This is a genomic window from Georgenia sp. Z1344 (assembly GCF_049856295.1).
Classification (GTDB): domain Bacteria; phylum Actinomycetota; class Actinomycetes; order Actinomycetales; family Actinomycetaceae; genus JB111.
This window is the reverse complement of sequence record NZ_JBNDMZ010000004.1, coordinates 168,717-222,249: the sequence shown is the minus strand read 5'-3', so window position 1 is coordinate 222,249 and position 53,533 is coordinate 168,717. Positions and strand designations below refer to the sequence as shown.

At 73.3% G+C, this 53,533-nt stretch carries 62 protein-coding genes and 1 pseudogene (2 of these 63 only partly in view); 40 read left to right on the top strand and 23 right to left on the bottom strand.

Annotated features, from left to right (window positions below; all coding sequences use genetic code 11):
* The 4 genes from rpsF to rplI form a co-directional block, all read left to right on the top strand.
* Positions 1-213, top strand: partial view of a 30S ribosomal protein S6 gene (gene rpsF, locus ACPYO6_RS06045; protein WP_425713998.1) — the 3' portion only. Its footprint begins 78 nt before the window's first position; the window shows 213 of its 291 coding nt (coding positions 79-291); the start codon falls outside the window, past its left edge; it ends in the stop codon at positions 211-213.
* A 45-nt stretch (positions 214-258) separates the two neighbouring features.
* A complete protein-coding gene (locus ACPYO6_RS06040) occupies positions 259-852 on the top strand; it encodes a single-stranded DNA-binding protein (protein WP_425713997.1) in 594 nt (197 codons plus the stop codon).
* Positions 853-975: 123 nt separating this feature from the next.
* Positions 976-1,212, top strand: coding sequence for a 30S ribosomal protein S18 (gene rpsR / locus ACPYO6_RS06035; RefSeq protein WP_425713996.1), 237 nt, complete (start codon positions 976-978; stop codon positions 1,210-1,212).
* A gap of 14 nt (positions 1,213-1,226) precedes the next feature.
* Positions 1,227-1,679, top strand: a complete 453-nt coding sequence (gene rplI, locus ACPYO6_RS06030) for a 50S ribosomal protein L9 (protein ID WP_425713995.1) — start codon at positions 1,227-1,229, stop codon at positions 1,677-1,679.
* Positions 1,680-1,781: 102 nt separating this feature from the next.
* On the opposite strand, the gene ACPYO6_RS06025 is transcribed toward rplI, so the two are convergent.
* A complete protein-coding gene (locus ACPYO6_RS06025; protein WP_425713994.1) occupies positions 1,782-3,059 on the bottom strand; it encodes an MFS transporter in 1,278 nt (425 codons plus the stop codon).
* Between the two features lie 56 nt (positions 3,060-3,115).
* On the bottom strand, positions 3,116-4,477 hold the full coding sequence (locus ACPYO6_RS06020) for an MATE family efflux transporter (protein WP_425713993.1): 1,362 nt from the start codon (positions 4,475-4,477) through the stop codon (positions 3,116-3,118).
* A 387-nt stretch (positions 4,478-4,864) separates the two neighbouring features.
* Between ACPYO6_RS06020 and dnaB the strand changes: the two genes are divergently transcribed.
* Positions 4,865-6,214 (top strand): replicative DNA helicase, encoded by a 1,350-nt coding sequence (gene dnaB / locus ACPYO6_RS06015; protein WP_425713992.1) that lies wholly within the window; start codon positions 4,865-4,867, stop codon positions 6,212-6,214.
* Between the two features lie 22 nt (positions 6,215-6,236).
* Here the strand turns inward: dnaB and ACPYO6_RS06010 are convergent, their stop codons facing one another.
* Positions 6,237-6,698 carry a GNAT family N-acetyltransferase gene (locus tag ACPYO6_RS06010; protein WP_425713991.1) on the bottom strand — a complete coding sequence of 154 codons (462 nt, stop codon included), beginning with the start codon at positions 6,696-6,698 and terminating at the stop codon, positions 6,237-6,239.
* Between the two features lie 238 nt (positions 6,699-6,936).
* On the opposite strand from ACPYO6_RS06010, the gene ACPYO6_RS06005 reads away from it, so the two are divergent.
* Positions 6,937-7,884 carry a mechanosensitive ion channel family protein gene (locus ACPYO6_RS06005; RefSeq protein ID WP_425713990.1) on the top strand — a complete coding sequence of 316 codons (948 nt, stop codon included), beginning with the start codon at positions 6,937-6,939 and terminating at the stop codon, positions 7,882-7,884.
* 103 nt (positions 7,885-7,987) lie between these two features.
* The gene (locus tag ACPYO6_RS06000) at positions 7,988-9,019 is read left to right on the top strand and encodes a GNAT family N-acetyltransferase (protein WP_425713989.1); all 1,032 of its coding nucleotides are present in this window, start codon (positions 7,988-7,990) and stop codon (positions 9,017-9,019) included.
* A gap of 72 nt (positions 9,020-9,091) precedes the next feature.
* Here ACPYO6_RS06000 and ACPYO6_RS05995 read toward each other — a convergent pair whose 3' ends face one another.
* On the bottom strand, positions 9,092-9,871 hold the full coding sequence (locus ACPYO6_RS05995) for a hypothetical protein (RefSeq protein ID WP_425713988.1): 780 nt from the start codon (positions 9,869-9,871) through the stop codon (positions 9,092-9,094).
* A 139-nt stretch (positions 9,872-10,010) separates the two neighbouring features.
* Here ACPYO6_RS05995 and ACPYO6_RS05990 point away from each other — a divergent pair, with 139 nt between their 5' ends.
* From ACPYO6_RS05990 to ACPYO6_RS05975, 4 genes are read left to right on the top strand one after another with little or no spacing between them, the layout of a single operon-like run.
* A complete protein-coding gene (locus tag ACPYO6_RS05990; protein WP_425713987.1) occupies positions 10,011-11,564 on the top strand; it encodes a uracil-xanthine permease family protein in 1,554 nt (517 codons plus the stop codon).
* Complete coding sequence (locus ACPYO6_RS05985) at positions 11,561-12,976, top strand: amidohydrolase family protein (protein WP_425713986.1); 1,416 nt, start codon at positions 11,561-11,563, stop codon at positions 12,974-12,976. The genes ACPYO6_RS05990 and ACPYO6_RS05985 overlap by 4 nt, the downstream gene beginning before the upstream one ends.
* Positions 12,973-13,677: a sulfite exporter TauE/SafE family protein gene (locus ACPYO6_RS05980; RefSeq protein WP_425713985.1), complete on the top strand. Its 705-nt coding sequence runs from the start codon at positions 12,973-12,975 to the stop codon at positions 13,675-13,677. The genes ACPYO6_RS05985 and ACPYO6_RS05980 overlap by 4 nt, the downstream gene beginning before the upstream one ends.
* Before the next feature lie 22 nt (positions 13,678-13,699).
* Positions 13,700-14,782 carry a LacI family DNA-binding transcriptional regulator gene (locus tag ACPYO6_RS05975; RefSeq protein WP_425713984.1) on the top strand — a complete coding sequence of 361 codons (1,083 nt, stop codon included), beginning with the start codon at positions 13,700-13,702 and terminating at the stop codon, positions 14,780-14,782.
* Here the strand turns inward: ACPYO6_RS05975 and ACPYO6_RS05970 are convergent.
* From ACPYO6_RS05970 to ACPYO6_RS05960, 3 genes are all read right to left on the bottom strand, one after another.
* Entirely contained in the window at positions 14,745-15,002 is a 258-nt protein-coding gene (locus ACPYO6_RS05970) for a type II toxin-antitoxin system RelE family toxin (RefSeq protein WP_425713983.1), read from the bottom strand. The two genes, ACPYO6_RS05975 and ACPYO6_RS05970, sit on opposite strands and share 38 nt — an antisense overlap.
* The gene (locus ACPYO6_RS05965) at positions 15,002-15,265 is read right to left on the bottom strand and encodes a type II toxin-antitoxin system Phd/YefM family antitoxin (protein ID WP_425713982.1); all 264 of its coding nucleotides are present in this window, start codon (positions 15,263-15,265) and stop codon (positions 15,002-15,004) included. The genes ACPYO6_RS05970 and ACPYO6_RS05965 overlap by 1 nt, the downstream gene beginning before the upstream one ends.
* Before the next feature lie 64 nt (positions 15,266-15,329).
* Positions 15,330-15,890 carry a DUF421 domain-containing protein gene (locus tag ACPYO6_RS05960; RefSeq protein WP_425713981.1) on the bottom strand — a complete coding sequence of 187 codons (561 nt, stop codon included), beginning with the start codon at positions 15,888-15,890 and terminating at the stop codon, positions 15,330-15,332.
* A 210-nt stretch (positions 15,891-16,100) separates the two neighbouring features.
* Between ACPYO6_RS05960 and ACPYO6_RS05955 the strand changes: the two genes are divergently transcribed.
* The gene (locus ACPYO6_RS05955) at positions 16,101-16,916 is read left to right on the top strand and encodes a protein phosphatase 2C domain-containing protein (protein WP_425713980.1); all 816 of its coding nucleotides are present in this window, start codon (positions 16,101-16,103) and stop codon (positions 16,914-16,916) included.
* A 64-nt stretch (positions 16,917-16,980) separates the two neighbouring features.
* Here ACPYO6_RS05955 and ACPYO6_RS05950 read toward each other — a convergent pair whose 3' ends face one another.
* The 3 genes from ACPYO6_RS05950 to ACPYO6_RS05940 form a co-directional block, all read right to left on the bottom strand.
* Complete coding sequence (locus ACPYO6_RS05950; protein ID WP_425713979.1) at positions 16,981-18,561, bottom strand: hypothetical protein; 1,581 nt, start codon at positions 18,559-18,561, stop codon at positions 16,981-16,983.
* 89 nt (positions 18,562-18,650) lie between these two features.
* A complete protein-coding gene (locus ACPYO6_RS05945; RefSeq protein WP_425713978.1) occupies positions 18,651-19,454 on the bottom strand; it encodes an alpha/beta fold hydrolase in 804 nt (267 codons plus the stop codon).
* Between the two features lie 150 nt (positions 19,455-19,604).
* Complete coding sequence (locus ACPYO6_RS05940; RefSeq protein ID WP_425713977.1) at positions 19,605-20,315, bottom strand: DUF899 family protein; 711 nt, start codon at positions 20,313-20,315, stop codon at positions 19,605-19,607.
* Positions 20,316-20,376: 61 nt separating this feature from the next.
* On the opposite strand from ACPYO6_RS05940, the gene ACPYO6_RS05935 reads away from it, so the two are divergent.
* The 8 genes from ACPYO6_RS05935 to ACPYO6_RS05900 all read left to right on the top strand — a co-directional run bounded on the left by ACPYO6_RS05935 (position 20,377) and on the right by ACPYO6_RS05900 (position 25,360).
* Positions 20,377-21,030 carry a winged helix-turn-helix transcriptional regulator gene (locus tag ACPYO6_RS05935; protein WP_425713976.1) on the top strand — a complete coding sequence of 218 codons (654 nt, stop codon included), beginning with the start codon at positions 20,377-20,379 and terminating at the stop codon, positions 21,028-21,030.
* Positions 21,031-21,240: 210 nt separating this feature from the next.
* Positions 21,241-22,311, top strand: a complete 1,071-nt coding sequence (locus ACPYO6_RS05930) for a hypothetical protein (RefSeq protein WP_425713975.1) — start codon at positions 21,241-21,243, stop codon at positions 22,309-22,311.
* A 108-nt stretch (positions 22,312-22,419) separates the two neighbouring features.
* Positions 22,420-22,779, top strand: coding sequence for a Cd(II)/Pb(II)-sensing metalloregulatory transcriptional regulator CmtR (gene cmtR, locus ACPYO6_RS05925; RefSeq protein WP_425713974.1), 360 nt, complete (start codon positions 22,420-22,422; stop codon positions 22,777-22,779).
* The gene (locus ACPYO6_RS05920) at positions 22,776-23,456 is read left to right on the top strand and encodes a cation transporter (RefSeq protein ID WP_425713973.1); all 681 of its coding nucleotides are present in this window, start codon (positions 22,776-22,778) and stop codon (positions 23,454-23,456) included. Before cmtR ends, ACPYO6_RS05920 begins: the two co-directional genes overlap by 4 nt.
* An 84-nt stretch (positions 23,457-23,540) precedes the next feature.
* Entirely contained in the window at positions 23,541-23,876 is a 336-nt protein-coding gene (locus ACPYO6_RS05915) for an ArsR/SmtB family transcription factor (protein ID WP_425713972.1), read from the top strand.
* Positions 23,869-24,303, top strand: a complete 435-nt coding sequence (locus ACPYO6_RS05910) for an SRPBCC family protein (protein WP_425713971.1) — start codon at positions 23,869-23,871, stop codon at positions 24,301-24,303. Before ACPYO6_RS05915 ends, ACPYO6_RS05910 begins: the two co-directional genes overlap by 8 nt.
* Before the next feature lie 44 nt (positions 24,304-24,347).
* A complete protein-coding gene (locus ACPYO6_RS05905; RefSeq protein WP_425713970.1) occupies positions 24,348-24,695 on the top strand; it encodes a TfoX/Sxy family protein in 348 nt (115 codons plus the stop codon).
* Positions 24,692-25,360: a DUF2461 domain-containing protein gene (locus ACPYO6_RS05900; protein WP_425713969.1), complete on the top strand. Its 669-nt coding sequence runs from the start codon at positions 24,692-24,694 to the stop codon at positions 25,358-25,360. The genes ACPYO6_RS05905 and ACPYO6_RS05900 overlap by 4 nt, the downstream gene beginning before the upstream one ends.
* Before the next feature lie 84 nt (positions 25,361-25,444).
* Here ACPYO6_RS05900 and ACPYO6_RS05895 read toward each other — a convergent pair whose 3' ends face one another.
* Positions 25,445-26,308 carry a GNAT family N-acetyltransferase gene (locus ACPYO6_RS05895; protein WP_425713968.1) on the bottom strand — a complete coding sequence of 288 codons (864 nt, stop codon included), beginning with the start codon at positions 26,306-26,308 and terminating at the stop codon, positions 25,445-25,447.
* 127 nt (positions 26,309-26,435) lie between these two features.
* On the opposite strand from ACPYO6_RS05895, the gene ACPYO6_RS05890 reads away from it, so the two are divergent.
* The gene (locus ACPYO6_RS05890; protein ID WP_425713967.1) at positions 26,436-26,903 is read left to right on the top strand and encodes a nucleotidyltransferase family protein; all 468 of its coding nucleotides are present in this window, start codon (positions 26,436-26,438) and stop codon (positions 26,901-26,903) included.
* Between the two features lie 115 nt (positions 26,904-27,018).
* On the opposite strand, the gene ACPYO6_RS05885 is transcribed toward ACPYO6_RS05890, so the two are convergent.
* Both ACPYO6_RS05885 and ACPYO6_RS05880 read right to left on the bottom strand, forming a co-directional pair.
* On the bottom strand, positions 27,019-27,990 hold the full coding sequence (locus ACPYO6_RS05885) for an RNA polymerase subunit sigma-70 (protein ID WP_425713966.1): 972 nt from the start codon (positions 27,988-27,990) through the stop codon (positions 27,019-27,021).
* Positions 27,991-28,000: 10 nt separating this feature from the next.
* Positions 28,001-28,597 (bottom strand): maleylpyruvate isomerase family mycothiol-dependent enzyme, encoded by a 597-nt coding sequence (locus tag ACPYO6_RS05880; RefSeq protein ID WP_425713965.1) that lies wholly within the window; start codon positions 28,595-28,597, stop codon positions 28,001-28,003.
* A gap of 158 nt (positions 28,598-28,755) precedes the next feature.
* Between ACPYO6_RS05880 and ACPYO6_RS05875 the strand changes: the two are divergent.
* The 3 genes and pseudogenes from ACPYO6_RS05875 to ACPYO6_RS05865 all read left to right on the top strand — a co-directional run.
* A pseudogene (locus tag ACPYO6_RS05875) lies at positions 28,756-29,217 on the top strand (MsnO8 family LLM class oxidoreductase); the annotation flags it as partial.
* 58 nt (positions 29,218-29,275) lie between these two features.
* Positions 29,276-29,770, top strand: coding sequence for an LLM class flavin-dependent oxidoreductase (locus tag ACPYO6_RS05870; protein WP_425714050.1), 495 nt, complete (start codon positions 29,276-29,278; stop codon positions 29,768-29,770).
* 252 nt (positions 29,771-30,022) lie between these two features.
* Positions 30,023-31,621 carry an MDR family MFS transporter gene (locus ACPYO6_RS05865; protein ID WP_425713964.1) on the top strand — a complete coding sequence of 533 codons (1,599 nt, stop codon included), beginning with the start codon at positions 30,023-30,025 and terminating at the stop codon, positions 31,619-31,621.
* A 138-nt stretch (positions 31,622-31,759) separates the two neighbouring features.
* On the opposite strand, the gene ACPYO6_RS05860 is transcribed toward ACPYO6_RS05865, so the two are convergent.
* The 4 genes from ACPYO6_RS05860 to ACPYO6_RS05845 all read right to left on the bottom strand — a co-directional run bounded on the left by ACPYO6_RS05860 (position 31,760) and on the right by ACPYO6_RS05845 (position 36,054).
* A complete protein-coding gene (locus tag ACPYO6_RS05860; protein WP_425713963.1) occupies positions 31,760-32,731 on the bottom strand; it encodes an ABC transporter permease in 972 nt (323 codons plus the stop codon).
* A complete protein-coding gene (locus ACPYO6_RS05855; RefSeq protein ID WP_425713962.1) occupies positions 32,728-33,816 on the bottom strand; it encodes an ABC transporter ATP-binding protein in 1,089 nt (362 codons plus the stop codon). The genes ACPYO6_RS05860 and ACPYO6_RS05855 overlap by 4 nt, the downstream gene beginning before the upstream one ends.
* Positions 33,813-34,817: an alpha/beta hydrolase gene (locus ACPYO6_RS05850; protein ID WP_425713961.1), complete on the bottom strand. Its 1,005-nt coding sequence runs from the start codon at positions 34,815-34,817 to the stop codon at positions 33,813-33,815. The genes ACPYO6_RS05855 and ACPYO6_RS05850 overlap by 4 nt, the downstream gene beginning before the upstream one ends.
* Before the next feature lie 118 nt (positions 34,818-34,935).
* Positions 34,936-36,054: a hypothetical protein gene (locus ACPYO6_RS05845; RefSeq protein WP_425713960.1), complete on the bottom strand. Its 1,119-nt coding sequence runs from the start codon at positions 36,052-36,054 to the stop codon at positions 34,936-34,938.
* A gap of 46 nt (positions 36,055-36,100) precedes the next feature.
* Here ACPYO6_RS05845 and ACPYO6_RS05840 point away from each other — a divergent pair, with 46 nt between their 5' ends.
* From ACPYO6_RS05840 to ACPYO6_RS05810, 7 genes are all read left to right on the top strand, one after another.
* Positions 36,101-36,829 (top strand): TetR/AcrR family transcriptional regulator, encoded by a 729-nt coding sequence (locus ACPYO6_RS05840; RefSeq protein WP_425713959.1) that lies wholly within the window; start codon positions 36,101-36,103, stop codon positions 36,827-36,829.
* Positions 36,830-37,064: 235 nt separating this feature from the next.
* Positions 37,065-38,585, top strand: a complete 1,521-nt coding sequence (locus ACPYO6_RS05835) for a molybdopterin-dependent oxidoreductase (RefSeq protein ID WP_425713958.1) — start codon at positions 37,065-37,067, stop codon at positions 38,583-38,585.
* 15 nt (positions 38,586-38,600) lie between these two features.
* Complete coding sequence (locus ACPYO6_RS05830; RefSeq protein WP_425713957.1) at positions 38,601-38,819, top strand: hypothetical protein; 219 nt, start codon at positions 38,601-38,603, stop codon at positions 38,817-38,819.
* 12 nt (positions 38,820-38,831) lie between these two features.
* The gene (locus ACPYO6_RS05825) at positions 38,832-39,170 is read left to right on the top strand and encodes a hypothetical protein (RefSeq protein WP_425713956.1); all 339 of its coding nucleotides are present in this window, start codon (positions 38,832-38,834) and stop codon (positions 39,168-39,170) included.
* A 77-nt stretch (positions 39,171-39,247) separates the two neighbouring features.
* The gene (locus ACPYO6_RS05820; protein WP_425713955.1) at positions 39,248-40,783 is read left to right on the top strand and encodes a serine hydrolase; all 1,536 of its coding nucleotides are present in this window, start codon (positions 39,248-39,250) and stop codon (positions 40,781-40,783) included.
* A 65-nt stretch (positions 40,784-40,848) separates the two neighbouring features.
* Positions 40,849-41,121, top strand: coding sequence for a type II toxin-antitoxin system VapB family antitoxin (locus tag ACPYO6_RS05815; RefSeq protein WP_425713954.1), 273 nt, complete (start codon positions 40,849-40,851; stop codon positions 41,119-41,121).
* On the top strand, positions 41,118-41,504 hold the full coding sequence (locus ACPYO6_RS05810; RefSeq protein ID WP_425713953.1) for a type II toxin-antitoxin system VapC family toxin: 387 nt from the start codon (positions 41,118-41,120) through the stop codon (positions 41,502-41,504). The genes ACPYO6_RS05815 and ACPYO6_RS05810 overlap by 4 nt, the downstream gene beginning before the upstream one ends.
* 76 nt (positions 41,505-41,580) lie before the next feature.
* Here the strand turns inward: ACPYO6_RS05810 and ACPYO6_RS05805 are convergent, their stop codons facing one another.
* On the bottom strand, positions 41,581-42,858 hold the full coding sequence (locus tag ACPYO6_RS05805) for a serine hydrolase domain-containing protein (RefSeq protein WP_425713952.1): 1,278 nt from the start codon (positions 42,856-42,858) through the stop codon (positions 41,581-41,583).
* Between the two features lie 175 nt (positions 42,859-43,033).
* On the opposite strand from ACPYO6_RS05805, the gene ACPYO6_RS05800 reads away from it, so the two are divergent.
* From ACPYO6_RS05800 to ACPYO6_RS05780, 5 genes are all read left to right on the top strand, one after another.
* Complete coding sequence (locus ACPYO6_RS05800; RefSeq protein ID WP_425713951.1) at positions 43,034-44,839, top strand: FUSC family protein; 1,806 nt, start codon at positions 43,034-43,036, stop codon at positions 44,837-44,839.
* Between the two features lie 117 nt (positions 44,840-44,956).
* Complete coding sequence (locus ACPYO6_RS05795) at positions 44,957-45,301, top strand: ArsR/SmtB family transcription factor (protein WP_425714046.1); 345 nt, start codon at positions 44,957-44,959, stop codon at positions 45,299-45,301.
* Between the two features lies 1 nt (position 45,302).
* On the top strand, positions 45,303-45,791 hold the full coding sequence (locus ACPYO6_RS05790; RefSeq protein ID WP_425713950.1) for an SRPBCC family protein: 489 nt from the start codon (positions 45,303-45,305) through the stop codon (positions 45,789-45,791).
* Between the two features lie 116 nt (positions 45,792-45,907).
* Complete coding sequence (locus tag ACPYO6_RS05785; RefSeq protein WP_425713949.1) at positions 45,908-46,270, top strand: hypothetical protein; 363 nt, start codon at positions 45,908-45,910, stop codon at positions 46,268-46,270.
* A gap of 97 nt (positions 46,271-46,367) precedes the next feature.
* Entirely contained in the window at positions 46,368-46,955 is a 588-nt protein-coding gene (locus tag ACPYO6_RS05780; RefSeq protein ID WP_425713948.1) for a dihydrofolate reductase family protein, read from the top strand.
* Between the two features lie 109 nt (positions 46,956-47,064).
* On the opposite strand, the gene ACPYO6_RS05775 is transcribed toward ACPYO6_RS05780, so the two are convergent.
* Together ACPYO6_RS05775 and ACPYO6_RS05770 are read right to left on the bottom strand one after the other, a co-directional pair.
* Positions 47,065-47,355 carry a DUF1905 domain-containing protein gene (locus tag ACPYO6_RS05775; RefSeq protein ID WP_425713947.1) on the bottom strand — a complete coding sequence of 97 codons (291 nt, stop codon included), beginning with the start codon at positions 47,353-47,355 and terminating at the stop codon, positions 47,065-47,067.
* Between the two features lie 9 nt (positions 47,356-47,364).
* Positions 47,365-47,898, bottom strand: coding sequence for a MarR family winged helix-turn-helix transcriptional regulator (locus ACPYO6_RS05770; RefSeq protein WP_425713946.1), 534 nt, complete (start codon positions 47,896-47,898; stop codon positions 47,365-47,367).
* Between the two features lie 243 nt (positions 47,899-48,141).
* On the opposite strand from ACPYO6_RS05770, the gene ACPYO6_RS05765 reads away from it, so the two are divergent.
* Entirely contained in the window at positions 48,142-48,399 is a 258-nt protein-coding gene (locus ACPYO6_RS05765; RefSeq protein WP_425713945.1) for a hypothetical protein, read from the top strand.
* 79 nt (positions 48,400-48,478) lie between these two features.
* Positions 48,479-49,174 (top strand): DsbA family oxidoreductase, encoded by a 696-nt coding sequence (locus ACPYO6_RS05760; protein WP_425713944.1) that lies wholly within the window; start codon positions 48,479-48,481, stop codon positions 49,172-49,174.
* Positions 49,175-49,530: 356 nt separating this feature from the next.
* Here the strand turns inward: ACPYO6_RS05760 and ACPYO6_RS05755 are convergent, their stop codons facing one another.
* The 3 genes from ACPYO6_RS05755 to ACPYO6_RS05745 form a co-directional block, all read right to left on the bottom strand.
* Entirely contained in the window at positions 49,531-50,259 is a 729-nt protein-coding gene (locus ACPYO6_RS05755; protein ID WP_425713943.1) for a hypothetical protein, read from the bottom strand.
* 65 nt (positions 50,260-50,324) lie between these two features.
* Complete coding sequence (locus ACPYO6_RS05750) at positions 50,325-51,341, bottom strand: hypothetical protein (protein WP_425713942.1); 1,017 nt, start codon at positions 51,339-51,341, stop codon at positions 50,325-50,327.
* A 71-nt stretch (positions 51,342-51,412) separates the two neighbouring features.
* Complete coding sequence (locus tag ACPYO6_RS05745) at positions 51,413-52,036, bottom strand: CDP-alcohol phosphatidyltransferase family protein (RefSeq protein ID WP_425713941.1); 624 nt, start codon at positions 52,034-52,036, stop codon at positions 51,413-51,415.
* A 74-nt stretch (positions 52,037-52,110) separates the two neighbouring features.
* On the opposite strand from ACPYO6_RS05745, the gene ACPYO6_RS05740 reads away from it, so the two are divergent.
* The gene (locus tag ACPYO6_RS05740; protein WP_425713940.1) at positions 52,111-52,680 is read left to right on the top strand and encodes a GNAT family N-acetyltransferase; all 570 of its coding nucleotides are present in this window, start codon (positions 52,111-52,113) and stop codon (positions 52,678-52,680) included.
* Between the two features lie 235 nt (positions 52,681-52,915).
* Positions 52,916-53,533, top strand: partial view of a pirin family protein gene (locus ACPYO6_RS05735; RefSeq protein ID WP_425713939.1) — the 5' portion only. 420 nt of this gene lie beyond the right edge of the window; 618 of the gene's 1,038 nt are visible here — the first part of the coding sequence; its start codon is at positions 52,916-52,918; its stop codon lies beyond the right edge, outside the window.

The following is a 53,533-nucleotide window of genomic DNA, read 5'->3' as shown; positions in this document are numbered from 1 at the left end:
CTGTCGGTCGTCACGACCGGTGGTGGCACCGTGGACACGATCGACATCTGGGGCAAGCGCCGGCTCGCCTACGAGATCGACAAGCGCACCGAGGGCATCTACGCGGTCGTCGACATGACGACCACGCCCGAGGTCGCCAAGGAGCTCGACCGCCAGCTCGGCCTCAACGAGGCCGTCCTGCGCACGAAGCTCCTGCGCCCCGACGCCAACTGATCCGACCGACAGCCCCCGTACCGACAGCCACCGTCAGGAGCTCTCATGGCAGGCGACACCATCATCACCGTGGTCGGCAACCTCACCGCCGACCCCGAGCTGCGGTTCACCCCGTCGGGGGCTGCGGTCGCGAACTTCACCGTCGCGTCGACCCCCCGCACGTTCGACCGCCAGTCGAACGAGTGGAAGGACGGCGACACGCTGTTCATGCGCTGCTCCGTCTGGCGTGACGCCGCGGAGAACGTGGCGGAGTCGCTGACCAAGGGCATGCGCGTCATGGTCCAGGGCCGGCTCACGCAGCGGTCCTACGAGACCCAGCAGGGCGAGAAGCGGACGGTCGTCGAGATGCAGGCCGACGAGGTCGCACCCTCGCTGCGGTACGCGACCGCCAAGGTCACCCGCACGCAGCGCGGTGGCGGCGGAGGCGGCTTCGGCGGCAACCAGGGCGGCGGAGGCGGCTTCGGTGGCGGCGGCAACCAGGGGGGCGGCTACGGCGGCAACCAGGGCGGCGGCGGCTACGGCGGCGGCAACCAGGGCGGCCAGGGCGGTGGCTACAACGGCCCCGCCGGCGGCAGCCCCGAGGACCCCTGGGCGACCCAGGGCGGCGGCACGGCGTTCCCGAACGACCCGCCGTTCTGATCGATCACCCGCCGAGCTGATCGGCGGACCGCCGCGGGTGCGGCGGACACACACATTCCACGAAGGGCGCTCGCGCGCGAGAGATGCGCGTGAGGGCCGGTACTGATCCACGAGGAGAACCCCATGGCGAAGCCCGTACTTCGCAAGCCGAAGAAGAAGGTCAGCCCGCTCAAGGCTGTCAAGGTCGGAAAGATCGACTACAAGGACACCGCGACCCTGCGGAAGTTCATCTCCGACCGCGGAAAGATCCGCTCGCGCCGCGTCACCGGCGTGTCCGTCCAGGAGCAGCGCCTCATCGCGAAGGCCGTGAAGAACGCCCGCGAGATGGCCCTGCTGCCGTACACCGGCGCCGGTCGCTGAGGAAGGGGATCGAGATGGCAAAGCTGATCCTCACCCACGAGGTCACCGGTCTCGGTGCCGCGGGCGACGTCGTCGAGGTCAAGGACGGGTACGCCCGCAACTACCTCGTCCCGCGCGGTCTCGCGACCCGCTGGACCAAGGGCGGCCAGAAGCAGGTCGACCAGATGACGTCCGCGCGCCGCACGCGTGCGATCGCCACCGTCGAGGAGGCGCAGGCCACGCGCGACCGCCTCCAGTCGGGCCCGGTCACCGTCAGCGTCCGCGCCGGCGAGGCCGGTCGTCTGTTCGGCGCCGTGTCGAGCGTCGACATCGCCGAGGCCGTCGTGGCCGGCGGCGGGCCGCAGCTCGACCGCCGCAAGATCGAGATCCCGGCGCCGATCAAGTCGCTCGGCGAGCACCGCGTGCAGGTCCGCCTGCACGAGGACGTCTCGGCCAGCCTGGTCGTCGAGGTCGTGCCCGAGGCCTGATCCTCGGTCGGCCTCGCGGGTCCGGTCATAGAGACCTGGTCCCGACGAGATCCACCTGTCCGACGCCCCCGGAACCCGCGCGGTTCCGGGGGCGTCGTGCTGTCACACGAGGGCGAGGCGGGTGGCGGCCGCCGCCGCGAGGCCGAGCGCGACGTCGAACGTCACGTTCCAGCCCATGCTCACGCGCTCGGCCTGACCGGGCGTGACCGCGCGGCGCATCATCACGGTGAGCGCCGCGGTCTGGACGGCGCCCGAGAACGCTCCCACCAGCGTGGCGGCGACGACGAACCGGACCGGGTCGTCGTCGGCCACCGCCCAGGCCAGCGCGCCCGCCACCGCGACCGCGGCGACCAGCAGCGTCCCTGCCCCCGACCAGCGGTCCGCCAGCCACCCCGCGACCGGCCGACCGACCGCCACGGCTCCCTGGACGCTGAACGCGGCGACCACGGCCGCCGTCCCGCCGCCGGCCTCCGCCAGGGTGCCCGCGGACGTGAGCATGAGCCCGTAGGCGATCACGGCGAGCGAATGGATCACCAGGGTGGGGGCGACGACGCCGAACGGCCCACGCCGGCGGGGGTGTGCGTCGTCGTCGGCGTGGACGGAGCGCGGGCTGCTGCCGGGATCGTCGGAGTGGACGGAGCCGTCGCGGTCATCCTCGGCGACGCGGGACCGGGCGGGTGGTTCGTCGTCGGAGAGGTAGGTCGTCGCGTCCCCGACCGCGAGGGACGCCTCGGTCTCCGGCGCGGGCCCGGTGCCGGAGCGGGGGAGCGTGGGGACGTGGTCGGTGGGGGCGTCGGTGAGGCCGGGGCGGCCGTGCTCGCCGATGCGCCGCGCGAGGGCCACGGGGACGAGCCCGAGCGCCGTGACCAGGGCGCCACCGGCCGCGACGCCGACGACCCCGACGCCGTCGGCCAGGGCGAGCGCGGCGGGGGCGGCGACCGTCGCGCCGACGGCGGAGGCGAGGCCGTAGATGCCGAGGGCCCGGCCGGCGGTGCTTGCGTCGGCGAGCTCGCGCACCCAGGCCGCGCTGGTCACGACGAACACGCCGAACCCGAGGCCCGTGAGGACGAGGCCCGGCCAGCCGCCGGCAAGCGGGAGCACGGCGAACCCGAGGGCCATCGAGGCGAGCCCGCCGCCCACCGATCGCGAGCGCACGCGCATCCACCGGCCGAGCACCGTGACGAGGGGCTGCACCGCGATGACGCAGGCCATGAAGACGGCGGTGCGGGTGCCCGCGGAGACGCCCCCGCCGGCGAGCGCGACCGGCGCCGAGGTGTACAGGCCGTAGAAGGTGCCGAAGCCGCAGGCCGACGCGATCGCCACGAAGATGACGGCGCGCAGGTCGGGGCGCTCGAGCCTCGTGCGTCCACCGGTGGTCATCCGGCCAGGGTGCCCGACGGGCCGGCCGCGATCAGGTGATCGCCCGGCGACGTCCGTCACCGCCCCTCCCCGAGGACCATCCACCGGGTCCCGCGCGAGCGCAGGTAGGTGGTGACGGCCCGCGCGCCCATGAACACCCCGGCGAAGGCCACCCACAACCAGACGAGGCCCCACGTCCCGCCCGGGCCGAACGCGGCGACCGCCCACGCGGCCGGCAGGTAGACGACGAGCGTGACGATGCCGGACACGGCGAGGAACGGCCCGTCGCCGGCGCCCATGAGGATGCCGTCGAGGATGTAGACGAGCCCGGCCAGACCCATGAGGGCCCCGACGACGACGAGGCACCACACGGCCGCCGAGCGCACGTCGGGGTCGGCGGAGAAGATGCGCACGAGGAGCGGGGAGCTGGCGGCGACGACGATCCCGATGACGATCCCGGCGAGGATGCCCCAGCGCAGGCAGCGGCCGACGAGGCGGCGCACGGCCCCGGCGTCGCCGCGGCCGAGCCCCTGCCCGACGAGGGCCTGCGCGGCGATCGCGACGGCGTCGAGCGCGAACGCGCACAGCGACCAGATCGAGCTCGTCACCTGGTAGGCCGCGAGGCGGGCCGGGCCGAGGGCGGTGGCCACGGCGACGGTCACGAGGATCGCGGCCCGCAGCGAGAGGGTGCGGACGAAGAGGGGGAGGCCGGCGCGCGCGGAGGCGAGGACACCGAGGCCGGAGGGGGCGAGCGGGACGTCGTGGCGCCGGGCGCCGCGAACCACCACGGCCGCGAGCGCCGCGCCCATCCCGAGCTGGGCGATCGCCGTGCCGAGGCCGGAGCCGACGATCCCGAGGCCGGCGCCGTAGATGAGGATCGCGTTGAGCACGGCGTTCGCGACGGCTCCACCGGCGGCGACGTACAGCGGCGTGCGGGTGTCGAGCAGGCCGCGCAGCGTCCCGGTGGCGGCGAGCACGACGAGCATGCCGGGCAGCCCGAACGCCGACGCGCGCAGGTAGGCCACCGCCTCGGACGCCACCTCGCCGCTGCCGCCGAGCGCGCCGACGAGCCACGGCCCGGCCAGCAGCAGGACCACCGCGAGCACCACGCCGAGCCCGACGGCGAGCCACATCCCGTCGATCCCCGCCCGGATCCCGCGGCCCCGCTGGCCGGCCCCGACGAGCCGGGCGGTCGCGGCCGTCGTGGCGTACGCGAGGAAGACGCAGACCCCGACGATCGTCGTGAGCACCGCCTGCGCGATCGCGAGCCCGGCCAGCGACGCCGTCCCCAGGTGGCCGACCATCGCGGAGTCGATGATGAGGAGCAACGGTTCGGCGATCAGCGCGCCGAGCGCGGGGAGCGCGAGGCGGAGGATCTGCCGGTCGACCTCGCGCGGGGTCATCTCCGGCCCGACGCCGGAGCCCGGGTCCGCGGACATCTCTCCTCCTCGGGCGCTCGCCGGCCGGTACCCGGGTCACCGTAGGTCGGCCCCGGGGGCGGGGCGACCCACGCCCGCAGGGCGGGCGCCCGGACGGGCCGGCTTCCCTGCTCACGACTGGCCGGACTTCCTCCGTCCACACGACACGCCCGACTAATTCCGTCCACACCCTGTGCGGGGAGGGGTGGCGTCGTCGTGCGTCCCGGGGCTCCCCGGCGCCGGTCATACCCACACCTTTGTCCACAGCTGTGCACAGGCTCACGGTGTTGGTCCACAGGCCGTCCACGGATGTCGGCCGGTTCGTGCACAGTGTGGGTTTGGCGACGGGGGAGCGGCCCCGTAGCGTCGCCTGGCCGGGCGTTCGACCGGGCACGAGAAGGAGCGAGCGTGGCAGAGGATCCGGGCGCAGCACGGGCCGACTTCGACCGGACCCCGCCGCAGGACGTCGCGGCCGAGCAGTCGGTCCTCGGCGGCATGCTGCTGAGCAAGGACGCGATCGCGGACGTGGTCGAGGAGGTCCGCGGCGTCGACTTCTACAAGCCGGCGCACGCCCTCGTGTACGAGGCCGTCATCGACCTGTTCGGGCGCGGCGAGCCCGCCGACCCGGTGACGGTCGCCGCCGAGCTCACCCGCCGCGGCGAGATGACCCGCGTGGGCGGGGCGCCGTACCTGCACACCCTCGTCTCCTCGGTCCCGACGGCGGCCAATGCGGGCTACTACGCGCGGATCGTGCGCGAGCAGGCCGTGCTGCGCCGGCTCGTCCAGGCGGGCACCCGCATCGTCCAGCTCGGCTACGCGACCGACGGCGGCGACGTCGAGGAGATCGTCAACTCCGCCCAGGCCGAGGTCTACGCCGTGGCCGACCAGCGCAACGCGGAGGACTACCGCCCGCTGCGCGAGCTGGTGGACCCCACGCTCACCGAGCTGCAGCGCATCGAGTCCAAGACGGGCGACGACGGCGCCGTCCCCACCGGCTTCGCCGACCTCGACGGCCTGACGAACGGCCTCCACCCGGGCCAGATGGTCATCATCGCGGCGCGGCCCGCCATCGGTAAGTCGACCCTCGCGCTCGACATCTGCCGCAACGCCTCGATCCGCAACAACCACGCGTCGGTGATCTTCAGCCTCGAGATGGGGCGCACCGAGATCACCATGCGGCTCCTGTCCGCCGAGGCCGGCGTCTCGCTCAAGCACATGCGCGAGGGCTCGATGCGGCAGGACGAGTGGGAGCGGGTGGCCGGCGCGGCGAGCCGTTCGTCGTCGGCCCCGTTGTTCGTCGACGACAGCCCGAACATGTCGCTCATGGAGATCCGCGCCAAGTGCCGGCGGCTCAAGCAGAACCACGACCTCAAGCTCATCGCCGTGGACTACCTCCAGCTGATGAGCTCGGGCAAGCGCGTGGAGTCGCGGCAGCAGGAGGTCTCGGAGTTCTCGCGTGCGCTCAAGCTCCTCGCGAAGGAGCTCGAGGTGCCGGTCATCGCCGTCGCGCAGCTCAACCGTGGACCCGAGCAGCGCGGCGACAAGAAGCCGATGATGTCCGACCTGCGCGAGTCGGGCTCGCTCGAGCAGGACGCCGACGTCGTCATGCTCCTGCACCGCGAGGACGCCTACGAGAAGGAGCACCCGCGGGCCGGCGAGGCGGACATCATCATCGCCAAGCAGAGGAACGGGCCCACCGGCACGGTGACGGTGGCCTTCCAGGGGCACTACTCGCGCTTCGTCGACATGGGGCGGTGACCGAGGGCCGGCAGCGTCGACGTCATCGGACGTCGAGTCGGTGCGGGATCGCGTCGCCGGCCGGACGGTAGGGCGTGAAGCCCATGGCCGCGTAGTAGGACAGGGCGGGCGGGTTGTCGGCGCCGATGGTGGCGTCGATGTGACGGAGTCCGGTGGCCCGGGCAGCGGCAAGGGTGGTGACGAAGAGACGGCGACCGAGACCGCTCCGAGCGGCGTCGGGATGGATGTGCGTGCCGATGATCCCCCACCCCACGGTCACGTCGTAGGGGTTGCCCGGCCACGCCCGAGTGAGGGACTGGAAACCGACCACCAGGCCATCCCGCTCGGCGACGGTGCACGCGACCACGTGCTCGAGCTCGAGGTAGCGCTCGCGAACCGACGCGACGTCGACCGGGCTCTCCCGGAGGCCCGCGCGATGGATCGCGTTCTGCACCTCGGTCATGTCCTCGGCGTCGGAGGGCCGTGCCGGCCGGATCGTGGTCATGGGTCCATCGTGCGCGGGCCCGGCAGTCGGGCCAAGCCGAACGCGTCGCGGCTCCGGCGTGCGCCCCGGAGTCGTTCCGACCCGGCCCGGCGGAATTCCCGGTCGACGGCCGGATTTCTCACAGCAGTGCGCGGCGGCCGAGGATCGCGAGCCGGACCGGTCGTTGCGACGATGGATCTCGGAATCTCGCGGGCTCCAGACCCGAGCCACGTGAGCCCGAGACCGGAAGGGGCGACCCGTGACAGACATACCCGCGCAGGCCGGCGTGATCGGCGAGTGGTTCTCCTCGCGCTCGGGGGAGATGGTCTCCAGCCTCATCAACGTCGTCATCATCCTCCTGGTGGCGATCATCGCGCGCGCCGTCCTCGGCCGGGTGATCATGCGGCTCGCCGAGCGGATCGTCCAGTCGCGGCAACAGCTGGACCGGGCCGCGTCCAACGCCAGGCGCAAGGTCGCCAGGCCGGGCACCGACGAGACCGCTCGCGTCCGTCGCCAGCAGCAGCGGGCGCAGACGATCGGTTCGGTGCTGCGCAGCATCGCCTCGTTCGTCATCTTCGGCGTGGCGTTCATGATGATCCTGGGCGAGTTCGGGATCAATCTCGCTCCGATCCTGGCCAGCGCCGGCGTGGTGGGTCTCGCGATTGGCTTCGGCGCGCAGAGTCTGGTGCAGGACTTCATCTCCGGCCTGTTCATGATGTCGGAGGACCAGATCGGCGTCGGTGACGTGGTCGACGTCGGGGACGCCGTCGGCACGGTCGAGGAGATGACGATGCGGATCACGAAGATCCGCGACCTCGACGGCAACGTCTGGTACGTGCGCAACGGCGAGATCCGGCGGGTCGCCAACATGAACCAGGACTGGGCGAACGCGCTGATCGAGATCCCGCTCGACTACTCGGTCGACCTGCCCCGGGCGAAGCAGGTCATCGAGAGCGGGTTGGAGGAGTTCGCCACGGACCCGGAGTTCGCGGCCGAGATCCTCGACGCCCCCGAGGTCAGCGGCGTGACCGCCATCGGGAACGGCGCCGTGACGATGCGGATGATCATCAAGACCCGGCCCGGCTCGCAGTGGGCGATCGGCCGCGCCGCCCGCGCCCACCTCAAGGTCCGGTTCGATGAGGAGGGGATCCAGGTCGCGGTGCCGATGTTCCCGCAGAGCGGGGCCGGGGCGACCAAGCAGGGGTGATCGCGGGGCGTCACGGCACGGACACCTTCCCTGCCGTGCCCGACGCCGTCGGCACGACCGGATTTCGCTGGCGCCGCCCCTCCGGCCCGGCGACGATCGGAGCATGACCGACACCCCCTACCCCCTGCGGACCGACCGGCTGACCGTGCGCATGGTGGCCGAGCGGGACGTCGACACGCTCACGGCCTACCGCAACGACCCTGAGGTCAGCGCGCTCCAGGACTGGGACCTGCCGTACCCGCGGGAGCGGGCCGAGCGGCTCGCGGCCGCCCACGCGGACCGGACCGACGTCGTGCCCGGCGGCGGCACGCAGCTCGCGATCGAGGCCGGGGGCGAGCTCGTCGGCGACCTCTACGTCGGCCTCGACGCGCACTCCGGGATCGCCGAGATCGGGTTCACCCTCGCGACGGCGCACCAGGGCAAGGGGTACGCCGGCGAGGCCGCGTCCGCCGTCGTCGACGACCTCGTCGACCGGGTCGGCGTCCACCGCCTCGTCGCCGAGCTCTCCCCGGAGAACCGCGCCTCGGCCCGGCTCCTCGAGCGGCTCGGCATGACCTTCGACCACCTCGCGGAGAAGTCCTTCTGGTGGCGGGGTGCGTGGGACGACAACCTCCACTACTCGATGACCGCCGACGACCGCCGGGCCTGGCGCGACCGCCCGCGCACGCCGCCGGAGACGGTCCGCCTCGTCGAGCTCGACCACGAGAGCGTCTGGACCTACCGCCGGCTGCGCACGCACCGCACCCAGGAGCGCTTCGTCGCGAGCGTCGACCAGTCCTTCACCGACGCGCTCTTCCCCGAGCCGGAGGCCGGCCATCCCGTGGTCCCGTTGCTGCGTGGCATCGAGGCCGACGGCGAGCCCGCCGGTTTCCTCATGTGGGCGGACGCCGTCAACGACGGCACGCCGGACCCCTACCTGTGGCGCTTCCTCGTCGACCGCCGCCACCAGGGGAGGGGCATCGGTCGGCGCGCCCTCGAGGCGTGGACCGCGGAGCTCCGCGCTGCCGGGCACACGGCCGTCGAGACGAGCTGGGTGCAGGCCCCCGGCGGGCCCGAGCCGTTCTACCTGGCCGCCGGCTTCGAGCTCACCGGCGAGTACGACGACGGCGAGGCCGTGGCCCGGCTGTCCCTCTAGCCGCTCGTCGGGGTGGCCCGCCCCTGATCGCGCACTGTCGCCCACCGGTCCGCGCGACAAGCCGACCGGCGCCTACCCGCCGCGCAGCACGTCGACGTGCACGTGGTCGAGGTGCCGCAGGATCTCGTTCGCCGGTTCGGGTGCGTCGTAGGGCTGCCACCGCCCGCGCCGGCTGTGCGCGCTCCAGATCCGGTCGTCGAAGATGACGTACTGGATGTCGAGGGTGTCCTCGTGCGCCACGAGCCAGTGCGCGAGGATCCAGCCGCGCCGGCGGTTCTCCTCGGACACCGGCTGGAAGAAGACGTCGATCGCACGGCCGTCGTTGTGGGTCGACTCGCCGGCGCGCTGCACCCCGCCTGGCGCGAACCCGCCGAGCACCTGGTCCCCGAACACGTCCGTCATCGCGTCGAGGACCTCCTGGGCCCGCGGGGTCAGGCCGGTGTCGGTGATCTCCTCCTCCGGCAGGTCGTCGGCCGCCGAGCCGCGGCAGCTGAGGCTCGGTCCGGCGTCGTCGGCCGGTCCGGTGGCGAGGAGCTCGAGCACGGTGTCGTCGACGTCGGAGGTGTCGGGCGCTTCGATCGTCGGACCGTCCTGGGCACCGACGGCGACCGCGGTCGTCGCGCGTCGCGCCTGGTCGCGGGTGAGCTCGACCTCCCCGTCCGGCGTCCGCACGACGCACTCGGCACTCTCGCCAAGAACCGGTACGCCCTCCTCACGCAGGTACTGAGAGACACGCGGGGCAAGGACGACCACGGCCGTGACAACCAGGACGAGCACGACGGCGAACGCCCACCCTCGCCCCGGCCCGCCCGCCCGGGGCGCCTTGCGGTCGCTGTCCGGCCCGTCGGTCACGCCCTCGAGTCAACCATCGGCGCCGGAGTGGGAGGGGAGGGGTTGACGCGCGGCGCGGTGGCTCATAGTCTTCCCAAATCGATTCATGCCAAATCGATTTGAGTCCATCCGCTCAGGTCCCGGTCCAAAGGAGAACCGCATGACCCGATCAGCAGAGGTTCGTACCCCGCATCCCGTCGACGAGATCCCGCCCGCCCGCAAGATCATCCCGTTCGGCCTCCAGCACGTCCTCGTCATGTCGGCCGCTCCGATCTCGTCGGTGTTCCTCGTCGGCGCCAGCCTGCAGCTCGATCCGGACCTCATCGTCCAGCTGCTCAGCATCACGTTCGTCTTCTCGGGGATCGGCTCGATCATCCAGTCGATGGGCCGCTGGGGGTTCGGTGTCCGCCTGCCGTTCATGATGCTGCCCGGTGGTGCGCCGGTGGTGATGTTCATCGCCATCGCCTCCGAGCACGGGCCGGCGACGGCGACCGGCGCGGTGCTGCTCACCGCGGTCTTCTACTTCATCGTGCTACCGGTGTTCAGCCGCATCATCAAGTTCTTCCCGTCCCTGGTGATCGGCACGATGATCGTCATCGTCGGCGTCAACCTCATCCGCATCAACGCGCTGCTCATCACGGGCCAGCCCGACTCCGACGCGTTCGGCGACCCCATGGCCATCGGCCTCGGCGTCATGACGATCGTGCTCATCGTCCTGCTCTTCCGGGTGCTGCGCGGCATGGTGCGCCAGCTCGCGGTGATGATCGGCCTGGTCACGGCGACCGGCATCGCAGCCCTGCTCGGACAGGTGGACGTCCCCGACCTGTCCGGACCGGTCGCCACCGTGCCCGAGCTGTTCCCGTTCGGCCGCCCGGAGTTCGACCTGCTCGCCTCGGTGCCGCTGCTGATCTTCGCCCTCGCCTCGATGGCGGAGGCCACCGGCCAGACCGCGATCAACGCGGAGATCGTCGGCAAGAAGATCGACATCACCAAGGCGGCGCCCCGCACCATCCGCGCCGACGCGCTCGTCTCGCTCTTCGCGGGCATGTTCGGCACCTCGCTCATGGTGACGAGCGGCGAGAACATCGGCATCGTGCGGGTGAGCAACGTCAAGAGCCGCTTCGTCACGGCGGCGGCGGGTGTCATCCTCATCGTCATCGGACTGATCACCCCGGTCGCCCGGATCATCTACGCGATCCCTGCCCCCGTCGTCGGCGGGACCGGCGTGGTCGTGTTCGCGATCCTCACCGTCATCGGCCTGCAGATGCTGGGCCGCTCCGACCTGGGCGACCAGCGGAACATGCTCGTCGTCGCCGCGGGCCTGAGCTTCGGGCTGCTGCCGATCGTGGTGCCGGGTGCGTACTCCGGCCTGGAGTCCACCCTCGGCAGCATCCTCTCGAGCGGTGTCGCCATGGGCGCCCTGGTCGCGGTGCTCGTGAACATCCTGTTCAACCACATCGGCCGGTCGCGCTCTGCCGACGCCGACGAACCGGGCGCGAGCACCGATGACGCGCCCGACGACGACGCACCCCGCGGCGGGCAGGCGGACGAGCGTGCCCACGCCGATCTCCCCGACCACGACGAGGCGCCGACGCATGCTGAAGCGGAGGCCTCCGACCCCGGGCGGTCGAACCCGCGCACGACCGCCGAGCACGACCCACGTCCGCGCACGACCAGCCGCGCAGACCACGACTCACATGGAGGAACTCCGTGACCGACCGCGTCGACCTCGCCGACCTGCACGAGCGGCCCACCGTTCTGCTCCCGGAGCGCACGCTCCTGCACGACGGCATCCGCACGGGTCAGGGCGTCCTCGTCGCCGACGGGCGCGTCGCCGAGGTCGGGGAGGCCGATGTGGTCCAGGAGCGCCACCCGGGGGCGGCCGTCGTCCGACTCCCGCGCCGGCTCCTCATGCCGGGGCTCGTCGACGCCCACCACCACCTCACCCAGTCCTTCGGGAAGTCCCTCGTCTTCGGGGAACCGTCCGAGATCTTCCGCCGGGTCTGGGTGCCGATGGAGGCGCACCTGGACGAGGAGGCCATCGACGTCGCGACCCGGCTGGCGGCGTGGGAGTCGCTCCGGGGCGGCTTCACGACCGTCGCGGACGCGGGGACCAGAGCCACGGTGGACGGCGGGGTCGAGCGGCTCGCCGAGGCGGCCGGCGCGGTCGGCGTGCGCTGCGTGCTCGGCACCATCTGCAACGACCTCGTGGGCGGCGAGCGGGTCGCGGAGGTCGACGACGTCCTCGCCGCCGCCGGCGAGCACCTCCACAAGTGGGAGGGGCACGACCTCGTCCAGCCCTCGCTCGCCGTCTCGATCCCCGAGGTGGCCTCCGACGAGATGCTCACCCGTGTCACCGCCCTCGCGCGGGAGGCCGGTGTGACCTTCCAGACGCACCTCAACGAGCACCTCGCCGCCGTCGAGCGGTCCCTGGAAGCCACCGGGATGCGTCCGCTCGAGCGCCTCGCGCACCTCGGTGCGCTCGGTCCTGAGCTGCTCGCCGCGCACACCACGCTGCTGACTCCGCGCGAGATCACCCTCCTGCGCGACTCCGGGGGAGCGATCTCCTACAACCCGGTCGCGAGCGCGTGGAAGGGTAACGCGGTGGCTCCGGCGCTCCTCATGCACGAGCTCGGCGTACGGGTCGGGCTCGGCACCGACGGGACCCGGGGCGACGCGTTCCGGATGCTCGACGCGGCCGAGACCGCGCAGCGACTCGTCCACGGGCTCCCCTCGGGCGACTCGTCCGTGGGCGGCGGGTGGACGTGGCTCGAGCGCGGGCTCACGGGCGGTGCCGACGCCGTGGGGTTGGCCGGCCAGATCGGCGAGATCTCGGCCGGTGCCCACGCCGACCTGCTCGTCCTCACGCTCGACGTCCCTGAGCTCGTCCCGTCGTGGGACCTGCCGTGGGAGCTCGTCCGGCTGGCCGGTCGCGACCAGATCGAGTCCGTCGTCGTCGGGGGTCGTCTCCGGGTCCGTGACGGCCGGCCGCTCGGTGTCGACGGCGACGCGCTGCTCGACCGGGCGCGCGAGATCGCCGAGCGCGCGGTCGAGCGGGCGCCGATCCACAAGATCCACCCGTTCTCCGCGGACCACCGAGCGTCGGGTCAGGTCGCCCACGCATGAGCGAGACCGCGTTCGTCGTGTCCGCGGTCACGATCCTCGTGGCCGCGTTCGTCCAGGGCTCCACGGGGATGGGCTTCGCGCTCGTGGCGGCGCCGGTGATCGGCCTCGTCGAGCCGCGGCTGATCCCGGTGCTGCTGCTCGTGCTGATGATCCCGCTCAACGCCTACGTCGCCTGGCGCGAGCGGGAGCACCTGGACTGGCACGGCGTGCGGTGGATCAGCGCGGGACGGTTCGCGGGGACGTTCGCCGGGCTGTGGATCCTGGTCGTGGTGACCGAGCACCAGCTCATGCTCCTCATCGGCTGGTCGACGATCATCGCCGCCGTCGTCGCACTCCTCGCCCCCGCGTTCGACCCCAATCGGACCGGCCTGGTCAGCGTCGGCCTCATCACCGGCGTCACCGAGACCTCGACCGGCGTCGGGGGACCGCCGTTGGCGCTCGCCTACCAGCACAAGAGCGGACCGACCCTGCGCGCCACGGTCGCCGTGTGCTTCCTCGTGGGAGAGGTGATCTCGCTCGTCGTGCTCGGTATCGGTGGGCAGATCGAGCTCGGCACGCTCGGGATGAGCGCCGCGCTCGTGCCGTTCGTGGGCATCGGGGCGTTCGTCAGTCGCTGGGTGCACCACCGTCTGGACGGCAAGCTGCTGCGGATGATCGTGCTCGTGTTCGCGATCGTCTCCGGGATCGTCGTCCTCCTCTGAGCGGGGGTAGCCTGCGAGCACCGTGACCAGCTCCCCCGCCCAGAAGCGACCGACGATCGCCGACGTCGCTCGCGTCGCCGGGGTCTCGCGGACCACCGTCTCGCACGCGCTCAACGACCGCGGCCAGGTGCACGCCGGCACCCGCGAGCGCGTCAAGGAGGTCGCGGCCTCGCTCGGCTACCGGCCCAGCGTCCGCGCCCAGCGTCTCCGCTCCGGCCGGTCCCGTGCGATCGCCCTGCTGTCCTCGATGCCGACGGCGGTCTCCGCCGGCCCGGCGCGGCTCGGCTTCTTCACCGAGCTGGCCGTCGGCTGCGCCGAGAACGCCCTCCTGAGGGGCTACAGCCTCGTCCTCGTCCCGCCGTCGGAGGACCCGGGCGCGCTCGGCCTCCTCGACATCGACGGCGCAATCCTCCTCGAGCCGCCGGCCGACGACCCGCTCGCGACCGAGCTCGCCCAGCGCGACATCCCCTTCGTCACCATCGGAGAGGACCTGGACGGCGCCGGGTCCGGCCGCTCGGTGGACCTGCGCCACCACGACGTCGCCGACCTGCTGCTCGCGCACCTGACCGAGCGGGGGGCGCGGACGATCGGCCTCCTCGTCGGGTCGAGCGGGCGCCAGTCCCAGGAGGTCTTCCGCTCGCTCTACCTCGAGCGTGCCGAGGCGTCGGGTGCTTCGCCCGCGATCGCCGTCGCCGACGAACGGGGCGGCGAGCAGGCCGGCTACGAGGCCGCGCGCTCGCTCCTGCGCGAGCGCCCGGACCTCGACGCGTTGTGCGTGCCGATCGACGCCTTCGCCAGTGGTGCCGTCGCGGCCGCGGGCGAGGCGGGGCGCACGGTGGGGGAGGACCTCCTCGTCGCCACCCGCTACGACGGCATCCGGGCGCGGTCGGCCCGACCGCCGCTCACCGCCGTGGACCTCCACCTCGGCGACGTCTCCCGGGTCGCCGTCGACCTGCTGCTCGCGGAGCTCGACCGCGCGGACGGCGGCGACGCCGTCGGCGCCGTGAGCGCGCGCGCCATCCCCGCGCCGGTGCTGCTGCCCCGGGCCTCCACGGGGACCGGGCCTGTCAGCGATAGACGTCCGAGCGGTGCTCGATCGCGGTGATCGTCACCCGGTCATCGATGCGGTAGATGATCCGGTAGTCACCGCGGCGGGCGCTGTGCAGTCCTTCGAGCGTGAAGCGCAGCGCCTTGCCGACCCGCTGAGGATTGACGGCGAGGGGTCCGTAGATGAACTCGATGGCTGCCGTCGCCACCTTCTCCGGCAGTCGTTGAAGCGCGCGCCGGGCGGAAGGGGTCCACGCCACCTCGTACTGCTCGGACATCAGGGCCGAAGCGTCGCGAGGATGTCGTCCTTCGACAGCACCTCGGCCTCGCCCGCAGCAATCTCCTCCAGGCTGTCCCGAACCTGGGCGAGGAGCTTCGGACGGCCCGCGATCTCCAGCGTCTCCTCGAGCGACGCGAGGTCAACGGTGCTGATGACGACTGCTGCAGGCTTGCCGTGCCGCGTGATCACGACGCGGTCGTGCTCCCGTTCGACCTGGTCGACAACCTCGGACAGGCGGTTCTTGACGTCGCGCAGAGCCATCGCATCATCGATAGTCATAGCCACAAGTGTAGCCACACGGAATGTGTGACGACAGGGCGCCCGCCTACCGCTCGGCCTCGTGCTCGGCGAGCAGCTCGGCCGGCACCAGCGAGGCGCCGACCACCCCGCTGAGCAGCAGCGGGTCCACGGGCTCGCCGCGGCGGAGCACGCTGATGGTCCCGGTCGGCTCGAACGTCACCGCCGCCACCTGCCCGTAGTGGCTGATACCGGCGAGCCGGAGCCGGGACTGCAGCTCCCCGGGCAGCACGTGGCACTTGCGCATGTGCTCGTCGATCACCTGCGAGCCGGCCATGAGCAGCACGGGCCGCGCCACGAGCGCCCGGTTCCCGCCACGCAGGTGGCGCACGAGGCCGACGAGCGCCTGCATCGAGATGAGCGTGAGCAGCGCGACGATCCCCCCGGCCAGCACGGGTGCCTCGCCCAGTGCGGCGCGCCCGATGACCGACCCGAACGCGATGACGGCCACGAGGTCGAAGCTCGACATGCTCGACAGCACCCGCTGCCCGAGGACCCGCACGAGCAGAACCATCGCGAGGTACATCCCCGCGGTGGCCACCGCCACCGCGAGCGCCTCGGTCGGGGTGATGAACAACAGGTCGCGCACAGGTCCTCCGTCGACTCGCCCGGGGCTCGGACTCCCGCTCCCGTCGCCCGCGACGCGGCGTCCCGGCCCCCTTCCTGCCCGACATCATGCCTCCGGTCCGCGCCGGGGGACCGCCGCCGGAGGACACCACGCCCGACGACGACGATCGACCCGCCCCCGACCACCGTCGTCGCACGGCGCGCGCCCCGCCGTCCGTGCCACGCTGGCGCCATGGGTGCGAACGCCTCGACCGTCCATGCGCTGTCCGTCCCCGGCTCCCCCGACCGCGAGAACGAGGACGCGTCCTGGGTGGGCGAGCGCGTCGTCGTCGTGGCCGACGGGGCGGGACTCCCGAAGGAGTTCCGCGCCGGCTGCGAGCACACCGTCGCCTGGTTCTCCCACGCGCTCGCGGAGGCGTTCGGCTCGATCCTCGAGCGCGGGGACTCCTCGATGACCGACTCCCTCGAGGCGGCGCTCGCCGACGTCCGCGACCGGCATGCGACGACGTGCGACCTCGCGTCCGGATCACCCAGCGCGACCGTGGTCGCGTGGCGCATCGGGGACGACGACGTCGAGTGCCTCGTCCTGTGCGACTCCTCGATCGTCGTCGTGCGTGAGGACGGCCCGCTCCACCTCACCGACGACCGTCTCGACCAGCTCGTGCACCGCCTCGCCGCCGACCGCGAGGAGGCAGCGAGGGTCGCCGCCGCGGGCGGAACGCCGGCCCCGATCCCCCGCGCGGCCGACCTGCTCAACACGCCCGGCGGCTACTGGGTGGCGAGCCACGACCCGGACGTCGCGCACCGCGCGCTCGTCACCACCGTGCGCCGCGCGGAGGTCCGCCACCTCGTTGCGGCCTCGGACGGCGCGACCCGGTCCTTCCTCGAGGTCGGCACGCACACCCTCGAGGAGTTCGCGCGCGAGTGTGCGGCCGGACGCCTGACCGAGCTCCGTGATGCCGTCCGGGCCGCCGAGACCGCCCGCACCGACGTCGCGCCGGGGGAGAAGCGCCACGACGACCTCACGGTCGTGTCGACCGCCGTGTAGGTGAGGAGACCCGGCCCGGGTGCGGGTCGGAGCGACGTCCCGGCGCCGACCGGTGCGGCGCCGACTAGCCGAACAGGTGGTCGCGCACACCCAGGAGCATCGTGTCGCCGGGCTGCGTCTCGCGCAGGTAGCGCGAGACGAGGTGCTCGGGGATCGCGATGCACCCGGCCGTGGCCACCGGGTTGGCGTGGAGGAAGATCGCGTAGCCCATGCCCTCCCGGATCGGGCTGTCCGGCGGCCGGTTGTAGTTGATGACCGCGCCCTGACGGTAGTCGCCGCCGCGGGTGTGGGCGAGGCGCCACATGTTCTCGTCGGGCATCGTGTTGGCCATGCTCGGCGAGGACGCGTCGTAGTACTGGTTGTAGTTCCGCCCGGGCGTCCCGCCCCAGCGCGAGTACGGCGTGAGGATCCGGTGGTCGAGCGCCGTCCCCGGGTCGTAGAGGCCGAAGGACTCGGTCACGGAGTACGCGCCGGTCGGCGTGCGGTAGGTGTGCCAGGCGGCCGGCTGCCCGGGCCGCGCGGTGCCGTTGGCGCCGATCCGGGCGGAGGTCGACCACCGCTCCCGGTAGGCCTCGGACCCGGGGACCCGCTCGCACACGGTGAACGTGGCCCACGAGGTCGACCAGTTCTCCGCGACTGCCATCGACACGCGATCGGTGAGCCCGGTGTCGTACCGGGACTGCCCGAGGGAGAGCGGCGCGCAGCGGCCCCAGCTCGACCGGTCCGCCGCGCGCGCCCCGATGGTGTCGGTGCCGTTCCCGTCCCAGTCGCCGAGGATCGCCACGTCGTAGGCGGCGGCGAAGGTGAACGTCCGGTCGGCGGTGGTCTCGCCGTGGGAGTCGCTCACGTAGACCGTGCTGCCCCGCCGCACGTGGAACGTGTCCGTGCCGTCGCCGTCCGTGTCGCCCACGAGGACGCTGTCGGTCGCCCGCCCGTAGGGCCACTGGACGCTCGCGGGTCCGCTGGTCAGGGTGTTGCGGACGTGGATCTGGATGCCGCGGCGGATGGCGATCGTGTCGAGCCCGTCGGCGTCGTAGTCGCCCACGTGCACCTCGTCGCCCACCCGGCCGTAGTCGAACGACGACGTCGCGAACCCCGCCGAGTTCTCGTTGCGCACGAGGAACGTGTTGCCGCGCCGCACCGCGGGCGTGTCGACCCCGTCGCCGTCCCAGTCGCCGAAGAAGACCTCGTCCCCGGCCCGCCCGTAGACGAACCGGTGGGTGGTCACGGCGGACCCGCCGGAGCCCGACACGTGGAACTCGGCCCCGCGACGGACGATCATCTCGTCCGTCCCGTTGCCGTCCGTGTCGGCGATGAACACCTCGTCCCCGGTCCGCCCGAAGATCACCTGCCGCGGCGAGGCCCCGGTGGGGGAGTTCGAGAGGTGGAACGTCGGCGAGCTGCCGACCGACCCGATCGTGCCGCCCTGGTCCGGTGCGGCGCCGGTGTCGGTCGCGGCGGACCCGGGCACGACGACGGGTGGCGCGTCGTCGTCGGCCTCCTCCCCGTCCGGCACCGGCGCGGCGCCCGCGGGCAGGCCGAGCGCTGTGACGCCGAGGAGGGCGGAGCCGAGGACGGCGACCAGCCGGTGCGCGAGCGGACGCCGCGATCGGGTGGGCGTGGACGGGTGGGCTGGGTGGCGCACGGGGTGCTCCGATCGGGCCGGGGGAGACGACGTCGACGTGGTTCCGCCGTCAATCTAGCCGTGTCCCGCCGCCCCCGGCCCCGCCGCGCTCATTTGCCGGAGACGAACCCGTGGATCGCGTCCGTGAGGGTCGCGTCGTCGACCCCGTGCCACTCGCCGGGCAGGACCGCGGCGGTCGCGGACGGGACGGCGTCGGCGAGCTCGCGCACACCGTCGAGCATGCCCGGGTCCGTCGCCTCCGAGGCGATGACGAGCGTGGGCGTGGTGATCGAGGCGAACCGCGCCGCGGACGTGCCGGGGAGGAAGGTGAGCTCGTGGACGATCGTGCGGGTGTTCTCGAGGTCCTGCGTGCTCAGGGGCGGCAGCTCGGCAAGGACCTCCGCGGGCACCCCGACCACCTCGACGTTGAACCACCGGTGGGCCGCCTCGAGGTCCTCGTCGATGAGGCGCTGAGCCTCGGCCCGCGCCGCGTGCTCGGGGTCGGCGGGCATGAGCGGCGGCTCGAGCAGGGCGAGGCGGGCCACGGGAGCCCCGGCCTCGGCGGCCAGGAGCAGGAGGGTGGCGCCCGAGGAGAAGCCGTAGGCGGTGACGGGCCGGCCCTCGGCCAACGCGACGATCGCCGCGAGGTCCTCGAACTCGCGCTCGACGGCGTAGGGCTCGGTGGTGCCGCTCTCGCCCGTGCCGCGCCGGTCGTAGGTCCACACGGTGAAGTGCTCGGCGAGGGCGCCGGGCAGGTCGGGCTGCGGCGTGGCGGTGCGGGAGGTGGCCACGCAGTGGACCATGACGAGGTCCGGGCCGGATCCTGTGCGGCTCCAGGCGAGCGTCGTCCCGTCGGCCGAGGTGACGGTTCCGTGGGTGGTGGTCGCGGACGTGGTGGTGCTCGAGGTGGTCACGATGGCTCCTTCGTCGTCGGTGTGTCTCGTGCGGTCGTCGGTCGTGCAGCTGGTGTTCGTGCGGGTCGTACCGGTCGATCGGTCCGTAGGGGTCGCGCGGTCGGGTCCCGGTGGGTGGTCCGGTCTCGGTCGATGGTCGTTCGTGCTGGGTCAGTGGCAGGCGGTCGCGTGCGCGACGGGCTCGTCGGTGCGCAGCCACTGGGCCACGGGGCGGCCGTCGCGGCGCCACCACCCGCCGGCCGGGGTCTGCGGCCAGCCGGCGGGGGAGTCCTCCCACTCCTCCTGCCGCCCGAGGAGTGTCCGGTCGAGGAGCAGGTTCGCCATGTCGAACGGCTCCGTCCCGCGCGCCACGGTCTCGAACGCGAGGTAGACGTCCTCGCCGTCGCGGACGAAGGAGCGCAGCTGCCCGCCGCCGGCCACGGCGGGCTCGTCCAGTGCGTGCTCGACCGAGTACCAGGGCATCGTCCAGCCCATGAAGTCGCGGTAGGCGGCCAGCTCGGCCCACGTCCCCTCGCTGAGGACCGCGAACGCCACGTCGCGCTCGGCGAGGTAGGCCTGGGTGGCCTCGGAGACCTGGCTCATCGAGAACGTGCAGCCCTCGCACTGTCCGTGGTGCGGCCGGCCGTGGTGCCACATGAACGAGTAGGTGACGAGCTGGCGGCGTCCCTCGAGCAGGTCGACGAGCGGGACCTCGCCGGTGGCGCCGACGAGCCGGACCGGCCCGACCCGGGTGACCGGCAACCGGCGGCGCGCGGCGGCCAGCGCGTCCCCGGCCCGGGTGTGCGCCTTCTCGGCGGTGAGGTGCTCGGCCTGCGCGGTCTCCCACGCGGTGCGGTCGACTGCCCTGTCGGCGATGTCCATGGCGATATGTTTAACAGAGCAATCACTACCGTGTCCATAGCGAATGTGGAATGATGAGGTCATGCCGATCAAGCGCAGCTATGCCGAGCTCGGGGACGCGTGCGCCACCGCGCACGCGGTCGAGCTCATCGGCGACCGCTGGACCTATCCGATCCTGCGCGAGCTCATGCTCGGGCCCAAGAGGTTCGTCGAGCTCGCCGAGGGCCTGATCGGCGTCACGCCCGCCGTGCTGACGGCGCGGCTCCGGGCGCTCCAGGACGCCGGCCTCGTCGAGCGCGTCGACCTCCCCGCACCCACCCGCGCCACCGGGTACTGCGTGACGCCGTGGGGACAGGAGCTCCGCCCGCTCCTCAACGCGCTCGGCCGGTGGGCGATGGACTCGCCCACCCGGGACGACGACGGCGGACTGACCCCCGACGGCACCGTGCAGTCGATGCTCACCATGGCGCCGTCGACCCCACCGACCGCTCCGGTCGAGGTCGGGCTGCTCCTCCACGACGCGCGGATCGAGGCCCCCCGGCCGTACGAGTTCCGCCTGACGTGGGACGACGAGCTCGCGATCGTCCGGGAGCCGGCGACCGACGCGCCCGCGCGGGTGACCGGCGACTCGACCACGTGGGCGGGCGTCCTCTACGACGGCGTCCCGCTCGACGAGGTGGATGTCGACGGCGACGTCGACGAGGTCCGCCGCCTGGTCGCGGCCTTCGCCGCCTGACCGGTGACCGGCACCTGCTGACCGGTCTCGACGACCTCTCCCGGCAACCGGCTTGTGCGGCCGGCGCCGTCTCACCGGTCCCGGTGGGCGAGACCGTCGGGCGGGACCACGCGTGGTTCGTCGTCGGGCCGTTAGCGTCCGTCCCCGTACCGGGGTGCCGACGCGCGCCCCGACGACGACCGACGAGGCGCGACGACAGGAGCAGGCCGGATGGCACAGAACGTGATGTTCTCGGGCGGGATCCCCGCCGACGGTGCGGAGGGCGTCTTCACCCTCATCGCCGACACCGTGGGGGACCGCGCGCTGAGCTGGCCCGACGGCGAGACCACCCCCGAGCGGCGCGGCTGGATCGGCGCCGTCAACAACGAGGTGCTCGCGAAGGCCCCGTGCTTCGAGGAGGTCGACGCCGATCTCGGCCAGTCCGAGGACCACGCGTACACGGTGTTCAGGACCCTGCGCATCCGGCCCGGCGAGGCCGTCGACCTGCGCGGTCGCCTGCCCTACGCGAAGGATGCCATCGACTCCTACCGCACGTTCACGCGGCTGCGCGAGGAGGGGCGCATCCCCGAGGGTGTCCGCTTCCAGGTCTCGGTCCCCGGCGCGCACGACGTCGTCTCGATCACCTTCCCCGACGTCGAGGAGTGGCCGGTCGTCGTCGAGGCGTGGCAGCAGGCCCTCCAGGAGGAGTACCGCCGCATCCTCGAGGTGGTCCCGGCCGACGAGCTGTGCGTCCAGGTCGACTACTGCACCGAGCTCATCCACATCGGCGGCGAGTGGTCGAAGCTGTTCTCCTGGGTGCCCGACCTGCCCGCCGAGGAGCTGTTCGCGCAGTACACGTCCGAGGAGTACATCCGGGGCCACCTCGCCGGGCTGCCCGAGGAGGTCCGGATCGGCATCCACGTCTGTTGCGGCACCTCGCCGAGCTTCCCCGTGCAGCCGCTGGACGACATCGCGCTCCCGGTCCGCCTCTCGAACGCCATCCAGCGCGCGTCCGGCGGCGTCGTCGAGTTCTTCCACCTGCCGGCGATGTCCGACTCCGACGAGGCCTACTTCGCCCCGCTCGCGGACCTCGAGACCGGCTCCGCGACGATCTACCTCGGCCTCGAGTGCAACGACGGCATCGAGGCGATGGACCGCCGCATGGTCGCGGCGCGCAAGGCCCTGCCGGACTTCGGGGTGGCGCACTACTGCGGCTACTTCTGGAACCAGGCGGTCATGCCCGAGCTGCTGGCCACGCTGGCCGCGGGGGCCGACCGGCAGGCGGCCGCGGTGAACGCCTAGCGGGCGTCGACGGAGGTCGGCGAGCAGCGGCCTCCGTCGGACGCACCAGGTGCCGACGGGGTGTCCCGAGCGTGGTCAACCGTTCAGCGTTCGATGTATAGTCAGCGCATGCTGACCATTGCCTCGCGTGTGGACGTGATGAACCGGCTCGGCCGAGCGATGGCCGACCCGACCCGTTCGCGGATCCTGCTCGCCCTCCTCGAGGGGCCCGGCTATCCGGCGGTGCTCGCCCGCGAGCTCGACCTGACGCGCACGAACGTGTCGAACCACCTGGCCTGCCTGCGGGGCTGCGGAATCGTCGTCGCCGAGCCGGAGGGGCGGCGGACCCGGTACGAGATCGCCGATCCTCACATCGGCGCGGCGCTCACGGCGCTGGTGGACGTGACGCTGGCGGTCGACGAGAGCGAGCCGTGCATGGACGCCGAGTGCTCGGTGCCCGGCTGCTGCGACCCGGAGGGGGTGCGATGACCGCCGTCGAGCTGTCCGCCGACCGGACCGCGGTGCTGCGGCGACGCATCAGGATCATCGTCGCCGTCACCATCACCTGGAACGTCGTCGAGGCAGTCGTCGCGCTGATCGCCGGCAGCGTCGCCTCGTCCGCCGCGCTCATCGGGTTCGGCCTCGACTCGATCGTCGAGGTGCTCTCGGCGGCGGCGGTCGCCTGGCAGTTCGCCGCGCCCGATCCGGACAGGCGGGAGAGGGTCGCGCTGCGCGTGATCGCCGTGTCCTTCTTCGCCCTGGCCGCCTATGTGACGGTGAACGCGCTGCTGTCGTTGTCCGGCTGGCGCGAGCCGGAGCACTCCCCGATCGGCATCGGCATCGCCGTGCTCAGCCTGCTCGTCATGCCGTTCCTCAGCTGGTTCGAGCGACGCACGGGCCGCGAGCTCGGCTCGGCCTCCGCCGTGGCGGACTCCAAGCAGACCCTCATCTGCACCTACCTCTCGGCCGCGCTGCTCGCGGGTCTGCTGCTCAACAGCCTGCTCGGCTGGGCCTGGGCGGACTCGGTCGCGGCCCTGGTCATCGCCGTCGTCGCCGTCCGTGAGGGGATCGAGGCATGGCGGGGCGATGCCTGCTGCGCCACGCCGGTCGCGGTGCTCACGGGTGAGCACGAGGGCGACTCGTGCGGCGACGCCTGCTGCAGCTGAGACCGGCCGGCGCTTCAACTGATCGACATAAGTACAAATACTCACTTGTGGTACGTTGGCGTTCGTCGATCAGGGAGGCGAGCGATGGGCGCAGCGACGGCGGACAGCCTGGACCTGGCGCTGCGCGCGCTCGCCGACGGGAACCGGCGGGAGATTCTGCGGGTGATCCGGACCGCCCCGCGGCCGGTCGGGGCGATCGCCGAGGAGGTCGGCCTCTCGCAGCAGACGACCTCGCACCACCTCGGCGTGCTCCGCAGGGCGGGCCTCGCCGTCGGCGTTCGCGAGGGAACCCGTCACCTGTTCGCGGTCGACACCGACGGGCTCGCTGCCGTGCGCTCCTACCTCGACGACTTCTGGCCGAGGCGGCTGGCCGACCTCAAGGCCGTCATCGAGTCGAACGAGGGGACGGTTCATGGCTGAGTTCCGGGACTCCATCGACATCGCCGCCGCACCGGAGACGGTGTTCGAGTACCTGACCACCAACGACGGCCTCACGGCCTGGATGGGCCGGCACGCCGATATCGACCCCACGCCCGGCGGGCGGTTCGCCGTCGACATCGCCGGACATCCCGTGCGGGGCGACTTCCTGCACGTCGAGCGCCCGAACCGGGTGGTGGTGTCGTGGGGATTCGTCGGCAGCGACGACCTGCCCGCGGGAGCCTCGACCGTCGAGTTCCGTCTCACCCGGACCGCCGCCGGAACCCGTGTCGACCTGCGCCACTCCGACCTGCCGGACACCGAGGTGCGCGGCCACGCCGACGGATGGGCGAACTTCCTCCCTCGACTCGCCACGGTCGGGGCCGGTGGTGACGCCGGACCCGATCACTGGCAGCCACTCCCGACCTGACCCTCTCCACCGCCGCCCCGACGGCACGACAACAGGAGCACGCCATGACTCCCGAGCAGACCGTCCTCGTCGAGCGCCTCCGCGCACGTCTGACCGACCAGTCCGCGGTGCGCGAGGTGTCGATGTTCGGCGGCAGGTCCGTGATGGTCAACGAGAAGATGATCGTCAGCGCCCTCAAGGACGGCGGCCTCCTCGTCCGGGTCGACAAGGACCGGCACGACGAGCTGCTCGACAGGCCGGGAGCGGCCCAGGCGGAGATGGGGCCGGGCCGCGACATGGGTCCGGGATGGATCGAGGTCTCCTCCGACGTCGTCGACGGCGACGACGCGCTCGACACCTGGGTCGAGATCGCCCTGGAGCACAACCGCCGGGTCACGGGTGGCGGAGGATGAGCGCGTTCCACGGTCTCCCGCCGGGCCTGTTCCAGTTCTTCGAGGACCTGGCGGCCGACAACACGAAGACGTTCTGGCAGGCGAACAAGCGGCGGTGGGAGGAGGACGTCCGCGCGCCGGTGCGGGCGCTGCTCGCCGAGCTCTCCGACGAGTTCGGGACGCTGCGCATGTTCCGACCGAACCGGGACCTGAGATTCTCCGCCGACAGATCGCCCTACAAGCTCTGGACGGGGGCGACCAGCGTGTCTCGTGCGGCCCGCGGGATCGGCTACTACCTCGAGGCCTCCGCCACGGGCATCGTCGCCGGGTACGGCGCCATGCTCATGTCACCCGCGCAGCTCCGCCGATACCGCGCCGCGATCGACGACGACGCGAGCGGCAGCGAGTTCGAGCAGCTGACGCGCACCCTCGAGGCACGGTCGCTCCCGGTCTCGCACGGCGCCGAGGAACCGTTGAGGACAGCCCCGAAGGGCTACAGCGCAGATCATCCCCGCATCCAGCACCTGAGATGGAAGGGTGCCGCCGTCGTCCAGGAATGGGCGAAAGACGACTGGATGCACACGCCTGAGACGCTCGACGCGATCCGCACCGTCTGGCGAGGCGCGGCACCGTTGAAGAGTTGGCTCGAGACGCACGTCAGCGATCCGGTGGAGAGCCGGAGCTGATCGGCCGGTCGCCACCGGAGCTGCGCTCGCCGGCGGTGACCGGAGCGAGGGGCCCGGTGCCGGCGCCACACCTGGTGGGCCGAACTACCCCCGAACGAGGTCCGGGGCCGGCGGGTCGAGCGTGAGCCCGGCCGAGCGGTAGGCGCCGACGCCGGCGGCGTTGTGCCCCTCCGTCTTGACGAGCACGGACGAGGCGCCCAACTCCCGTAGGTGGGCGGCGCACGCGAGCGTGATCGCGCGTCCGTACCCGCGGCCGCGGTGGTTCCGATGGGCACCGAGCGGCTCGATGAGCCCGGGTCGGCCCGGTCCGGCCGACCACACGCTGGCCGCAGCGACGGCAGTCCCGTCTGCGTCGCGGGCCAGCAGGCACGCGGCGTCGGCGTACGGCGGGGACGCCGCGAGCGTGTGCCACTGGTCGAGCGTGAACCTCGAGACGTCGAACGACGCGCGCTGGAGCTCGACCCGCTCCGCCGCGGTCCCCGGACCTACCACCTCGATCGCGATCCCGGGGTCCTCGACGGGGTCCGTGAGGTCGCGGCGCAGGGCCGCCCACGCCGGACCCTCGCGCCACCCGTCGCGGAGCAGCGCGTCCGAGAGCGCCGTGCCGGCCGTCACCTCGACGGCGGCCGCGCCCTCGGCGAGGAGCCCACGGGCGGGGTCGGCGACGTCGTCGGCGATGGTTCTGGCGAGCCCCTCGTCCCCGGCGTGCTCGGGGTCGACCCCCGTGCGCACGAGCCCGGGTCCGTCGAGGAACCCGACGGCGACGAGCCGGCCGTCCAGCCGCCAGGTACGGAGCGCGGCGGCCACGGTCTCCGCGCCGAGCCGCCAGTGCCAGGCGACGTCGCCGGGGTGCAGCTGGATCGGGGCGTCGTCCAGCTGCCAGGGGCGCATCGCCTCGACGATGTCGGGCAGCTCGGCCACGGTCGGGGTGCTCAGCTCCATCGCCATGGGGAGATCACAGCGGACCGCGCGTGCCGGGTCGACGGAAATATGCCGGAACTGGTGGCTGGAGCTGGTCGACGCGGGGGTTGTGCATGACCCTGGTCAGGGTGATAGGAGATGCTATCGTCATCACATGGGTGACCTTGCGGAGCTGGCGAGAGCCAGTGACGAGACTGTCGCTCGAGCTCGTCGTGAGCTCGTCGACGGGGTTCGCCGCGCTGCCGCGCGGGGGATGTCGCAGCGGGCCATCGCGCGCGAGATCGGCCGGAGCCAGCCAGAGGTCTCTCGGCTGCTGCGGTTCCACGCCTCCACACCACTGGGTCTGAGACTGCGGGCGGCGAGGGACGACGTGCGTCAGGCGGTAGCGAATGCCGGAGGGAGCAACGTCCGGGTCTTCGGCTCGGTCGCCCGGGAGTCCGATGTCGACGGCTCGGACATCGATCTGCTGTTCAGTCCGGATCGACCACTCAGTCTGATGGAGCTCAGTGCGTTGGAGGACGAGATCTCCGTACTGGTCGGGCATCCGGTCGATCTGGTCCCCGACACCGCTCTGCGGGAGTCCATGAGGCAGCGCATCCTCGACGAGGCGGTAGCGCTGTGAGCGCGCGCGGGCGGCGCAGCATCTCCGAAGTCCTGACGGACGCCCGAGTTCATCTTGAGGCGATCGACAACGCGCTGACCGAGGGGTGACGGCCGGCTGCCAGGAGCCGGCGCACCTACTCCGTCGAGCCGAGCCGCTCCGGCAGGCCGAGCTCGGCGAACCGGCCGGCGGCGTCGAGCCAGGTGATGGTGCGCCGCACGCGGCCGCCCTCTGCCTCCACGCCGAGCACGGCGAACGGGACCCAGACGGCGCCCTCGGGGCGGTACTGGCCGAACATCGTCGTGCCGCTCGCGGCGAACGGGACGAGCCGGTGGCCCTGGCAGCCGCCCGGTTGCGCGAACGCCTCGAGGACGTCCTCCCGGCCGTCGAGCCACCACGAGAACGGCGGCATCGAGTTGCGCACGTCCTCGTGGAGGAGCGCACGCATGAGGTCGACGTCGTGCGCCTCGAACGCCACCCGGTAGCGCTCGAGGAGGTCGGTGTCGACGGGCGCCCCGTCGACGAGCGCGTCACCCCGGTCACCGGGATCGAGCGCCCGCCGTGCACGCTGCAGGGTGCTGTGGGTGGCGGACTCGCCGAGCCCGAGCGCCTCCGCCGTCTGCCGCGCGCTCAGGCCGTACACGTCGCGGAGCAGGAGCACCGCGCGCTGCTGGGCCGACAGCCGCTGCAGCGCCACGACGAGGGCGATCCGCAGGCTCTCGCGCCCGACCGCGGTCTCGGCGGGATCGACGGCGCGGTCGTCGGCGACCGGCGTCACCCAGCGCTCGGGCTCCGGCTCGCCGATCGCGGTGCCCGGCCGGGCCGGCCCCGTGAGGTCCATCGGCAGTGCGCGCCGCTGGACGCGGCGGTGGAGGTCGATGCACACCCGCGAGGCCGCCGCGTAGGCCCACGTGCGCAGCGACCCGCGGGCGGGATCGAACCGGTCGGCCGCCTGCCACAGGCGCACGAGCGTCTCCTGGGCCGCGTCCTCCGCCTCGTGCGCGTCCCCCAGCATCCGGTAGCAGAAGCCGGTCAGACCTCTGCGGAGGCCGTCGAGGTCCTCCTCGCTCACGGCGGCCGGGCCGGGGCTCGCGTCGGTCGTCACCACTCCCACGACGTTACGCGGCGCCGTTCCGCGCGGGGAAGGGCCGTCGGGCGGTGAGGATCCTGAGCACCTCGGTGACGGGGCGCTCGACGAGGCGCTCGCCGTCGCCGACGCTCACGTCGGCGTCCGTCGCGACGAGCCGGTACCCGGCGAGGTCGACGCCGAAGAACCCCCAGTTCTCGGGCCCGCCGCCGGAGATCGCCCGCTCGACCGCGTCCGTGGCAGGTCCGGGCAGCCCGAGCGGCACGGTGATGTCGAGGCCGTGGATGACGTCGTGCGACAGGGCGCCCTCGAGGCCGCCGCCCTCAGGGGCCCAGCGGCTCTCGATGCCGGAGCGGTAGAGCTCGAGGAGCTCGGCGTCGGTCCGGGCGGCGGCGTCGGACCGCGCCCAGTCGTCGAGCATGGCGTTCATGTCCGCGATCGACGTGATCTCGGCCGACCCGTACTCCTCGTCGGGGTGGATGAGGTGCGCGGTCATGTGGGCCACCACCTCGCGCACGGACCAGTTCTCGCACAGGCTCTGTGCGCGCCACTGCTCGGGGGACAGCCCGGCGAGCAGCTCCGTCAGGCGGGTGCGTTCGGTGACGAGCAGGTCGTAGGTGTCGGTCATCCGTCTCTCCCATCGGTGCCGGGCCGTCGGTCGACGGCCTCATCGGTAGGTACGCGGGCCGGCGCGCGGATTCGTCGCGCTGCCGAGTCGCGCTGGTGCGGAGGACCTGGAGATCGCCCTCGGCATTGCGCGCCGGTACGGATACCGTCGGGAGCACCATGGCCGCCCTGCCCGCAGCTCACGACGCCACGCCCGCCCCGCTCCCGGTCCCGATCTCCCTGCTCGACCGCTCCCGCACCCGCGACGGCGAGCCGGCCGGCGACGCCCTCGCCACCACGATCGAGCGCGCCGTCCGCGCGGAACGCCTCGGCCTGCCCCGCGTGTGGGTCGCCGAGCACCACGCCGTCCCCGGCATCGCGAGCGGCGCCCCGATGCTGCTCATGGCCGCGATCGCCGCGCGCACGGAACGCATCCGGGTCGGCTCGGCCGGTGTCATGCTGCCCAACCACCGCCCGATCGTCGTGGCCGAGCAGGCGCGGATGCTCGAGGCGCTCCACCCGGACCGGATCGACCTCGGCATCGGCCGCTCCCTCGGCTTCACGGCGCCGGTGCGGCACGCCCTCGGGGTCGACGAGTACGCGACCGGCGACCTCGCCCGGGACCTCGCCGAGCTGTCCGCCTACCTCGACGACGACGGACCCGTCACCGCCATGCCCCGCGACGTCCAGGCGCCCCCCCGTGTACGTCCTCGCGACCAGGTCGGGCCTCGCGGTGGCGGCCGAACGAGGGCTGCCCGTCGTCGTCGGGGGCCCTGTCCTGTGGGGCGACCTCTCCGAGATCGAGGGCTACCGCAACGACTTCCGCCCGACGCCGGACAACCCCGAACCTCGGGTGCTCGTCAGCATCGACGTGCTCGTCGCGGAGACGACGGAGCGGGCCCGCGAGCTCGCCCTGCCCGAGGCGTGGGCGATGGTCGAGTCGACCGCCCGCGGCGCGTTCCCGCCGCTGCGCACGGCCCCGCACGCGCGCTTGACCGAGAAGCAGGAGGGGGCCGTGCAGCGGCACCTCGACCAGGGGATCCACGGGACCCAGGCCGAGGTGGCCGCCCAGCTCCGGGCGCTGGTCGAGCGCACGGGAGCGAGCGAGATCGTCGCGTTCTCCTCGACCCACGACCGGGCGGCGCTCGCCGACTCGGACGTCGCGCTCGCCGCGCTCTCGGGACCCTCCGTGTGACGCTGCGACCCGGCCGAGACCGCCGGCCGGTGACCGGTCCGGAATCCGCGCCGGGAGGTGTGAGGCGGAGCCCGGACCTCGGCGCCGACCAGACCGGACCGTCGCATCCACCTGCGCGGACACGTCCGCCCGCCCACCTCATGATGTGACTGAGGGCACTATTACCTCGGGACCTTCGTCCGTGCCACTCTTCCTGGGCATGGCGCGGCGTGGCGTCGAACCCTGTTTCGACGACACCGTGAAGGACCTGCCATGCGCACGCACGACCCTGCCGAGCCCCGCTCGGACGCCCACGACCACGCCCAGCACCACGCCCACGACCTCGAGCCGGAGCGCGTGACCGGACGCGTCGTCGCGGTGCTCGCGGTCCTCGTCCTCGCGGCGCTGGTCGCGATGCTCAACGAGACCGCCCTCAGCGTTGCCCTCCCCGCCGTCATGGGGGACCTGCACGTCTCCGCGGCGGTCGGCCAGTGGCTGACCACCGGGTTCCTCCTGACGATGGCGATCGTCATCCCCACCACCGGGTACCTGCTCCGGCGGTTCACCACGCGCGCCCTGTTCGGGGCGGCGCTCGCCGTGTTCCTCCTCGGCACCGTCACCGCGGCGGTCGCACCGTCGTTCGGGCTCCTCCTCGCCGGACGCGTGCTCCAGGCCGGCGGGACGGCGATCATCCTGCCGCAGCTGATGGCCACCACCCTGTCCACGGTCCCCGCCCGGCACCGCGGCACCGTCATGGGCCTCAACGCGGTGGTGATCTCGGCGGCCCCGGCGCTCGGCCCGACCATCTCCGGGTTCGTCGTCGAGTCGTTCGGCTGGCGCTGGCTGTTCCTCGGCATGATCCCGATCGCCGCGGTCCTCCTCGTCGCCAGCCTGATCGTCCTTCACACCGACGGCGCCACCCGCCGGCCCCCGTTCGACCTCGCCTCCGTCCTGCTCTCCGCCGTCGCGTTCGGCGGCATCGTCTACGCGCTCAGCACCCTCGGCGCGCTCGTCGACGGCGACGTCGTGCCCGCGATCGCCCTCGTCGTCGGGGCCGCCGGCCTCCTCCTGTTCGTACGCCGGCAGCTCGGCCTCGCCCGGACCTCGGGCGCCCCTCTGCTCGACATCGCGCCCCTGTCCGTCGGCGTCTTCCGCCGGTCGACGATCATCATCGGGCTCTGCATGGCCACGATGCTCGGCACCGTCATCGTCCTGCCGCTCCACCTCGTGGGTGCCATGGGCGTCGACGCCCTCACCACCGGCCTGCTGCTCCTGCCCGGCGGGCTGGTCCAGGGCGTCATCTCCCCCCTCGCAGGGCGGATCTTCGACGCGCACGGCCCTCGCCCCCTCGTCATCCCGGGCGCGTTCCTCCTGCTCGGTGGCCAGGCGTGGCTGAGCACGATCGGCGTCGACACCTCGCTGACGGTCGTCGTCGCGGCGCACGTCGTCTTCTGCGTCGGCATGGCGTGCCTGATGACGCCTCTGATGACCGTCTCGCTCGGCTCCCTCCCGCGCGACCTCTACGGTCACGGGTCCGCGATCGTCAACACCGTCCAGCAGCTCTCGGGCGCGGTCGGGACCGGCGTGTTCGTCGCCGTCATGACCATCGGGATCGGCCTGGCCGACGCCGGTGCGAGCGCGGGCGACACCCAGGCGCTCGGCACGCGGGCCGCGTTCGTCGTCGGCATCGTCGCGGGGCTGGTTGCCGTCGCGATGTCGTTCACGATTCGCGCCGGCCGGGACTCGGCGTCAACGACGACGGACGGTCCCGCCGTCGAGGACGGCACGACCGGTTCGACTGGGACGACCGCCGACGACGACGGTGCCGCGCTCGTGGGAGCCGTCGCCGGGCCCGCGACCGACGCCAGGTAGTCCCGCGGGCGAGCTCTCGGACCGGCGCGATCGCCGCAGGAGCCACACCTGTCGTCCTCCGGGTCCGGCGTCGAGCCCGCCGTACGCCGGAGCCCCGGCCGACCGACTCGGGAGCGGCTCGGCCGGGGCTCCGCCGCGTCACCGGCCGAGCCTGCGGAGCAGGAGCAGCGCCACCGGCACGCAGACCGCCACGATCGCCGCGGGCCACGCGAGCGCCATGACCTGGGCGTGCTCGGCGATCCAGGTCGACGCCTCCGGGCCGCCCACGCCGAACAGCTCCCGGGTGGCCACCACCGTGGACGAGAGCGGGTTCCACGCCGCGAGGCCGGCGAGCCAGCCCGGCATGAGTGCGGTCGGCACGATCGTCTCGGCCACCATCGCGAGCGGGAACACGAGCGCGAAGTACTTCATCGCCGCCTCCGGCCCGCTGACGAGGAGGCCGAGCACGATCCCGATCCACGAGAACGCCAGCCGGAGAGCGAGGAGCAGCCCGAGCGCGCCGGCCACGGCCACGGGTCCGCCGTGCCACTGCCAGCCCAGCAGCGCGCCCATCCCGGCGAGCACCGCGAGCTCGACGACGGCGGTGACGAGGTCCGCGAGCGCCCGACCCGCGAGGATCGCCGCGGGCGCCGTCGGCATCGACCGCATTCGGTCCACCACGGAGTCGCGGACGTCGGCGGCGACCGACACGGTGGTCGACCCGATGCCGAACGCCATCGTGAGGACGAAGACCCCGGGCAGGAGGAACTCGCGGTAGTCGACCCCGGGCGCGGCCATCGCGGCCCCGAAGGCGTCGCCGAGGACGAGCCCGAACATCGCGACCGCCATGACGGGGACGAGCAGCGTGCTGAGCAGCTCGTCGGGCCGTCGGCGGAGCCGGCGCAGGTGGCGACCGGCCACGACCCACGTGTCCGACAACGCCCACCCGAGGGCGGACATGCCCGACGACGACGAGCCGACGCCCCGCGCGCGGGCGTGACCGGCTGCGGGACCGGGCGCCGACGCGGCCCCGGCTCCCGAGGTGCGTCCCCGTGCGGGTGCCGGCGCGCGGGAGGCGAGCGCCGCCGTCGGGGAGGGGAGTGTGGGTGGGCTGACGAGGTGCGCGGTCATCGGTGCGGCCCTTCGGAGATGTCGGGTGCGGTGAGGCGGAGGAAGACGTCGTCGAGGTCGGGGCGGCGCAGCGCGAGGTCGTCCACGTGCACACCGAGCCCGGACAGCGCGGCCGCGGCGCGGGCGAGGGCGTCGGTCGCGCCGTCGAGCGGCGCGGAGACCCGGCGGGCGGCGTCGTCGACGTCGGTCGTGACGCCGAGGGCGCCGGCGAGCGTGCGGGAGATGTCGGCCGGTGAGGCGCCCGGCGGGACGGCGACCTCGAGCCGGCTCCCGCCGATGGTCGCCTTGAGCTCGTCGGGCGAGCCCTCCAGGGCGATGCGCCCCGCCCGCAGGAGGGAGATGCGGCGGCAGAGGCGGTCGGCCTCCTCGAGGTACTGGGTGGTGAGCAGCACGGTGGTGCCGCCCGCGGCCAGCTCGCGCACGGCGTCCCACACCTCGCTGCGGCTGCGCGGGTCGAGGCCGGTCGTCGGCTCGTCGAGGAAGAGGACCTGCGGGCTGCGGATCAGGCTGACCGCGAGATCGAGGCGGCGCCGCATCCCGCCCGAGTAGTGGCGCAGCGGGCGGTCGGCGGCCGCCGCGAGGTCGAACCGGTCGAGCAGCTCACCCGCGCGGGCGCGCGCGGCGCGGGGCCGCATCCGGTGGAGGCGGGCGAACATCGTGAGGTTCTCGCGGCCGCTGAGCACCGGGTCGAGGGCCGCGTGCTGCCCCGCCACCCCGATGCGCGACCGGACGGCGCCGGGCTCGCGCGCGAGGTCGTGCCCCGCCACCCGGACCGTGCCCGAGTCGAAGCGCTGGAGGGTGGCGAGGATCCGCACGGTCGTCGACTTGCCGGCGCCGTTCGGGCCGAGCAGGCCGTGCACGGTCCCGGGTGCGACGGCGAGGTCGATCCCGTCGAGCACCGTGCCGCGCCCGGGGTAGGAGGAGCGCAGCCCGACGGCGAGGACCGCGGGCGTCGCCGAGTCGGGGCGTCGATCGGCGGACGACGGCGCGGCGGTGGTTCGGTCGGGGGCGAACCCGACGGACGTGGATCCGACGGGTGCGGACGGGTGCGCAGGAACGGTCCGACGGTCGGTGGCCGTGCTCACGCGGCCCTCACCAGGGTGGTCGTCGCCGCGGTGCCGGCCGGACCGCCGGCCGGGCGGGGGGCCGCAGCCCCCGGCGGCGCGAGCTCGGGCCGGGGGACCGACGTCCCGCCGTCGTGCAGCGTGACCTCGGCGAACCGGCCGAGCGCGATGCGCGCGGCGTTGAGGAGGGACTCGCTGCCCTCGTCGTAGTAGGCGAGGTGGCCCGTGATATCGCCGGTGCCGATGCGGACGGCTCCGAAGGCGGGGTGCAGCGGCGAGCGGCCGAGGCCGAGCGGGCCGAACCTCACGCGTGGGAAGTGGCGGATCCAGTCGGTCGGGGCCTGGGCGGCCCAGATGCGCGCGCGCCGGCCGGTGTCCGTGCGGTGCCTCAGGCCCATGCCGGGGCTGCCGAGCGCCACGACGTCGTCGATCCGCGCGTCGGCCAGCGCGAGGCCGGTGACGGTGGTGCCGTACGAGTGGCCGACCACGGTGAGGTGCGCCGAGCGTGGCAGGTAGTGGGTGAGGCGTGCGAGGTCGCCGGCGCCCTCGCGGGCGTAGCGGATGGCGAACGAGGCGCGCAGGTCCGGGGCGGTCCGGTACCCCACCCACGCGACGACGGCGACTCGCGCCTCCGGGTCGATCCCCGCCGTCGTGGCGAGCATGAGCTGGGCCCGCGAGCGCAGGGCCAGCGGGCCGCGGGCGCGGAAGTAGTTGCCCTGGTGGTGGCCGTTGCCCGGCACCATCACCACGATGTGGTCGGCGGTGACGAGGTCGCCGAACACCTCGACGACCCGCGGGCCGCCCGGCGGGTCGAGGGCGAGCAGCTTGTGCCCCTCGACCGTGCGCGGCGTGTAGGCGAGCGGGGCGTACGGGAAGTCGGGGTCGGCGTTGCGAGGGATGGAGCGGAGCAGGGCCGGCGCGGCGGTGCGGAGCGCCGGCGTGATCGCGCGGGGTTCGGGCAGCGGCATCGCGGCGGGCCGGGAGGTGGCGGGGACCGGCCGGAGCGGGATCGTCGTCGTCATGGCGGTGACGCTAAGGACGCGGATCGGTGCGCCGCGTCACCCGCCAGAGCCATTCGCGCCCCTACCGGGGTACGGGGTGCTGACCCCCGGGTGCTGTCCGCCGCCTCCGGGAACAATGTCACTCGAGGGGCACTTCACTGACATTCTCGTCGGCCGAATGTCTGTCGACGGAAGTTGTCGGAGGTGTCGCCGCCCGTGGCCGCTCCCGCCGCAGCACGACCGCGAGCACGCCGATCGCCGCCCCGAGGAGCACCACGCTCTGCGCGATCTTCGCGCCCATCGTCACCCCGCCGGGCAACGGGGCGAGCATGCCGACGAGCACCCCGCCGACGACGAGCGACGCCCCGAGGATCCCGCCCTCGCGCGCGCCCCACCGGCGCCGGGTGGACACCCGGGCGAGGAGCCACGCAGCGACGACGACCACCGCGACCACGAACGCGAACCCGCCCCACGCGGGCGGCGTGAGGTCGAGCAGCACCTTGCCGAGAATCCCCGCGAGCACGATCACCCAGGTCCTGACCGGGCGCGCTACCGCCGGGTGGCGCTCGCCCTGCTCGACCTCGCTGCCGCGGGAGCCGACCTCTCGGGCCGACCCCCTGCCCCGCGCCCGCAGCGGCCGCCCTGCCGGCGACATCGCGAGCGCGACGAGTGCCGCGACCCCCGCGAGCACGCCGACCACCTGGCCGATCGACGGCGCGTACCCGTACATGTCCCGGCCGTCCGAGTGGATCGCCACGGCGACCGCGACCCACGCGGCGACCGCGACCACCGTCCCGAACCGGCCGAGCAGGGGCCGCCCCTCGTGACGCGGGGCGAGCGCGCGGTGGATCGCCAGCGGCGCCCCGACGCTCATGCTCACGTGCCCGAGGACCCAGACCAGGGTGGCGTACGCGCTGAACCCGAGCGGGGCGATCATCGTCGGCTCGCGCAGCTCGTCCCAGTAGGACACGTCGGGGCGGTCCCCGGCGAACATCGACAGGTCGATCACCCCCGTCATCGCGAGCCCGAACGCGGCGGCGAGCAGGAGGATGCCGGCCCAGCCCCGCCCCGTCCGCACGGCGAGGTCCCGGATCAGCAGCGCCGCCCCGCCGTACAGCGGTGCGAGGAACACGGTGGCGAACGCGAGCTCACCGGGATCGCCGGTCGCGGCCAGGTAGGCCTGGAGCATCTCCGCGCAGACCGGTGCGGCGAGCGCGACGAGGACGATCGAGGCGGCGCGCTGCCGGAGCGGGAGCATGCCGCGACGTTAGCAGAGTGGGCACTCCATTAACTAGGGTGGGGGCATGGCCCGCCCCGTCGACCCCGAGCTGCGCCGCGCCCGGCGCCTCCAGCTCATCGACGCAGGCCTCACCGCGTTCGCCGAGCGGGGTGCTGCCGCGACCACCGCCGACATCTGTCGCATCGCCGGTGTCGGCTCGGGCACCTTCTTCCACCACTTCGCGACCAAGGACGCGCTCGTGGTGGCGATCGTCGAGCTCGGTACCGAGGAGACGCGGGAGCTGTTCGCCTCCCTCGACGACGACAACCCGGAGGATTCGGCCCGCGCGGCGAGCGTGCCCGGCGCCGGGGCGGGCGGCACGACGAGAAGCCGCGGCGCAGGTTCGGGGCACGCGTCGCGCAGCAGTGGTGCCGGAGCCTCACCGCGTGGAACCGTCCTCGGCTTCGTCGACCACGCCGCAGAAGACCTCGCTGACCCCCGCGCGTCCGGGTTCGTGCGTGCCGTCGGCGCGCTGACGCACCGCCCGACGATCGTGGCGGCACTCGAGGCGGACGAACGCGTCACCCGCGAGCTGCTGGGGGAGCGGATGTCGCGCGCCCAGCGGGCCGGGGCCGTGCGCGTGGACGTCCCGGCCGACCGCCTCACGACCTGGGTGCTGCTCCTGCTCGACGGTTTCGCCGCCGGGGTCGCCGGCGGACAGGTCGACGCAGGTCGCGAGCTGCCGATGCTCCACGAGCAGGTGGCTGCGCTCCTTGACGGCCCGGCCGGTCGAGCACCGACCGGTCGCACCTGACCGGCGCGCAGATCCGGAGACGACCGACCCGCACCCGGATCATTCGGAAACTGGTGCCGCGGAGACGGACGACCTGGAATCGGACTATTGGGACAATGCCCCGACCCAGTTTCAGCAATGTGTCCGAGAAATGCATGGTTCCGGACTTTTCCCGCATTTTCGCCATTCCTTTTCGGGAATTGCTCGATACAGTGGGACGGGCCCCCGCACCTGCTCATCGTCGTCGGAGGAACCAGTGGAGGACCCCAACTTTCCCCTGTGGCTGCGCGCCACCCATCTCCTCAACTTCGTGCTCATCGGCATTCTCCTGCGCAGCGGGTGGGAGATGCTCTCCTCGCTGCCGCGCCTGTGGTGGCGGAACGACAGCAAACCTGGCACGGAGTGGCTGAAGTTCACCCGGCAGGAGCTCCCGAAGGAGGAGGGCGTCTACACCTCGCTCATGGACGAGCGGAGCATGAGCCCGGTGTTCGGGCTGCCCGGCCGGAAGAACATCGGGCTCGGCCGGCACTTCCACGGTCTCGGCGTCATGCTCTGGGTGCTCAACGGGATCGTCTACGTCGCTCTGCTGTTCGGCACGGGCCTGTGGCGACGGATCATCCCGACGTCGTGGGACGTGTTCCCCGAGGCCTGGGAGTCGCTCAAGGTCTACCTCGGCCTGGGTGTGCCCGGGATCGAGCACTTCTCGCCCTACGACTCCTTGCAGATGCTCGGCTACACGGCCGTCATCTTCCTGCTCGCACCGTTCCTCATCCTCAGCGGACTCGCGATGGCCCCGGCGATCCGCTCGAGGTTCCCCTGGTACGTCAAGCTGTTCGGCGGCCACCAGGGTGCGCGGTCGCTGCACTTCATCGCCATGGTCTTCATGACGATCTTCATCGTCATGCACGTCGGGCTCGTGTTCCTCGTGCACCCGGAGTACAACCTGCCGCACATGGTCTTCGGCGTCACCGACACCACCCGGTACGCCCAGGCATTCACGACCGTCATCATCACGATCGTTCTCGTGTTCGCCTTCTGGATCGGTCTCAGCTACGCCTCGCTCATCGATCGGCCGCTCACCCAGAAGATCCTCGTCACCCTCACCGAGCCCGCGCGGAAGCTGTTCCTCGGCTGGATGAAGCCCCGGATGCACAAGCAGACGACCTACACCGACGAGGACCTGTCCGAGTTTCACTGGACGAACGGTCTGCCGCCGACCGAGGACGAGTCGCCCGAGTGGCTGCACCACAGGGACACCGACTGGCAGGACTGGCGCCTCGAGGTCGGCAACGCCCTCGACGGCACCTCGATCGAGCTCAGCCTCGACGAGCTCAAGGCCATGCCGAGGACCGAGTACGTCGCGGTCCACACCTGCATGCAGGGCTGGTCGGCCACCTCGAGGTGGGCGGGGGTCAGGCTGACCGACGTCCTCGACCGGCTCGGCCCCCGGCCCGAGGGGGCGAGCTACGTGTTGATCACCTCGCACGGTCTCGCCCAGGAGATGTGGGACCACCGGCCGCGCGAGCCGTTCTACACGGTGCTCGACATGAAGATGCTCGAGGAGGCCAACACGATCCTCGCCTACGAGCGCAACGGCCGACCGCTCGACATCCACCTCGGGGCCCCGCTGCGTCTGCGCGTGGAGTCCAACCACGGGTACAAGATGGTCAAGTGGGTCCGGAGCGTCGAGTGGATCCGTGACTACGCCGAGTACGGTGACGGCCGCGGCGGCACCCGCGAGGACGGCGCCATGCAGGCGTTCAACGGGGTGATCTAGATCGAGGGGGAGCAGTTGATCAGTACGACATTCGCCGTCGACGGCATGCGGACGAACGGGGACGTGCTCGCCGTCCGCGCCGCGATGTACAAGGTGGCCGGGGTCGGCGGGTTCTCGGCGGAGATCGAGGAACAGGGGTCGCAGATCATCCTCAAGCACAAGGACGACGTCGTGCTCGACCCGGACGTCATCGACCGCGCCCTGCGTGCGGCCGGTGACTACTCCGTCATCTGACGCCGGTCGGCGGTGACCGGCACCGGCCGGCCGCTGAAGTCCTTCCTGCTCGGCCTGACCGCCGGTGGGTACATCGCCCTCGGGTTCGTCTTCCACGTGGCCAACTTCGTCGGCGCACCGACGATCGTCGGACTGGTCCACGCCGGCGGGACGTGGCGCCAGGCCGCGTTCGGCGATCTCACCTGCGGTGCGCTGGTCGTCGACAACCTCCTCCCCGTCACGCTCGGTAACGTCGTCTGTGGCGGCGTGATGGTCGGGATCCTCTGCTGGACGATCTTCCACTACGTGGCGGGCCGCAAGGACTCGCCCGAGCAGGGTGGCAAGGGCATCGCCTCCGGAGCCGGCGCCTGAGGACGGACGGCCACGCAGACTCCCGCGCAGGCGGCGTTCCCGAGCCCGGGATCCGTGCCCCTGCCAGAATGGGCGAGATGACTCCCTCGCGTCGCAGCAGCCGCTCCTCCCTCGCCCGCCGCACCGCGCCCGCCGTCGGGGTCGCGCTCGCGCTCGTCCTCGCCGGCTGCTCCGGCGGGGACGACGACCCGGACGACGGCGGGGCGGCGACGGAGTCCTCCTCGCAGACCGGGAGCCCGAGCGAGGGAGCCGAGTCGTCGTCGGGCGAGAGCCCCACCGGGGGTGAGTCCGCCTCCGACGGCGAGACGGCCTCCGACGGCGCCGCCGAGGCCGTCGACCCCGCGGACCACCTCACCGACCCCGAGCTCCTCGAGCACGTCGAGTGGGTGCTCGCCCAGCTCGAGGCGGACGCGGAGGGCCCGGAGGAGAGCGAGGTCGAGGAGCGGTTCTCCGAGGAGATGCTCGCCCAGGTGCCCGCCGACCAGTACACCGGCGTGTTCGCCCAGCTCCGCACCGGAGCCCCCTACACGGTCACCGCGGCCGCCGAGCAGCTCGGCGACATGGCCGGCGCCGAGCTCCGGCTCGACTCCGCCGCGGGCCCCCTGGTGATGACCGTGTTCGTCGGCGAGGACGGCCTCATCGAGGGCCTCCAGTTCGTCCCCGACACCGCGGGCGAGGCCCCCGAGCTCGGTGCCTGGGAGGACCTCGACGAGAGCCTGACCGAGCTCGGTGGGGAGACGCAGGTCGTCGTCGGCACGGTCGAGGACGGGCAGTGCACGATCGAGCACACGACCGCGGGTGTCGAGGAGGGCGGTGTGCCCGCGCCCAGCGGCTCGGTGTTCAAGCTGATCGTGCTTGCGGGGCTGGTCGACGCCGTCGAGGCGGGCGAGATCTCCTGGGACGACGAGCTGACGATCACCGACGAGCTGCGCAGCCTCCCGTCCGGCACCCTCCAGGACCGCGAGGCCGGGTCGACGGTCACGGTGCGCGAGGCCGCCGGGCTGATGATCTCGATCAGCGACAACACGGCCACTGATCTCATCCTCGACGCCGTGGGCCAGGAGCGCGTGGCGGGCGTGGTCGAGGAGGCCGGGCTCGACGCCGACCGGGTCCTGCCGGTGCCGAGCACGCGCGACTTCTTCCAGCTGGGCTGGCAGGTCGAGGACGACGTCCGCGCGCAGTACGAGGCGGCCGCGACGCCCGAGGAACGCCAGGCCGTGCTCGACTCCCTGCCCGCCGAGCTCGACGTGGCGGCCACGGCCGTCACCGTGCCGCGCTGGGACGAGGGCGTCGGCTGGATGCTCACCGGCGGCGAGATCTGCTCCCTCCACGCGCTCCTCCAGCAGCGGGCGGGGACCGAGTCGGGCGAGCCCGTGCGGGAGATCCTCTCGGACAACCCCGGCGTGGGCATCCCCGAGGGGGTGGGCTACCAGGGCTTCAAGGGTGGCTCGGCCCCGGGCGTCCTCGCCTTCGCGTTCTACCTCGAGACCGCCGACGACGACGAGGGGAGCGGCCGCGTGCTCGTCGTCCAGACCCGGTCCGAGGAGGCCGTCGACCAGATGCGGGCGACGACGATCGTCGACGCCGGCGTCGGGCTCCTCGCCGAGCAGTAGTGGGCGACCCGATCAGGCGCCGAGAAAGGTAGATGGGTAGACACGTCGGACGGTAGAATCTACCCATGGGGCTCAACATCAAGAACGAGCGGGTGCACGCGCTCGCGCGCGAGGCCGCCCGGGTGACCGGCAAGTCGCAGACGAGCGCGATCGAGGAGGCGCTCGAGCACCTGCTCGCGCTCCACGGCGCGGACCCGACTCGCGCACGTACGGAGGAACGCATGCGCCGGGTCCGGTCGATCGTCACCGACTACGCCGCGCTCCCGATGGCGGACCGCGCGGACCGGGTGACCGAGATCGAGGACCTGTACGACACGGCAACGGGACTGCCGCGGTGATCGTCGACTCGTCGGCGCTCATCGCCATCCTCCGCCAGGAGCCGGGGTGGGAACAGGTGGCCCGGGTGGTGGTCGAAGGGTCCTGCCGGATGTCGACGGCAACGTGGCTCGAGGCGTCGATCGTCGCGGACCAGCGAGCGCCGGGCGGCGGGGAGCGTCTGGACGACCTCGTCGACGCCCTCGGGATCGAGCTCGTGCCGTTCGACCGGCGGGACGCCGAGGTGGCCCGCCTCGCCTACCGGCGCTTCGGACGTGGCTCGGGATCGCCGGCGCGGCTCAACCTGGGTGACTGCTTCTCGTACGCACTTGCGGCCACATCCGGGGAATCCCTGCTGTTCGTCGGCGACGACTTCGCCAATACGGACGTCGCCTCCGCCATGTGACCGGGTCCTGCCCGGCCGGGGCCGACGCCGGGGGAGGTGTCCGAGGCGGAGCCAGAGCCCCGGTGTGCAGCTGTGGTCAGGACCAGGGCTCGGCGAGGACCGCGTCCCAGAAGTCGGTCATGTAGGCGGGCCGGGCCGGACCGGCCATGCCGCGCCATGTGAGCAGGACCCCGGTCACCCCCTGCTCGGGGTAGGCCCACAGGCTCGTGCCTGTCCCGCCGTCCCAGCCGAAGCCGCCGCGCTCGTCGAGCCCGACGCCCAGACCCCACCCCCAGCCCGGCTCGAGGAAGCCAGACGCCCAGGGGCGGGTGAGGTCGGTGAGGGTGTCCGTGCGCATCGCCAGGACCGACTCGACGGCCAGCACGCGAGGGCTTCCGACGGATGTCGGGCCGTCCGCCGTCAGGTCCTCGGCCGTGCCGTCGTCGGCCACCGGCACGCCGGTCGGTGGCGCCCCGGCCGCCGGCACCCCGGTCGGTGCGGGACCGAGGTACGCGGGCGGGGCGAGTCCGCCGTCGAGCAGCATCTGGCCGAGCCGGACGAGGTCGGCGGCGGTGGAGAGCAGGCCCGCGGCGCCCGAGCAGAACAGCGGCCGGCGGGCCAGTGCCGGCGCAGCGGCGGGCGCGAGCTCAGAGGACTCGCCGTCCCCGCCGACCCAGCGGAACGGGGGCACCCGGTCGAGCCGCGTGCTCGGCACCGAGTACCCCGTCTCGACCATGCCGAGCGGCAGGAGCAGGCGGTCGCGGAGCATGTCGTCGAACCCGCGCCCGGTGGCGGCCTCGACCACGACCGTCAGGGCATCGAACGACGACTGGTAGAGCCACCCCTCGCCGGGCTGGTGGGCCATCGGCAGACCGGCGACCCGCTCCGCCCACTCGGTCGGCGCGAGCGCCGGCCCGGTCCAGCCGGAGAGGACGCCGGCGTCCTGCGTCGCCTCCGCGAGGGCGTCGCCGGGCGCGTCGTCGAGGTCGTAGCCGAGCCCGAGCCCCATGGTCAGCAGGTCGCGGACCGTCAGCTCGCGGGCGGCCGGAACCGTGTCCTCGAGCGCCCCGTGGCGCTCGCGAAGGACCTCGCGACCGGCCCAGGCGGGAACCCACCGGGACAGAGGGTCCTCGAGAGCCAGCGCACCGTCCTCGACCAGTCCGAGCACGAGCGCGGTCGCCGCCGGCTTGGTCACCGACGCGGTACGCACGAGCGCGTTCTCGCGCAGACCGCCGGTCGCCGCCACGGTCACGCGCCGCTCCGTGCGCGGACCGGACGCGACCGCCCACACCGCCCCCGGCGCCGGCCCAGTCCCCGCGTGCTCGCGCATGGCCTCGACGACCTGCGCCGCCCGGACGTCGTGCCTCGTCGCCATGGTGGCGACCCTAACGGTGACCACCGTCGCCGGACCACGGTCGTCGGATCGGGTGGAAGGTGACCGTGGGGCGACGAGGACCGGGCCGCGACCCCGGGACGGAACTCCCGGGTGGCGCCCTGTGGGTGGTGACACGTCGGAGGGGCCTGGCGGGGCCGGACCTACCATCGAGGCCGTGAGCGGCACCCCCTTCGTCGACCTGCGCAGCCTGGTCACCATCGCGCCCAGCCCGCCGCGCCTTGCCGTCGGCCTGCGCGCGGCCGTCGCGATCGGCCTCCCGCTCGTCGTCGCGACCGCGCTCGGACACACGTCCGCGGGGTTCCTCGCGAGCCTCGGCGGCTTCTCCATCCTCTACGGCGCTGGGGCGCCTGCCCGTCGCCGCGTCAAGGTGATCGGCGGCGTCGGCGCCGGGATGTGGATGTGCAGCCTGGTCGGCGTCCTCACGGCGGGCAGCACGTGGGGGTCGCTCGCCGCCCTCGTCGCGGTCAGCTCGGTGGTGGGATTCGGTACGCACGCGCTTCGGGTCGGCCCGCCGGGGGTCTACTTCTTCGCCCTCGGCACGGGAGTCGCCAACCTCGCCGCCGTGGGCGGAACGGACCCGTGGCTCATCCTCGGCATGGCGGCGGTCGGGGCGGTGAGCGCCGTCGTCGTCGGGACCTCCGACATCTGGCTGCGGCGGCGCGGCATCGAGGAGAGCGCCGTCGCGCACGCGGAGGACACGGTGGTGCGCTTCGAGGCGGCCGCCCGCTCGACCGACCCCGATACCGACCCCGACCGGCTCGACCGTCGCCGGGCCGACGCCTCGACGGCGCTGCACGCGGCGTGGACCGCCGTGACCGACGGCGGGACGGCGAGCGACTTCGAGGCGCGCCTCCAGGTCGTCCACGAGCGGTACGCCGCGACGTCGGCCCACCTCTCGGGCCGCGTGTCCGGGATCGACCCCAGCCCGTGGGAGAACGACGCGGACCGGGCCGACGAGCCGGTGCAGGACACGGACGAGCGCGCAGGCGCCGACCTCGGGCGGACCGACGACGAGCAGCGCCAGGTCGAGCGCACGCAGGTCCGGTACTCGTCGCTGGGGCGCCCCGCGGGCGGCTACCTCCTGCGCCAGGCCGCCTGGTGGCCGTCGGAGAGCATGCTCGTCGCCCTGCGCGTGCTCGTGGCCACCGCCGTCGCCGGGTCGATCGCGACGCTCATCGGCAACGAGCACGTGTACTGGGCGGTCGTCTTCGCCGCCCTCATCGTGCAGACCGGCGGCACGCGCTATGCCCAGGCCACCAAGGCGTTGCAGCGCGTGCTGGGCACGGTGCTGGGGCTCGGGGTGTTCGCCGTCGTGCTCGCCGTGGACCCGCAGGCGTGGTGGCTCGTCGCGACGATCATCGTCATGCAGGGCTCGGTCGAGCTGCTCGTCACCCGGAACTACCTGCTCGCGGTCACGCTCATCACGCCGCTCGCCATGACGATCTCGGTCGCGGTGACCGGCATGAGCACCGAGACGGTCGTCGGGGACCGCCTCATCGACACCGCGATCGGCGTGGGCACGGCGATCGTCGTGCTCGTCCTCAGCGGTCTCGGCGGGAAGGAGGTCGTCCTGCGCGCCCACGCCCGACGGGTCGCGATCGCCCTCGATGCCGTGCTCGCCGACCTCGTCGCCGGCGGCCACGACACCGCCGACGGCGTGCGGCGCCGGCAGCACCTCTACGTCGAGCTACTCGAGTCGGACGCCGTGGCCCGGCGGGCGCTCGCCGACGCGCCCGACCAGGTCGCCCCCTTCCAGGAGATGGAACGGGTGCTCTCGACGATCGGCTACCTCGTGCTCGGCGCGGGGTGGCACCAGCACCTGTGGGGCCGCCGCGAGCGGTTCGAGCTCGCCCGGGAGCGGCTGGCCGTCACCCTGGGGCAGCGCGTGACGGTGCGGCGGCCGGCGGCGAACATCACCGAGGAGCTCCGCGGCGTCGAGTCCGCGCTCACCGGTGCGTAGGCGGCGCCGGTCGATGCCTCCCCCCACCCGGACGCCCGCCTCGCGCACACCCGCCGCTGCGCACCTCGTCGTCGCCCCTTGCCACGTACAACTGATCGGTTGTATGTTTGTGACGTGATCGAGGCCGGGGACGAGGACCGGGCGGACGCCCTGTTCCACGCCCTCGCCGACCGGACCCGGCGGGACATCCTGCGCCGGGTCCTCGCCGGGGAGCACTCGGTCTCGGCGCTCGCGGCGGGCTACGACATGAGCTTCGCCGCGGTCCAGAAGCATGTCCGCGTCCTCGAGACGGCCGGTCTGCTCACCAAGCGGCGCAACGGCCGCGAGCAGCTCGCCTCGGGCGACGTCACGGCGGTCCGCTCCGTGGCCTCCATGCTCGGCGAGCTGGAGGGCATCTGGAGGGGCCGCGTCGAACGGATCGACGCGCTGCTCGCGCGTGAGCTCGACCTCGAGGAGGACTGACATGCCCGTCACCGACATCACGACCGACGTCCCCGGCAGGACCATGACGATCACGGCGCACTTCGATGCGCCGGTGGAGCGGATCTGGTCGCTCTACACCGACCCGCGCCAGCTCGAGCAGGTCTGGGGGCCGCCCGGCTACCCGGCCACCTTCGTCGAGCACGACATCCGGCCGGGCGGGCGTAGCAGCTACTACATGACCGGCCCCGACGGCGAGAGGTACGGCGGCTGGTGGGAGATCACCGCCGTCGACGAGCCGAACGGGTTCGAGTTCCGGGACGGGTTCGCCGACGCCGACCTCCGGCCGGTGGACTCCATGCCGGTCTCCCGCAACGTCTACCGGTTCGAGCCCGACGGGTCGGGCACGACGGTGACGGCGACCGCGACCTACGAGTCGGAGGACGCGCTCCGGACCGTCATGGACATGGGCCAGGAAGAGGGTGTGCGGGAGTCGATGAACCAGATCGACGACTTCCTCGCGACCCGCTGACCCGCACCCGGTGGACCGGCCGGGCAGGGACGTTCCCTGCCCGGCCGGCCGCACTCCTCGGGCGCGACGCGCCGGGGCGATCTGTGCGGGCGGCGAGACGGTGCCAGCATGAATGGATGATCGTCTCCACCAAGGCAGCCGCCGCGCTCGGCTGCGCGCTCGTGGCGGCAGGCATGTCGGGCTGCGCGGACGACCAGCGGTCGGTGCCATCGATGGTCGTGGCGTGGCCGGAGCCGGACGTCGTCGACGGACGGCCCGGCGCCGACCCGACGACGGCGGACCCGGTCGAGGACGGAGCCGCCGACTCCGGACCCGCCGACGACTCGGAGAGCGTGACGTACCCCGGCGGCGCCGTGGGCGAGCCCGGAGCGCCCGACGCGGACGCGCTCCGCGAGATCCTCGCCGCGGCCGGTCTCGGCTCGCCGGGGGTCCAGGTGGCCGACGGGCTGCACGAGATTCTCGACCGCATCCAGCCGTAGGCCGGCTGGCCGTGCGCGGGCGACGGAGCTCGGCGGCCGTCCGTCCGGCATCGACCGGCGACCTCCCGATGTCGGTGGTCGCCGGCACCCTCGGGGGATGACGCGCACCGTCTTCTACACGGCCACGACCCTCGACGGATTCATCGCGGACGAGGCGGACTCCCTCGCGTGGCTGTTCGCGCAACGCGGTGACCCGGCGGTGACCGGGGACTACGAGAGCTTCGTCTCCGGGATCGGTGCGCTGCTCATGGGGCGCACCACCTACGAGTGGATCCTGCGCGAGCTCGGCGAGGGGGCCTCGTGGCCCTACGACCTTCCGACGTTCGTCGCGACCCACGCCGACCTCGCGGCGCCGGAGGGGGCCGACGTCCGATTCGTCGCCGGGGACGCGCGCGAGATCCACACCGGCCTCGTGGCCGCGGCCGGCGGGAAGGACATCTGGGTGGTCGGGGGAGGAGACCTGGCCGGTCAGCTCGCCGACGCCGGGCTGCTCGACGAGCTGCGACTCTCGATCGCGGCCGCGACCCTGGGGTCCGGGCGACCGCTGCTCCCGCGCCGGCTGGCGCTCGGGCTGCTCTCCGTCGAGCGGGTCGGCGACTTCGTCTCGGTCGTCTACGACGTCCTCGGCCCGGGGGATCCGGCCTGGGCGGACGCCCCGACGCCGGACGGTCCGGTCCCGGCCTGACCCGCCCGGGCCCGCGGGTGCCCGGTCCGCGGGCCGCGGCCGAGCAGCGCCCGAACTGACCCGACCGCGCCCTCGGGGTGCCCGGCCCCACAGGCCCCGGCCCGACCCGTCAGCCGAGGTCGATCGCCATGCGCACCGAGACCTCGTCGCCGAGGCCGATCCCCTCGGCTCGCTGCACCGCGACCTTGACCGGGAGCAGGTAGCCGCCGTCGCGCGGGAAGAGCGAGGTGGTGAACGTGGTCTCCCCGATGCGCGCGGTCACCGGGATGACGCCCCAGCCGTAGGTGGCCTCGCGCCGGACCTCGCGGACGGCCTCCCGCGGGTCCGGCGGCAGGGGGACGAACAGGAACGGCGCGGGGCCGCGCCAGTGGATGATCTCGCCGGAGAACTCGAGGTCCATCCCGAGAGGCTAGGCGGTACCCCCGTCGCCGGCGTCGTCGTCCCCGTGCTGCGAGCGGTCGCCGAGGCCGGCGAGGAGCTTCTCGAGGAGACCGGCCAGCTGCGCGAGCTCGGCGTCGTCGAGCGCTGCGAGCAGATCCCCCTCGGCGCGGACGTGGCGGGGGGCGACGTCGTCGATGACGGCGCGGCCCCGGGGAGTGAGGCTGACGCGCACGCTGCGGCGGTTGTCCGGGTCCGTCGAGCGGTCGACGAGGCCCTTCTCCTCGAGGCGCGAGAGCCGGTTGGTCATGGCCGCCGCCGTCACCATCATGCTGCCGGTGAGGGCGCCGGGCGTGAGAGTGAACGGGTCACCCGCGCGCCGGAGGGCGGAGAGGACGTCGTACTCGCCCGGCTGGAGGTCGTGCTCGGCGAAGAACTCGCGCATGCCCTGGGAGATGAGGTCGGACGCGCGCGAGACCCGGCCGGTCACGCTCATCGGTGCCAGCTCGAGCTCGGGGCGCTGCTCGCGCCACTGTCCCAGGTAGTCGCTCACGCGGTCACGCATCCGCCAAGAATAGTTCAAGATCGAAAAGTTTGACGAGGCGACCGCGTCACGCTAGACTCTTTCACGTCGAAGCGTTCGGCGTTGAACGGTGTGTGCTCCCGTTCTCGACCGACGGCAGCGGCACCGGGCAGCTCCGGCGCGAGACCTACGCCCGTACACCGACCTCCCCCGCTCCCGGTCGCGTCCCTCTCCCGGACGTCGCCACGCACGACCAACCGCCCCGCGCGGAGAAGAGAGACCCGCATGACCACCGCCGACCTGACCACCGCCGACACCCGCGCCGTCCCTGGCCGGGACGTCTTCCCCGCCACCCACGCGACGCGCCACGAGATGGAGGCCCGGATCGACCGTCACGCCATCGCCCCCGGGCGCGTCGCGATCCTCGACCTCGCGCAGCGCGACGGGAGCGAACCCGTCTCCGGCACGGACCGCGCCGTCGCCGTCGGTGCGATCCTCACGGGCGTCGCGGCCGCGATCGGCCTCGCCCTCGGCCTGGTCTGACGGCTCCCGACCCCCGGCCGGGAATGCCGCGGCGCCCGCGCGCCTTGCACCTCGAGGACCCCACCACCCGAGGAGCATCGTGACCGCACAGCCCCCCATCGCCGTCGACATCTGGTCGGACATCGCCTGCCCCTGGTGCTACATCGGCAAGCGCAAGTTCGAGGCCGGCCTCGCGGAGTTCCGCGAGCAGCACGCGGACGCCCCCGCGGTCGAGGTCACGTACCACTCGTTCGAGCTCTCGCCGGACACGCCGGTCGACTTCACCGGTTCGACGACCGAGTTCCTCGCCGAGCGCAAGGGCATGCCGGTCGAGCAGGTCGAGCAGATGCTCGAGCGCGTGACGGGGATCGCGGCCTCCGTCGGGCTCGACTACGACTTCGACTCGGTCGTGCACATCAACACGCTGCGCGCCCACCAGGTCATCCACCACGCCAAGGCGCACGGCAAGCAGGCCGAGGCCAAGGAACGCCTGCTGCGCGCCTACTTCGTCGAGGGGAAGAACCTCTCCGACGTCGATGAGCTCGCCGCGCTGGCCGCAGAGACCGGGCTCGACGCGGAGGAGGTCGCCGCCGACCTGCGCGCGGACCGCTGGGCGGACGATGTCCAGGCCGACATCGCCAAGGCCCGCGCCTACGGCATCCAGGGTGTGCCCTTCTTCGTCCTCGACGAGAAGTACGGCATCTCGGGGGCGCAGGAGTCCACCGCGTTCGCCCAGGCGCTCGGCCAGGTGGCGACCGAGCGTGGGACGGACGACGCGACGCGGGCCGACGCATGACCGCCGCCGGGACCTCGATGACGAGAGCCGCCGCGGGGGCCTCGTCGTCGGCCACGGCATCGGCGGCGGACCCGGCCTCCGACCCGGCGTCCGACTCGGCCGAGAGGCCGACCGTGGCGCCGCACGAGTCGGCGAGCCCGTTGCCGTCGCCGCCCGCCCCGGTCACGTCTCTCGCGCCGCTCACCCCGCTCGGGGGCCTCGACCTCCCCGGCCTCGACGACGCTCCCGCCTGCGGCCCGGACGGCTGCTGAGGAACTCCGGACCGTCCCGGGGACGGCCGGACGCGTCCGCAGCTCGCCGTCGCGGGGGCACGTCGCACGGCGCCGCAGCGCCGTCGTTCGACGTGCCGTCGCCGCTCAGCGGGTCGCGCGCGCCTGCGCGAGGAGGTCGCGGACCGGCCCCGCGAGGGCCTCGTCGCCGCTCGTGACGAGCACGGCCACCTTTCCGGCGTCGAGGGGGATCCCCGGGTTGTCGGCGAGGTGCGCCCCCGGCCCGGTGTACTCCGTGCCGAAGTACTGCCAGTCGCCGTCTGCCCCGATCGTCCGGCGCTCCGGCTCGAGCCAGCCCACGTGGCCCAGGGCGGTGCGGCCGTGCTCGCCGAGGCGGAGGGGGGCGATCGTCGGCGTCGTCTCGATGCGGTAGCCCGGCGTCATGAACGCGACGGCGAACGACCCCCGGTCCACCACCACCATGCGGAACCGCGCGTCGCCGGTGCCGAGATCCCCGGCGTCGATCTCCTCGAGCAGGCGCTCGGTCATGCGCGGCACGGGCCGGCGGGGCGAGCCCTTCCGGCGCGGCGGCCGGGCGTGCCGACGCAGGTAGAGGTGGAGATGCGCCGAACGGTAGATCCCGACCATCGCAGCGAGGAGCACGAGTGCGCCGATGCCCACGCCGATCCACACCGCCACCGACGGCAGGTTGCCCGGATCGACGGAGAATGTCCGGCGCACGCCCATCGTGACGCCGACGACGACGAGCACCGCGAGCAGCGCCGAGACCAGGGCCGCCGCGAGCAGCTGACGGAGCGCGGCCGTCACCGGGTGGGGGAGCGCCCGGCCCGCGCCGCGCTCGGTCGATCTCGCCATGGCGGAAGTCTCCCAGGTTCGGGCGGGTGCCTCGTCCGCACGGGCGGTCACCCGGGCGGGCTGACCTACGGCAGGTGCCGGGGATCGGGCTGGATGCGCTCGGTCACGTCGAGGTGGATGCCGCCCGGCACCCCGCGGATCCCGCGGCGCTCGACCTCGGCCCGCTCGCGGTCATGGAGCGGGCCGTCGCGGCGCACGGCGAGAGCGATGACCACGGCCCCGACGGCGAGGAGCACCGCCGCCGGGAGCAGCACCCACCATCCCGCCCGGTCCTGCGTCAGGGCGACGAGCAGGAAGAGCCCGACCGCGCCGTAGACACCGACCTGGATGCGGCCGCCGGTCCGGTAGTGGCGCGCCGCGGTCGTCGTCGACTCGACCGCAGCGCGGTTGGGGGTGCGGAGCTGGGCCGCCGCGAGTCGGCGCCACCGGAGCCGCATCCCGAGCCAACCGACCACAGCCGTGACGATCACCGTGAGTGCGAGGCAGCCGGCGAGCACGGCCGTCGCCGTCGCACCGGCTCCGGTCACCATCATCCCGACGAGCAGCCCGACGGCGACGAGCACGAGCAGGCCCGGGATCCACTCCAGCGGCGCCACGCGAGAGGAGCGGCGTCCGCTCGACCCGGAGCGCGTGGGGCCCGCGCCGCCCCCGCCCCCGCCCGCGCCCGCCGGGCCGTCCGCCGCTGACTGCGCGGCCGCCTCGCGCTCCTCGGCCGAGCGGGCCGCGTGCTCGAGCCGGCCGACGTCGAGCAGGAAGATCCCGACCGGACCGGCCAGCGCGTCCGGCCCCGAGACGAGGAGGTGCAGGTCCTCCGGCGTGAGCGACAGCCCCTGGCGTCGGACGCTCGGGTCCCCGGGATCGACGCCGATCCCCGCGAGGATCTCGCGCGCCTGATCGGGCAGCTCCTCGAGCACCAGCGACGGGGTGGTGGCGTGCTCGGTTCCGCGACGCCAGGTCAGCCGCACGGAGTCGGGCCGGTCGCCCCCGCCGCCGAGGACGAGGCGCGTGCGCTCGGCGGAGTCCATCGCCAGCTCGCCGGCCAGCTGGTCGTCGATCCCGTCCTGACCGCTCGGCCTGCTCACGCCCGGCCTGCTCACGTCTGGTCCCCGATCCTGCTCGCTCCTGTCACTCGGACAGGCTCACGCCTGACACGTCATGCCTGGTCCTCGACTCCGCCCGGCCGCCGCACCGCCGGCCCGGTCCCGAGCCGCGCGGCCCGGATGTAGAGGGTGGCGGAGTAGATGTGCAGCGCGGCGCCGACCCACACGAGCACCCGCCCCACGGTCATCGCCTCCGGCCAGACCGAGATGCCGAGGACGATGCCGCAGATGCCGAAGAACAGCACCGCGGTGCGGGCCTTGCCCACGTACGTCACGCGCATCCGCCCCTGCTGCGCGGCGCGCCCGGCGAGGGCGACCACGATGAGGTCGACGAGCACGATGACGGCGACGGGCACCCAGCTCAGTGCATCGGCGACACCGAGGGCGACGACGACGAGCGCGATGCCGATCCGGTCCGCCACCGGGTCGAGGATCTCCCCGGTCCGGGACTGCTGGTTCAGCGCACGGGCGAGCAGACCGTCCACCCAGTCGGTGACGGCCCAGACGCCGACGAGCACCGGGGGCCACCAGCTGCCCTCGGGGTCGTCGACGATCACCCAGCAGGCGGGCCCGAGCAGGAGGAAGCGCAGCAGCGTGACGAGGTTGGGGATGGTCGCCCAGTCCGGCCGTCCCGATGCCCGACGAAGACGGCCGTCCGTCGTCGGATCGGTTGGCATGACCTGAGCCTACGCGTGGCGCGGCCGGGAGCGGGTCCTGATTTCACGTGGACACCGCGCCCTACCGTGGCCGGATGAGTCCTCCTCTGCCCACGATGGTCACCGACCGTCTCGCGCTGCGCGCCTGGGGGCCCGACGACGCCGGCACCGTGCTCGCCATCTACTCGCGACCGGAGGTCGTGCGGTGGTCCGGCGGACCCGGGACGGAGCTCGCCACGCGCGCCGACGCGATCGAGCGGCTCGCCCGGTGGGAGACCCGCATGGCCGGCGGTGCCCCCCGCGGGATCTGGGCGATCACCGATGCCTCCGACGTCGGAACCCCGGCGGCACCCGTCGTCGGCGCCGTCCTGCTCGTCGACCTGCCGGCCAGCTCGCCGGACCGCTCCCGCCCGCCGTCGGGGGACCTCGAGATCGGGTGGCACCTGCACCCCGACCGATGGGGGAGCGGCTACGCGACCGAGGCGGCGCGCGCGGTCCTCGCCCACGCGTGGGCGCACGGGGTGCGCCGCGTGCTCGCGGTGACCCACCCCGACAACGCGGCCTCCCAGGCCGTCGCCCGGCGGATCGGCATGCGGCACGAGGGTCGGACGACCGCCTACTACGACACCGAGGCCGAGCTGTTCGCCATCGAGGCGCCGGCCTGAGCCGGACGGCACCGACCTGAGCCGGATGGCACCGACCTGAGCCGGATGGCACCGGACTGAGCCGGATGGCACCGGACTGAGCCGGATGGCACCGGACTGAGCCGGGTGCCACCGGCAGTTCGTGCGGGCGCCCTCCCGGGCGTCCGCACCCCCGCCTGGTTGCCCATCGGCCCCCGCCCGCGCACGATGGGACCACGCGGCGCCCTTGGCGCCGGGCATCGAGGAGAGGTGGCCCGTGAGCAACCTGGAGACCCGGCCGGCGGAGATGCTGCTGTCGTGCCCCGCGGACGACCCGCCCGGTATCGAGGTGATCACCTCCCGGGTGGTCCCGCTCGGCGGTCCGCGCGCGATGCCCGTGCGCCGCACGCTGCCGAGCCGCGAGCGCAGCTTCGTCGGCGCCTGGTGCTTCGCCGACCACTACGGCCCCGACGACGTCGCGGCCACCGGCGGCATGGACGTCGCCCCGCACCCGCACACCGGCCTGCAGACCGTGTCCTGGCTGTTCACGGGCGAGGTCGAGCACCGCGACTCCGCCGGCGTGCACGCGATGGTCCGCCCCGGCGAGCTCAACCTCATGTCCTCGGGCGCCGGGATCTGCCACTCGGAGGTATCCACCGCCGGCACCACGGTGCTGCACGGCGTCCAGCTGTGGCTCGTGCTCCCGCGGGAGGCACGCACGGGCCCGCGCGGGTTCCAGCACCACGCACCGACCCCGGTGCCGTTGCCGGGTGGGTCCGGGACGGTGTCGGTGTTCATCGGCGAGCTGCTCGGCGAGGCCTCGCCCGTCACGACGGCGACCCCGCTGCTCGGGGCCGAGCTGACGCTGCCGCCGGGCGCCGTCGTCGACCTGCCT

What these genes read in the sequence shown, in the direction of transcription:
- ACPYO6_RS06040 (WP_425713997.1), top strand. Translation starts at nt 259, where the DNA reads ATGGCAGGCGACACCATCATCACCGTGGTCGGCAACCTCACCGCCGAC.
- rpsR (WP_425713996.1), top strand. Translation starts at nt 976, where the DNA reads ATGGCGAAGCCCGTACTTCGCAAGCCGAAGAAGAAGGTCAGCCCGCTC.
- rplI (WP_425713995.1), top strand. Translation starts at nt 1,227, where the DNA reads ATGGCAAAGCTGATCCTCACCCACGAGGTCACCGGTCTCGGTGCCGCG.
- ACPYO6_RS06025 (WP_425713994.1), bottom strand. Translation starts at nt 3,059, where the DNA reads ATGACCACCGGTGGACGCACGAGGCTCGAGCGCCCCGACCTGCGCGCC.
- ACPYO6_RS06020 (WP_425713993.1), bottom strand. Translation starts at nt 4,477, where the DNA reads ATGTCCGCGGACCCGGGCTCCGGCGTCGGGCCGGAGATGACCCCGCGC.
- ACPYO6_RS06010 (WP_425713991.1), bottom strand. Translation starts at nt 6,698, where the DNA reads ATGACCACGATCCGGCCGGCACGGCCCTCCGACGCCGAGGACATGACC.
- ACPYO6_RS06000 (WP_425713989.1), top strand. Translation starts at nt 7,988, where the DNA reads ATGACCGACACCCCCTACCCCCTGCGGACCGACCGGCTGACCGTGCGC.
- ACPYO6_RS05990 (WP_425713987.1), top strand. Translation starts at nt 10,011, where the DNA reads ATGACCCGATCAGCAGAGGTTCGTACCCCGCATCCCGTCGACGAGATC.
- ACPYO6_RS05980 (WP_425713985.1), top strand. Translation starts at nt 12,973, where the DNA reads ATGAGCGAGACCGCGTTCGTCGTGTCCGCGGTCACGATCCTCGTGGCC.
- ACPYO6_RS05970 (WP_425713983.1), bottom strand. Translation starts at nt 15,002, where the DNA reads ATGTCCGAGCAGTACGAGGTGGCGTGGACCCCTTCCGCCCGGCGCGCG.
- ACPYO6_RS05965 (WP_425713982.1), bottom strand. Translation starts at nt 15,265, where the DNA reads ATGGCTCTGCGCGACGTCAAGAACCGCCTGTCCGAGGTTGTCGACCAG.
- ACPYO6_RS05955 (WP_425713980.1), top strand. Translation starts at nt 16,101, where the DNA reads ATGGGTGCGAACGCCTCGACCGTCCATGCGCTGTCCGTCCCCGGCTCC.
- ACPYO6_RS05940 (WP_425713977.1), bottom strand. Translation starts at nt 20,315, where the DNA reads ATGGACATCGCCGACAGGGCAGTCGACCGCACCGCGTGGGAGACCGCG.
- ACPYO6_RS05935 (WP_425713976.1), top strand. Translation starts at nt 20,377, where the DNA reads ATGCCGATCAAGCGCAGCTATGCCGAGCTCGGGGACGCGTGCGCCACC.
- ACPYO6_RS05930 (WP_425713975.1), top strand. Translation starts at nt 21,241, where the DNA reads ATGGCACAGAACGTGATGTTCTCGGGCGGGATCCCCGCCGACGGTGCG.
- cmtR (WP_425713974.1), top strand. Translation starts at nt 22,420, where the DNA reads ATGCTGACCATTGCCTCGCGTGTGGACGTGATGAACCGGCTCGGCCGA.
- ACPYO6_RS05920 (WP_425713973.1), top strand. Translation starts at nt 22,776, where the DNA reads ATGACCGCCGTCGAGCTGTCCGCCGACCGGACCGCGGTGCTGCGGCGA.
- ACPYO6_RS05915 (WP_425713972.1), top strand. Translation starts at nt 23,541, where the DNA reads ATGGGCGCAGCGACGGCGGACAGCCTGGACCTGGCGCTGCGCGCGCTC.
- ACPYO6_RS05910 (WP_425713971.1), top strand. Translation starts at nt 23,869, where the DNA reads ATGGCTGAGTTCCGGGACTCCATCGACATCGCCGCCGCACCGGAGACG.
- ACPYO6_RS05905 (WP_425713970.1), top strand. Translation starts at nt 24,348, where the DNA reads ATGACTCCCGAGCAGACCGTCCTCGTCGAGCGCCTCCGCGCACGTCTG.
- ACPYO6_RS05900 (WP_425713969.1), top strand. Translation starts at nt 24,692, where the DNA reads ATGAGCGCGTTCCACGGTCTCCCGCCGGGCCTGTTCCAGTTCTTCGAG.
- ACPYO6_RS05895 (WP_425713968.1), bottom strand. Translation starts at nt 26,308, where the DNA reads ATGGCGATGGAGCTGAGCACCCCGACCGTGGCCGAGCTGCCCGACATC.
- ACPYO6_RS05890 (WP_425713967.1), top strand. Translation starts at nt 26,436, where the DNA reads ATGGGTGACCTTGCGGAGCTGGCGAGAGCCAGTGACGAGACTGTCGCT.
- ACPYO6_RS05880 (WP_425713965.1), bottom strand. Translation starts at nt 28,597, where the DNA reads ATGACCGACACCTACGACCTGCTCGTCACCGAACGCACCCGCCTGACG.
- ACPYO6_RS05865 (WP_425713964.1), top strand. Translation starts at nt 30,023, where the DNA reads ATGCGCACGCACGACCCTGCCGAGCCCCGCTCGGACGCCCACGACCAC.
- ACPYO6_RS05860 (WP_425713963.1), bottom strand. Translation starts at nt 32,731, where the DNA reads ATGACCGCGCACCTCGTCAGCCCACCCACACTCCCCTCCCCGACGGCG.
- ACPYO6_RS05850 (WP_425713961.1), bottom strand. Translation starts at nt 34,817, where the DNA reads ATGACGACGACGATCCCGCTCCGGCCGGTCCCCGCCACCTCCCGGCCC.
- ACPYO6_RS05845 (WP_425713960.1), bottom strand. Translation starts at nt 36,054, where the DNA reads ATGCTCCCGCTCCGGCAGCGCGCCGCCTCGATCGTCCTCGTCGCGCTC.
- ACPYO6_RS05840 (WP_425713959.1), top strand. Translation starts at nt 36,101, where the DNA reads ATGGCCCGCCCCGTCGACCCCGAGCTGCGCCGCGCCCGGCGCCTCCAG.
- ACPYO6_RS05820 (WP_425713955.1), top strand. Translation starts at nt 39,248, where the DNA reads ATGACTCCCTCGCGTCGCAGCAGCCGCTCCTCCCTCGCCCGCCGCACC.
- ACPYO6_RS05815 (WP_425713954.1), top strand. Translation starts at nt 40,849, where the DNA reads ATGGGGCTCAACATCAAGAACGAGCGGGTGCACGCGCTCGCGCGCGAG.
- ACPYO6_RS05805 (WP_425713952.1), bottom strand. Translation starts at nt 42,858, where the DNA reads ATGGCGACGAGGCACGACGTCCGGGCGGCGCAGGTCGTCGAGGCCATG.
- ACPYO6_RS05790 (WP_425713950.1), top strand. Translation starts at nt 45,303, where the DNA reads ATGCCCGTCACCGACATCACGACCGACGTCCCCGGCAGGACCATGACG.
- ACPYO6_RS05785 (WP_425713949.1), top strand. Translation starts at nt 45,908, where the DNA reads ATGATCGTCTCCACCAAGGCAGCCGCCGCGCTCGGCTGCGCGCTCGTG.
- ACPYO6_RS05780 (WP_425713948.1), top strand. Translation starts at nt 46,368, where the DNA reads ATGACGCGCACCGTCTTCTACACGGCCACGACCCTCGACGGATTCATC.
- ACPYO6_RS05775 (WP_425713947.1), bottom strand. Translation starts at nt 47,355, where the DNA reads ATGGACCTCGAGTTCTCCGGCGAGATCATCCACTGGCGCGGCCCCGCG.
- ACPYO6_RS05770 (WP_425713946.1), bottom strand. Translation starts at nt 47,898, where the DNA reads ATGCGTGACCGCGTGAGCGACTACCTGGGACAGTGGCGCGAGCAGCGC.
- ACPYO6_RS05765 (WP_425713945.1), top strand. Translation starts at nt 48,142, where the DNA reads ATGACCACCGCCGACCTGACCACCGCCGACACCCGCGCCGTCCCTGGC.
- ACPYO6_RS05755 (WP_425713943.1), bottom strand. Translation starts at nt 50,259, where the DNA reads ATGGCGAGATCGACCGAGCGCGGCGCGGGCCGGGCGCTCCCCCACCCG.
- ACPYO6_RS05745 (WP_425713941.1), bottom strand. Translation starts at nt 52,036, where the DNA reads ATGCCAACCGATCCGACGACGGACGGCCGTCTTCGTCGGGCATCGGGA.
- ACPYO6_RS05740 (WP_425713940.1), top strand. Translation starts at nt 52,111, where the DNA reads ATGAGTCCTCCTCTGCCCACGATGGTCACCGACCGTCTCGCGCTGCGC.